The organism is Acetobacter sicerae, from assembly GCF_011516765.1.
Lineage (GTDB): Bacteria > Pseudomonadota > Alphaproteobacteria > Acetobacterales > Acetobacteraceae > Acetobacter > Acetobacter sicerae.
The window spans coordinates 401,503-458,486 of sequence record NZ_JAAABN010000001.1 but is presented as its reverse complement, the minus strand read 5'-3'; the positions used below and the strand labels follow the sequence as shown (position 1 = coordinate 458,486).

Sequence of the window (56,984 nt, the reverse complement as noted above, 5' to 3'; positions counted from 1 at the left end):
GCGAGCAGTTCATCGGGCGCAGCCAGATACAGAGTCGGCTCGATACGGATTTCTGGCCGGGCATTATTTCCGAACGGGAGAAGCCCGGCATAGGTCTGGCGTGTCCGCATCGCCGGACTGCACAGCACCAGGTCCGGGACAAGACCGGCCCGGCGCATGCTTTCGCCCCGCCGTCTAGCCATGCGGTGACCCGTATCCGTGAGCGGACGCGCAAGATCGGCCTTCGTGCTCATGTCGCCGCCTTCGGGAGGAGCGGCTTCGCAATGCCTGAGCAGCAGGAGTCGATGGGCGACCGGCTTAATCATTGCTGACGGATCCCGCGCCTGCGTCCTTCTGCTTCGCAATGGCCTCATGATGCCGGATGACTTCGCTGATGATGAAATTCAGGAATTTCTCGGCAAAGTCGGGATCCAGCTTGGCGTCCTTGGCCAGTTGCCGCAGCCGCGTGATCTGGCGTTTTTCACGGGCCGGATCGGCTGGCGGCATCCGGTAGCGGGCTTTCAGTTCGCCGACCGCCTGCGTGCAGCGGAATCGCTCGGCCAGAATCGCCACGAGCGCCATGTCGATATTGTCGATGCTCTGACGGAGCGCCGCCAGTTCGGCGTTTTGCCGGCTCAGACTGTCGGTGGAAGGAGTCGTGTCAGAGGAGGCAGAAGTCACGCCATTTGGTCCTGTTATATCATGTGTCCCGGACCTGTTTTGACGCCGGAAGACGCGGTCGGTCGGGACGATTGAAAATCCGCTGCCTCATCATGCCGCGAGCAGACGGATCAGGGCAACGGCTCGGTTGCAGGTTTGTAATAAAATCACGACTCAGAAAAACGGCGACGGAGGGAGATAGTCGGGGATGTCCCGGACTTCATCCGGCAGATCGATCCACGCCAGATGACCGCCTTTGCCTGCTCCTGTATCGACAAAAACGGCCGTCCCCCCAGAGCGTCCGTGCTTGACCCACGGGCGTCCATCCGTGGAACGGCGATCATGCCCGCAATAAACAGTGTGTCCCATCGGGATATGATCCACCCAGTTCAGCCGTCGCTCCGGATAGCCGTCGGGCTGGGTTTTCCCCGTCACCTCGCCGAAAAGCGCACGCGACAGAAGCGAAGTGACATTGTCCAGACCGGACGGCGCGGGTTCTTCCAGCATCCCGGTGTGGAAGGCCGCATGGACGAAGATTCTGCGACCAAGCCGCAGCCAGGTGGGCGCCTCTTGGAGAAGTGGGAGCAGGAGTTCCCGGATATCGGCGTTCCGGGGATCATTCACCTGTTCAAGCGTGGCTTCCAGTGGCGGATCGCGCCGCAGCTTGCGGCCCATGAGGGCGCGTCCCAGCTTGCGGTCGTGGTTGCCAAGAAGAAACAGGCCTCTCCCGTCGTGAATGATGTCCGCCATCAACCGGAGGGTGCCGGCGCTGTCGGGGCCGTAATCGACCAGATCGCCCAGCTGGATGATGAAGCGATCCGTTGCGGCGGCATGGCGAAATGCTTCCAGATCACCATGCACGTCCCCTACGACGCGAATGCGTCGGCCGGCGATACGGTGCTGTAAGTCTCTCTCGTCATACATGGCGTGCTCGCTTGCGACATCACTCTGTCATATTTGGCCAATTTTTCTCGTGAGCGAAGGGGGCCATTTCATTATTTATGTCTTTTATAACGCGGTTCTGACTTTTGTGTCGTATCGACCTCACGAAAATTCGATCAGATAACAGTGCCGAACAGGGGCTGCGCACACTCATGTGAGACGCGTTTTCGTACGAATTGAGCGTAGATGGGGAACCGAATGATCCCGGGGAGGGCTTGAGATGGTTTTCTGCACAGAAAACAAGAAACAGTCGGAAGACCGTTCCTGCTCCCGGATCAGGTGGCCCGGCACAGATGAGTCCCCGAGGGGGTATGGCTGCGGGGCCGATCCATTGAATCGAAGCTGGAACTGGAACGCTTTATGACTGATCGTATCCGTAGCCAGGCGTTGCGCGCCAAGGAAATGCCGGCGGAAGCCGCGGCCGCTCTGATTGGCAATGGCGCCACCCTGGGCACCAGTGGTTTTACCGGCGCGGCCTATCCCAAAGCCGTCCCGATGGCGCTGGCTGACCGGGTCACCGCAGCCACTGATAAAGGCGAGGAGCTCAAGGTTCGTCTGGTCACGGGTGCGTCCACGGGCCCTCAGCTGGATGGTGCTCTCGCGAAAGTGCACGGCGTATCCTATCGGTCGCCGTTCAACACAGACGCCGCCATGCGCAACAACATCAATTCGGGTGAAACCGAATATTTCGATACGCATCTCGGACTGGTCGCTCCCCGCGCCATGCAGGGCAATTACGGCAAGTTCGACTTCGCCATTATCGAGGCGACGGCGATTCGCGAAGATGGCGGGATTGTTCCGACATCCTCTGTCGGCAACTCCCAGACCTTCCTTGATCTGGCCGAGAAGGTCATCATCGAGGTCAATGACTGGCAGCCCGAGGGTCTTGAGGGCATGCACGACGTGTTCCGGGGCAATATCAGCGGTATGGCGCCCCGTGACATCATTCCTCTCACCAGTGCGGACGAGCGGATTGGCGAGACGTTCCTGCGGGTTGATCCGGCCAAGATTGCCGGGATCGTGCGCAGCAGCGAGCCGGACCGGAACGCACCGTTCGCCAAGCCGGATGATTCGGCAAAAGCCATTGCCGGACATCTGCTTGAGTTCTTCGAGCATGAAGTGAAGGTCGGTCGTCTGCCTGCGAATCTGCTGCCGTTGCAGTCGGGTGTTGGCAATGTGGCCAATGCGGTTCTGGATGGTCTCAATGAAGGACCGTTCGAGAATCTGATGGGCTACTCCGAGGTCATTCAGGACGGTATGCTGCGTATGCTGGACAATGGCCGGATGAAGATCGCGTCTGCGACGTCCTTCTCTCTGAGTCCCGACGCCGTTGAGGAAATCAACAGACGTATTTCCTTCTTCCGCGAGAAGATCATCCTTCGCCAGCAGGATGTCAGCAACAACGCCGAAGTCATCCGTCGTCTGGGCTGCATCGCCATGAACGGCATGCTGGAGGCCGACATCTACGGCAACGTCAATTCGACCCGTGTCATGGGTTCGAAAATGATGAACGGAATCGGTGGGTCGGGAGACTTCGCCCGCAATTCCTATCTGTCGATCTTCCTGACGCCATCGACGGCAAAAGATGGTCACATCTCGGCAATCGTTCCGATGGCCGCGCATGTGGATCACATCATGCAGGACAGTCAGATCATCGTGACCGAACAGGGGCTCGCGGATATGCGTGGTCTGGGACCGGTGCAGCGTGCGGAAGTCGTGATTCGCAACTGCTCACACCCGACATACAGACCGCTGCTGGAAGATTATCTGGCGCGTGCGAAGAAAAGTTCCTTTGGCAAGCATACGCCGCATCTGCTCAAAGAAGCCCTGTCCTGGCATGAGCGTTTTGTGGAGACAGGCTCCATGCTTCCGGGCTGAAGATTGTTTTCTGCCGAAGTATGGAAGGGCGTTCCGAAAGGACGCCCTTTTTTAGGTGCTTGATGCCGGAAGATGTGGTCCCATGGGGTTTTCCTCCGGCTCCGCAAAAGGGACATCAGGTCATTCTTCTGATCGACTTTTGCAAAATATGAGAATGTTCTTTCTTGCGGGATATGAATCGCGGCTACCGATTTGTCTGAACTGATCGGATTTAAAGGAGACAAAGAGTGAAAATCGCTATCATCTGCGACTCCTTCAAGGAAAGTCTCAGCGCCATATCGGTGGCAGAGGCTATTCAGGTCGGTTTTCAGGAAATATTTCCGGATGCGGAATTCATCGCCCGTCCTGCGGCTGATGGTGGCGAGGGCACTGTTTCTGCTCTTGTCTCCGCCACAAACGGCAAACTGGTGGAAGTGTCAGTGACCGGCCCGCTAGGCGCTCCGGTAAACTCCTTTTATGGCGTCACGGGAGATGGGCGCACCGCCGTGATCGAAATGGCCGCTGCTGCCGGACTTGAGATGCTTTCTTCCGACCAGCGTGATCCCGGCCGCACCACGACCCGCGGTGTGGGTGATCTGATTCGTCATGCTCTGGATGAGGGGTGCCGTCATTTCATCATCGGTCTTGGTGGGAGCGCGACAAATGATGGAGCCGCCGGTCTGGCGCAGGCGCTTGGTGCGCGTTTTCTGGACGAGCAGGGGCGGGAGCTTGAGGCTGGTGGGCTGGCCCTGAGTCGGCTTGCGCGCATTGATCTGTCGAATATGGAACCGCGATTGGCCGAATGCACGGTGGAGGTCGCGTGTGACGTTGATAATCCTCTTCTCGGTGCAGAAGGTGCGTCAGCCGTGTTTGGGCCGCAGAAGGGGGCGTCAGCTGAGCTTGTCGAAGCTCTGGATGCGGCTCTGGCTGTCTATGCGCGCCGATTGGAAGAGGATCTGGGAAAGAAGGTGGCAGATATTCCCGGTGCAGGCGCTGCCGGAGGTGCGGGAGCAGGCACACTTGCTTTTCTGAATTCCCGTCTGCGACCGGGTTTTGAAATCGTAAGCGAGATGCTTGGGCTGGAAGAAATTCTGCGGTCTGTGGATCTGGTCATCACAGGAGAGGGGCGCATTGATGGTCAGACTATCAGAGGCAAAACCCCGGCGGGGGTTGCTGCCTTGGCAAGGCGTCTGGGAAAACCGGTTGTCGCCTTTGGCGGATCATTGGGGCCGGAAGTTGAGAAAGTGCATGACGCTGGGATCGAGGCTGTGTTCGCATCGGTTTCAAGACCCTGCACGCTTGCGGAAGCCCTTGCTGAGGCGCGCCCCAATCTGATTCGTGCAGCGCGTAATGTTGCGGCGACACTCAGGCTGGGCATGACTTTGGACAGGGAAACTGGGGCAACTTAGAGATGGCTTGTTCCAGATTGCAGTAATACTGAGAAAATAATGTTTGGTCTGGATGCCAAGACTTTATTGAGTTATCCGCGGACAGCCGAAATGTTGAATAGTGCCAACAGGGTTTACAACCTGTCTGCACTATTCAACGAGTGTATTTCTTGTCCGAGTTAAGAGAAAATGTTGGTAATATTTAGCGCTTTTAATGGAGTTAGATAGAGGGGACATTGCGTTCGCCAATACAGATTCTGTGCCGGTTCTTGAGTAGCCATACATTGCACATTCTTTCTGAGATAAAGCCAAAAATACGCTGCTGATAGTCATCATAGTTTTTGTAGAATGTCATATCTTTCATGGAAAAAAGGATATTGAAAAGCCATTCACAGTATTCAGAAAGAATTTCTCTTTTTGCGATAATCATATTGTAGCTGTACATATATGTTAAATTTTGCATGACATAATCATAAGCATCTAGATAGTCAGGATGGATTTTCTTAATGATTTGGCGCACTATATACATATCTTCAATATGATGGCATGCTCCGTAATTCTGAAGAATATTTCCAACATGTTGTCGTGTGGGCAGAATTAGATCAACCTCGTGTTCAAGTTCACCGAAGTCATTCGAAGCTGCAATTTCCGGACCGTCAGTGAGAATAAGGTCGGCTTCATTCTTGTCTGTTATATATTTATCAATTCCATAATGAAGTTTGGTAAAATACCGCCTGTAATGAACGAGACCGATAAAATCGGATGATAGATCATTTTTCCAGATCCAGTACAATACAGTCAGTTCGCAAAAATTCTTGTTTAGATTGGAAATATTGTCGCCGGTATCGTCGCCCTGAAAAGAGGTTTGTGTTTTCGTAAGAGCTTTGCCCCCTTGAATGGGAACGTAGTTCCTGTCAAATGGTGGATTGAATTCTTTGTGTGATGCAATGTAAATTTTAATATTCACACGGTAACCTTTCTAAAAATACAAATCTGCGCGTAGAATGCTGACGTAATTTTTAGATAAGACAGGTGAAAAAATCATAACGATGAAATTTATAAGGGTCTGGTTCGAAAGTTCTGCTGCTGGTGAGATCTTTCGCACTTGAATGCGTTGGATTTTGCCTTGATGTCCCTTCCTCAGGGCTTCAAATGCAACCATTAAAGAATAAAAATCCTTTGCCGGACCTCTATTGGCGATTTTCGAGATGCGCTTTGGAGCGTGTGGTCCGGCGCCAAGATTTGAGTGGGTTCACTTTCTGCCTTGTCAGTCTGTAATCGTGTCAAATCCGGCCTCTGGCGGCAAGCGGCGAGGCTTGCGATTTTCATCCAGCGCAACGAATGTGAATTTGCCCTGTGTCACCCGACGACGCTCATTGGTGTTGCGCGCTCTCCGCCAGGTTTCAACGTGGACGATAATTGAGCTTGAGCCTGTCTGAGTGATCTTGGTGTAGATGCTGACCTCGTCGCCAACCGCGACGGGTTCATGGAAAATGAAGCTGTCGATCGCCACCGTGACACATCGGCCCTTGGCGCGGAAGGCTGCCGCGGTTCCAGCCGCCAGGTCCATCTGGGAGACAAGCCAGCCCCCAAAAACATCTCCAGCCGGGTTGGTGTCGGTCGGCATTGCAACAACGCGGATCGTCGGGATCACTTCGGGGGGGTAAGGAGAGCTTGTCGGCACGAGAATGATCCTTGGTCGAGATAGAATGCCGCGCAGCGTCCCGCTGTAACCAAAAAGGGACGCTCCACAACTTTAGCGGCAATCATAAGCCTGTTGTGGGCGAACTGTGCAACAGGCGATCGCATGCCCACGTGGGCATCTGTCCTGTTCGTGATGGCTCGCAACGGCGGGGCAGACAGGAAATCGCTTTCTGACCCGACAGATCACTTTTGGTTCTCAAACTATGACAGTTATGCAATCAGGAATGGTATAGGGCAGTCCTTGCCTGTAATGTTACGTCATCTGAATTTTAAAGGCGTCTTGACTCCATGAATCCCTCGACATTCTTTCGTCCGGGCAGGTCCTGCCGTGCCGTAGTCCTTGCCGCCATGATGTCTGGATGTGCAGTAACAGCTCTTGTGGCAGAGCCTGCCGCAGCCCAGAGCGTGATTACTGCCACAAACAATACGATTGCTACGGTTGAAACCGTCGATAGCACTACGGGGGAAATCCTGCTGCGTGCTGAAGACGGCGACCTGTTCACGCTTGATGTGCCGGTGAAACGTCATGTTCTGCCGCATCTCGACGTCGGAGATCGGCTGAACATTCGTGCGATCAAGACGCTGGATGCGACGCTTGCTGCTCCCGATAGCCCTGCGCCGGAATCCACCACCTCTGCTGCCCGCGGTTACGCGAATCGTCATCCGCACGGGACGCTGGTGTCCTTCAGACGTCGCCGTGTCAGTGTTGTCTCGACTGACGTGGCGACACACACGCTGACGGTAATCGACTCAGCGGGAACGCAGCGTGAAGTTGTGGTGAAGCAGAAGATCTTCCAACCGATGCTTGCTCAGCTCAAAAAAGATGACAAGGTCGACGTCACCACCATGGAGGCGGTGTCCTTCACTGTGCTTAACCGCGTGGTGGCGCCAAATGTGTCAGTTCAGCAGCAGGCTGGCGCAGCCGGTTCAGTGGTTGCCCCAGCTCAGGCACCTGCTCCAGCTTCCACTTCTGTCGGACAGTAATCCGGTATGAGGAGAAAGGCGGTTTTTCTTTCCGGAAGAACGACAGGTTCCCTCAGCACATCTACACGAAACAGGTTGGCAAAGCTGGCGACTGCCTTTGTCATCCTGTCAGCGCTCAGTGCATGTCATCCCACTGAAGGCGGTGGAAGCAGGCACCCTGTGCGCGGTTTATACGGTGTAGGAAGTCTCGGCGCGATGCCCTGAAGGCCCCTGCCTCAGGATTTAAGAGGCGCTGATTTCAAGGGGTGGCAGGCTTTTTGCGTGGTTGTCTTGCCAGACCTTTGGGAATGGTTTTCTTTGATCGCGTCGACTTCTTCTGAGGTACAGTCAGGCGGCTCGCACTGTTCGAAGGGATCGTCGTCAGAGGCTCGTCTCCCGAGACTTTCTCAGCGAAGATGCGTCCTTCTTCTCTACCGTGCGTAATATAATGTCGTAATGGCGGGATGCCGGCGGCCATTACATCGGGGTTGAGACGAAGATAGCCTGCGGGGTTAAAGGATATCGTGTTTGTTACACGGCCTTTACTGACATCGATAAAATCAATTCCAGATGTTGATTCGGATTTTTCGGATGGTTCTTCGGTCAGATAACGGTCAGTGATTCCCAAGGCTGGCATGAGATCGGCCAGTCCCTGAAAACGCAGAAATACGCCATTTCCGAATTGCTGCAGATAGTCCCCTTCTTTCATGCCCAGATAGCGGATCAGGCGGGCTTCCGGGCCGTGATAACCTGCCAGAATCTTGGGATTGTCGAGGGGAACGACTTTTTCCAGCTTGTAACGCGTGTGCTGTAGCAGACTGGAAAAAGGCTTGTTGTGCATATGGATAAAAGTAAAATCCGTAATGCGTCGATCCCGAGAAAGTCTGGACGAGCAGCCCTGAAATCCAAAATCCATGTTGTCCAGGGTATCGGCTGCGAGGAAGGTCCTGAGATGCGGTTCAGGTCGAAAATATCCCGGCCTTGAAGGCACATTGAACAGCATCGACTGGATTTCGAAAGCACGCCTGTCGCCAAGGAGGGCATCAAAGGCCGCGTGAATGGATTTTCTGGAACAGCTCAGACCGTCTTCCGTGAAAACGGCAAGAAATTCATCACAGTCGAGAGGCAGGACAAAATCATAATGTCCTCCTGAATCCCAGTGCCGGATGACGTTTTTGAAATGTTCGTTGCGGCCGAGATAATCCTCAGGACGGTTATGTCCCCAGTGAATATCCGCACCGGCGCGTTCATAGGTCTTCAGGATTTCAATAACAGTCGGATCAGTGGAGTTGTTGTCAAAAACGCAGAGATTCTCAAAACCGAAAAGATATCCGTAATATCGGAACCAGGCTTCAAGAAGGAGAGTCTCATCTCTTTGCATCATGAGGCATCTTACTCGTGCCATAGCCGCTTCTTCCTTCGCCGGTCCCGGACAATCGCTTCGGCTTATCACGGAAATTATTAAAGCTATCTTTCCCAGAAGAATGAATGAGACTGAGGGTAACAAACCGCTCAGCATAACGGATGAGACCTTTTCCTACCCTCCGGGGTGATGCTCTGGCGTGCGCAGAACAAGAACGCTAAGAGAACAAACATGACTTCACGAGCCCGCCTTATAGGCATTGATCCCGGACTGCGCTTCACTGGTTGGGGAGTGATCGACGTTGACGGCAATCGTCTCATTCACGTCGCGGACGGGGTGATCGCAACCGACAGCAGTGAGCCTGTGCCAGCCCGGCTGTGCGCCCTTTATGATGCTCTGACGGCTTTAATCCAGACGCATAAACCCAATGAGGCGGCCGTGGAGGAAACCTACGTCAACCGGAATGGCTCCTCGACCCTCAAGCTTGGATATGCCCGTGGGGTTGCGCTGCTGGCTCCCGCGTTGGAAGGTCTGACTGTCGCTGAATACGGTGCGATGTCCGTGAAACGCGCCGTGGTCGGAACGGGAGCAGCTACCAAGGAGCAGGTTGAAATGATGGTGCGTCGTCTGTTGCCCACAGCCTCCATCTCCCGCAATGACGCGTCGGACGCGCTGGCTGTCGCCATCTGTCATGCCCATCATCGCGCCAGTTCATTGCGTGTGGAAGCCGGAAGCCGCAGTGCAGCGGTCCGTAGCGCGGGTGCCCGCCGATGATCGCCTCGCTGACCGGCCTGCTGTCACATGTCGAAGCTGATCGCTGTGTGATTGATGTGAATGGGGTGGGGTATCTTGTCTTTGCCTCGACACGAACGATTTCGGCGCTTCCGAACCCGCCTGAACTCGCAAAGGTGCTGGTGGAGACCATCGTCCGGGAAGACGCCATTCTTCTCTATGGTTTCGCAACCACCGCTGAACGTGAGTGGTTTCGCACACTGACGGCCATTCAGGGGGTCGGGGCCAAGGTCGCACTTGGTTTGCTCTCCACGCTCTCTCCGTCCGAACTGATTTCCGCCATCGCCAGCGCCGACAAGGCCAGCCTGACCCGTGCGCCGGGCGTGGGCGGACGTCTTGCGGATCGTCTGCTGACCGAGTTGCGAGACAAGGCCGGAAAAATGCCGGGTGGTGGGGGTGGAACAGCAACAGCCGCCATCATCGCTCAGGGAAATGCCGGCGGGACTATTGAAGCAGACGCCTTGCTGGCGCTCGCCGGGCTGGGTTTCCGACGCGCTGAAGCCTGGCCTATCGTGTCGCGTCTGATTGCGGAAAAGGAGGCGGAGGCGACACTTGATGGCGTTATCCGTGATGCTCTGAAAGAACTGGCGAAATGAACGACCGCACAGTCGATCCTGAGCGCACCGAAGAGGATCTTGGCGAAGGAGGTCTTCGCCCGCAGACCCTCGCCGATTTCACAGGACAGAAATCCAGCAGGGAAAATCTGGCCATCTTTATCGAGGCGGCGCGTAACCGTGGTGAAGCGCTGGACCATGTCCTGCTGCATGGTCCGCCGGGACTGGGAAAGACAACACTCGCGCAGATTGTCTCGCGTGAACTCGGCGTCGGATTCCGGGCGACGTCCGGGCCGGTGATCCAGCGGGCAGGGGACCTGGCTGCGATCCTGACCAATCTTCAGCCCCGTGATGTGCTGTTCATTGACGAGATCCACCGCCTGCAACCCGCCATTGAGGAAATCCTCTACCCGGCGATGGAAGATTTTCAGCTTGATCTGATTATCGGAGAGGGACCAGCAGCCCGATCGGTCAGGATTGATCTCGCGCCGTTCACGCTTGTAGCGGCGACGACCCGTGCCGGACTGTTGGCTACACCGCTGCGGGACCGTTTCGGTATTCCGTTGCGGCTGGTGTTCTACACACCGGACGAACTGCAACTCATCGTGTCGCGAGGCGCACGCAAACTTGGTTTTGCGCTGACGGAAGCAGGGGCGATGGAGATTGCGCGTCGGTCGCGTGGGACACCGCGTATCGCCGGACGTCTTCTGCGGCGGGTCAGGGATTTCGCGTCAGTCGGCCATACCAGCGATGAGCCGGTCGGAGCAGAGCTGGCTGATGCGGCGCTGACCCGTCTTGAAGTGGATGGGCTGGGACTGGATGGAATGGACCGGCGGTATTTGCGGCGGATCGCCGAATACCATAATGGCGGTCCGGTGGGCGTGGAGACACTGGCTGCCGCTTTGGCGGAAGCCCGCGACACGCTGGAAGATGTGATCGAGCCTTACCTGATTCAGGAAGGTCTTGTGCTCCGCACAAGTCGGGGGCGCGTGCTGGGAGAGCGGGGGTGGCGGCATCTTGGATTGACGCCGCCAGCATCGGCCCAGATCTCGCAATTTGATCTTCTTGCCGAAGATGACATGACCGAAGAAGGCGAAGCATGACCATTCATAACATCGACTTTCGAATCTATTACGAAGATACCGATGCGGGAGGTGTGGTCTATCATGCGCGCTATCTGGCTTTTGCGGAGAGAGCACGTACGGAGGCCATCCGTTCGGAAGGCATGTCGGCGATGGATCTGCTGAACGATTACGGGCTGCTGTTTGTCGTTCGGAATGCGACTCTGGATTACCGCCGTCCACTACGTCTTGACGATGTTTTTACCGTTCGGACCAGACTGAGGGCGCAGGCGGCGGCAACCTGCCATCTGGTGCAGGATTTCCTCAAGGATGGTCAGCTCTGCGTCCATACGGACGTGCGTCTTGCCTGCATTCGTGCGGAAGATGGACGGCCTGCCCGATTTCCGCCTTCCTGGCGTGCTCTGCTTGCCAGACTTGAAGAATGAAACACGAATAATGGGAAGGTCTCTTCTGCTTTCCGCAGGAAGCCAGTAAGGATCGCCTGACGATTCGAATGTTTTGCGAGTCGGATATGCACTGTCTTCTTCGGCTTTTGCCGGAAGCCGGTTGCGCGGCAGGAAAAAGCAGGTCCGTATCAGGACAGGAGGCGTTTTTTGGATCAAGCAGCGGTAGACGCAACAAATCTCGCCGCAGCTGCGGGTGGGAATTTGTCGCTGTGGGGCCTGTTCGTACAGGCGTCGTTGGTTGTCAAACTGGTCATGCTCGGCCTTGTCGGTTGCAGCATCTGGGTCTGGGCCATCATTTTCGACAAGGTTGTGACCCTGCGCCGTGTCGAGCGGCAGGCCACGGCATTCGAAGACAAGTTCTGGTCCGGCGGCAGTCTGGACGATCTGTATGAGAATGAAGGCGCCAAGCCTTCCCATCCGATGGCCGCGATTTTTGGCGCGGCCATGGGTGAGTGGCGGCGGTCTTCCCGTATTCCGGGCGTGGACCTTGTTCACGGCGGCGTGCAGGAGCGCGTCGACAGGGCGATGAACATCACCATTACGCGCGAGATGGATCGTCTTGAGCGCTGGATGATTTTCCTCGCAACCATCGGTCCGATCGCACCATTCATCGGTCTCTTCGGCACGGTCTGGGGCATCATGCACTCGTTCAGTTCGATTGCGGCGATGCACAACACCAACCTGAGCGTTGTCGCTCCGGGTATTTCCGAAGCCCTGTTCGCAACGGCGATCGGTCTTGTCACCGCCATTCCGGCCGTGATCGGCTACAATGTGATCAACAATTCCCTGATGCAGTTTCAGGACCGTCTGGAGGGATTCGGCACCGAATTCGCAGCCATTCTGTCCCGTCAGTCCGAGGAAAGGGCGTAAGTCATGGGCGTGTCGGTCGGAGGAGGGGGGGGGCGTCGCGGTTCACGCCGTCGTGGTCGTCCGATGTCGGACATCAACGTCACGCCGCTTGTCGACGTCATGCTGGTGCTGCTGATCATCTTCATGGTCACGTCTCCGATGATGACCAGCGGCGTCAACGTGGATCTGCCAAAAACCGATGCCAAGCCGGTGAATACGGACACCAAGCCGATCACCGTGTCCATCAAGGCGGATGGCTCGATCTATCTCGGTGACAATCCGGTCTCTGCGGACGAACTGGTGAACCAGCTCAAGGCCGCCGCTCAGAACGATCAGGAGCACCGTATTTTCGTGCGGGGTGACGCGCATATCGACTATGGCAAGGTCATGCAGGTGATGGGCCAGATTACGGCTGGCGGCTTCACGCATGTTGCCCTGCTGGCGCAACAGCCGGCCGCTGCGGCTGGTCAGTGAGATTTGCCTTTCATGTTTCAGAACTTTCCCTTTTCCCTTCATGCGCCCCGGTGCGGTGGCCGCGGACCCCAGTGGTTCTCCGCGATCTGCTGCACTGCGGCATGACGTCAGGAGTCTGACACTCCATGGTTCGGCCCCGCCGTTCCGAAACCATTCTGATGCGGCGCTCGACGATTGTCTCGGGCACGCTGCATTTCCTGATTCTCGCCGCTCTGCTGCTGGCTATTCCAGAGCAGAAGCCACCTGAGGAACCCAAGGAACCGCCACCGGTAGAAGTGCAGTTTGAAGGTGCGAGCAGCGATTCCGGCCCTCCGGCCAAATCCGCCACGCCCTCTTCCAAGCCCGCACCCGCTCCGGCTCCAGAAAAGGTGGACGCGCCTCAGACGCCGACACCTCCAAAGCCGTTGCCGCCGGAAGAAACGCCGCCTCCGCCACCACCTCCGCCGCCCGTGCCGCCTCCGCCGCCGACAGAAGCGCCGCCGTTGCCGGATACACCTATTCCGCCAAAGATGGAGGAGCCGTCACCGGATGCTGAAAAGACGCCGCCGACACCTCCGGCAAAGCCGACACCCTCCAAGGTGGCAGCTCCGCCGTCCCTGCAGGCGCCGGCCGTGACATCATCTGCCGTCGCACCGCCGTCGCCGATGTCACAGCCGACTGACAAGCTGCCGGATATGGCTCTGCCGTCGCACATCACGCAGCCCAACCCGGCCAAGAAAACCGAGGCTGATACGCATTCGCTGCTGGAGACGCTGGATTCTTTCCGCGCTGATTCCAAGCAGACGCATGCTCCCAAAGGGCAGGCCAATCCACGTCAGGGTGGCGCGCCGGATGGTGGCGGTTCGCCCAGCGGGGATATCACGGGCAAGATGAGCGCCGGTGACCAGCGCGCCATCGGTGGCGAGGTCCGTCGTTGCTACACGGAAGATACCGCTGCCAAGGACTACGCGACTTTCGTTGCCCATCTTGTGGTGACGGTCGATGCAAGTGGCGAGGCGAGGATTGTCACTTTTGCGCCTGAAACGCAGGCGAAGATGAACAGTGATTCGTCTTATCGCGCTCTCGCCGAGCGGGCGCGGGCGGCAGTGCTCAGTCCGACCTGTTCAAAACTGCCTATCCCGAAGAACCTGCTGGGCAAGACCCAGACTCTGAAATTCGTCTTCCGGCCATAAGCCGCAGGATTAGAGAGGACACATGACCATGGTTTCGATTTCCAACCGCTATCTCCCGGATCATGAGGCTGAAGCTCTTGTTGAGGCGTTTGGTCCGAACGGAATGCGTCGCCGCTCTCTTCTGGGTGGCGGCCTGGCGGCGGGAGCCGGACTGGTGGGCGGACTGACTGCAACGCCTCTGTCAGCCTGGGCTGCTGCCGATGCGCCGGCTGCTGAAATTACGGTGGATCAGGCGCGCACGGCTCCTATTCCCATCGTCATTCCGTCCTTCGGTCCCGGCATTGGCGAGCAGATCACGCAGGTTGTGACCAACGACCTCTCCAATACGGGTCTGTTCAAGGTTCTTCCGGGCTCCGCCATGTCCGGCACACCTGATTTCGCGCCCTACAAGGCGATGGGCGCACATGCGGCGGTCACAGGTGGTTTTTCAGGAAGCGGCAGTATCCGCGTTGAATTCCGGCTATGGGATGTTCTCGCGGGTCAGCAGATTCAGGGAACGGCCTATACGACCAATTCCGCCAACTGGCGTCGGATCGCCCACATCATGGGTGACGTGATCTATCAGCGGATGCTCGGCGAAAAGGGATATTTCGACACACGCATCGGCTTCATCTCCCGTTCCGGTTCCGTGCATCAGCCCCGCATGCGGCTGGCTGTCATGGATCAGGATGGCGCAAACTGCCGTATTCTGAGCAGCACGCAGACCAAGCTGCCTGCGTTCAGCCCGGTGCGCGACCAGATCGCCTTTCTTTCCTATGCTTCCTCTGTGCCCCGGATTTACGTGTTTGATCTGGCCAGCGGCCATCAGCGCATTATTGGCGATTTCAACGGCGTTCCGCTTGGGCCGCATTATTCGCCAGACGGCAACACGCTTGTCGTTCCTGTGGCGAAAGGAAGCGGCTCAGACCTGTATTCGGTCAATATTGCGTCCGGAGCCAAGCGCCAGATTACTTCGTCGGGTGGAGCCATTAACGTCAGCCCGAGCTTTAGTCCTGACGGCTCCCAGATTGTTTTCAATTCTGACAAGGGCGGCTCACCCGCGCTTTACATCATGAGCGCAAGTGGCGGCGCAGCACGTCGACTTTCTTATGGTAGCGGTCATTACGGCGATTCCGTCTGGTCACCGCGAGGCGATCTGATCGGCTTTACACGTATTTCAGGAGGACAGTTCTCTCTGGGTGTCATGAATCCTGATGGAACAGGAGAGCGGATCATGACGCAGGGCTATACGGTGGAGTCTCCGAGCTTCTGCCCGAATGGTCGTGTTCTGGCTTTCTCTCGTGGCGGCGCGAGCGGCGGCGCTGCGATCCATACGATTGATATTACCGGATTTCATGAGCGGGCCATCCCGACCCCGGAGGGTGGTTCTGGGCCGACATGGTCACCGCTGAACGTCTGACACTGCAAGTATTCACGCTTTTGAGAGTGTCTTTCATGCAGGGTGGATATGCAAAATAGTAAGACATACGTTGAAGATGCTTGACGCGTCTTCAGCAATGTGGCTTACGAGATGGTAACCTCCGGTGGGAAACTGCTTCTGCATTGGGAGCAGTTCTCTGTTGTCGGAGAAGTAAAACTGGTCCGTTTCTATCCATCCCACCCCCTTATGTTCCGTTTCGGGAACTGATCCCAGGATCAAACAAATGAGACTGAAACTTCTTGGTGCGCTCGGTGTAGCGGCTCTTCTTGCTGGCTGCTCTAATGATCACACCAACACCGGTGCTAACACCGGATCAGGCGCTGCTGTACAGCCAAGCGGCCCGGTGCCGGGAAGCGAAGCTGATCTCGTTGCAAATGTGGGCGACCGCGTTTTCTTCGAGCTGAACCAGAGCGGCCTCTCCGGCGACGCCAAGGCGACCCTCGACAAGCAGGCTGACTGGCTTGCGAAGTATCCGCAGGTTGCCGTGCAGATTGCTGGTAACTGCGATGACCGTGGCACCGAGGAATACAACCTTGCGCTGGGTCAGCGTCGTGCAAACGCCGCCCGCGACTATCTTGTTGCAAAGGGCTCTTCCAGCTCACGTCTGACGACGATTTCCTATGGTAAGGATCGTCCGACAGCAACAGGCGAAGGTGAAGACGTCTGGGCTCAGAACCGTAACGCGATCACGTCCGTTCAGTAATTTCTGTCCGGAACAGTTTTATTGTGACGTTTGAAAGACCGGGCAGGTGCTTACGCATCTGTCCGGTCTTTCTTTTTGGGAGTCTTGAAATTCTTCCTTCTGAAAAGAATGTCTTTTTCTTCAGGGAAGAGAAGCCGCGCATGACGGGTTACTTCATGTGGTTCCTCGCCGCTTGCTAGTCGGATGAGAAATCATGTTAAAATAAGAAGATAGATGATCGTCTGTCGTTCGCATCGACAGACGCTTCACCGGCCTCTGGTCGTCTGTGTTTCGGTAACGGATATGCAGAAGCCGGAAGGGTAGGGACAACGCCAGAGGGAGACGGCTCTTCAGCCGCACAAGACTTGTCATGACAGGATTTTCTTACCCGTTCCGAAATTCATTCCGGATGAAGTGCCTGATGGCGTCTGCCGTGTTTCTGTCTTTCGGACCGGTCGTGGCGCACGCGCAGGTTTCAAGCCGGGAAGGTATCGCGCTTCAGGATCAGATTATGGAGTTGCGTCAGCAACTGTCTCAGGTCCAGAGCAGTGGGGCGTCATCGTCGGGTTCGCTGCCAGCCCCTGTGGCCGTGGGCAGCCAGTCTGGCGGAGCGAACGGAGATCTCGTCGCGCAGCTTCTCGACCGGGTGAATACACTGGAGTCCCAGCAGCGAGACATGCGCGGGCAGCTTGAAGAACTGACCAATCAGCTCAAGGAGCAGAATGCTACTCTCTCCAAGCAGATGAGCGACATGCAGTTTGCGGCACAAAACGGCGGAGGCGCTACCGCTGCCGCGGCTTCATCTTCATCGAGCAGTAAAAAAGAAGAGCCTGCAACTTCGCATGCAACGGCGTCGAGCAGCGAGGCGGCCCAGACACCGGAAGCTGCTCTCAAGGCGGGAAATGCTGCTCTCCTGAAGCATGATTACAGCGCAGCGCAGCAGAGCGCCCAGTCGGCGATTGCTCATGGAAAGGGCGCTGTAAAAATCGACGGTCAGTATCTGCTGGGACAATCATTGGCCGGACAGAAGCAGTACCGTGACTCCACGGTGGCCTATTACGATGCCTACAAACTCTCTCCGAAAGGGGCGAAGGCGCCTTACGCATTGCTGGGGGTCAGTTCAGCCCTGCTCAGTCTCGGGAATAAAAAGGCAGCCTGTCAGGCGCTGGCGAAACTGAAGTCAGAATTTCCGAGTCCTTCGGAGCGTGTAGCGAAATCAACGGCCTATTTCTCGAAACAGGGTGAGTGTTCCTGAGAGTAAGCCCACGATGACCGGTCTGCCGGGAGAACGGGATTCTTCTGTGTTCACCGGTCTGGCTACTGTTTCGCGAGCCGATTTCCAGACCATCATGCGCAGGCTGGGACCATGGCTGCCGGACGTGCCCGACGCGCCGCCAGTGGCGCTGGCTGTCTCTGGGGGCGGCGATTCTATCGCGCTGGCGTGGCTCGCGGCGTCCTGGCACAGGCGGCTGATCGCCTTTGTGGTGGACCACGGGCTGCGTCCCGAATTTGCGGATGAAGCCGCAAGTGCGCTGAAAACCCTTTCCGAACTGGGAATACCCGCTGAACTGCTCAAGGTCAGGAATCTCCCTTACGGGCCGGCTCTGGCCCGGCGGGCACGGGACGCCCGCTATGAAGTGCTTATTGATGCCTGTCGTCGGGCGGGAGCAGTCGATCTGCTTGTCGCTCATCAGGCCGACGATCAGGCAGAGACCGTGGCGATGAGACAGAGGCGGGGAAGCGGCGCAGGTCTGTCGGGTATGGCGTGGGTCTCCGAGCGTGCGGATATCCGGATTGTCCGCCCTTTGCTCGGTTATTCCCGGGAGACCCTCCGTAATACGCTTCGTCAGGCAGGGCTTGGCTGGTGTGATGATCCCTCCAATGAGAATGAACGCGCCGAACGGGTAAGGGTCAGAAAACAGCTCGAACCGGTGGAAAAGCAGGCATTGTTACGACGGGCCGAAAAGGCTGCCGAGGAGCGCATCTCTCAGGAGAGAGCGATCATCCATGAACTGATGCAGACACAGTGTCTGATGTCGTGGGGATGGGCTGCGCTCGGGGAAACACTGCCATCTGCGGACGTTCTGGCTGCATTGATTCGCTGCATTGGAGGAAGCGATTATCTTCCTCCGCTGGCTGCGATAGAGAAGCTTCGTGAAAAAAAGCTGCCGGGCACTCTTGGCGGTGTGCGGTTGCTGTGGGGAAAGGCTGGTGGGGACCGTCGGGATCAGTGGTTGCTCATACGGGAAGTGGCAGCCATGCAGCCTCCGGTTCCCGCCGGTGAAGATCAGTGCTGGGACAGGCGGTTTGTCCTCCGATACTCCGGAAAGAGCATGCCTGCCGGTCTCACGATGGGGGCCGCAGGGGCCGGATTATCCCGTAAAGACCGTGCAGGTCTGCCTGCCGCGCTGACAGCGACACTGCCTGCGCTCTGGAAAGACGGACAGCGCCTGTGTGTGCCGCATCTGGGTATTGGCGATCAGAAACTGCTCGCAGATATGGCGTTTGATTTTTCGCCGCCGTCGCCCGTGACGGCAACTTTCCGCTGGATGAACACATATTTAACCTGAGGGCCACTTTCATGCAGGGTGCAAAGACCCAATGTCAGCATGAACAGGATTGCATTCGTCGCGTGAAACCGGTCTCATGAGACCAGCGCCACAGGAACGGACGCGTATAGGAACAGTATGGAACGGATGTCGTGATCAATAATTTTGGACGTAACCTGGCCCTCTGGGTCTGCATCATTGTTCTGCTGTTGTTCCTGTTCAACATGTTCCAGCCTACCGGGACGCAGCATGCCGCACAGCAGATCGCCTATTCCGACTTCATCGGTGATGTCGATAAGGGCGAGGTGCGCTCGGTTGTCATTCAGGAACACAATATTTCCGGCACACTGACCAACGGTACCTCCTTCGAGACCTATGCGCCTCAGGATACCGGCCTTGTGTCCCGTCTGACGGGCAAAGGCGTGGAAGTGGTCGCAAAGCCGCTGGAGGCGGAAGGCAATCCGTTCCTGCGGATCGTGCTGAACTGGTTCCCGTTCCTTCTGGTGGGTGCGGTCTGGCTGTTCATGATGCGTCAGATGCAGTCGGGCGGTGGTCGGGCCATGGGCTTCGGCAAGTCCCGCGCACGCATGCTGACGGAAAAGCAGGGACGGGTGACCTTTGCTGATGTCGCCGGCATCGAGGAAGCCAAGGGTGAACTTGAGGAAATTGTCGAATTTCTGAAGGATCCCCAGAAGTTCACGCGTCTCGGCGGCAAGATCCCCAAGGGTGTTCTGCTTGTCGGGCCTCCGGGCACAGGTAAGACGCTGCTGGCGCGTGCGATTGCAGGCGAAGCCAACGTTCCGTTCTTCACCATTTCCGGCTCCGATTTTGTGGAAATGTTCGTGGGTGTTGGCGCGTCGCGTGTCCGCGACATGTTCGAGCAGGGCAAGAAAGCTGCTCCCTGCATCATCTTCATCGATGAAATTGACGCCGTCGGTCGCCACCGTGGCGCCGGTCTCGGCGGCGGCAATGACGAGCGTGAGCAGACCCTCAACCAGATGCTGGTCGAGATGGACGGGTTCGAGAGCAATGAGGGCGTGATCCTCATCGCTGCGACCAACCGTCCTGACGTGCTTGATCCCGCGCTGCTGCGTCCGGGCCGCTTTGACCGTCAGGTCGTTGTGCCGAACCCGGATGTGAACGGTCGTGAGCAGATTCTGCGCGTGCACATGCGCAAGGTGCCGCTGGCCTCCGATGTTGATCCGAAAGTCATCGCACGTGGCACGCCGGGCTTCTCCGGCGCCGATCTGGCCAACCTGGTCAACGAGGCGGCGCTACTGGCCGCGCGTCAGGGCAAGCGCACCGTCGCGATGCTGGAGTTCGAGAACGCCAAGGACAAGGTGCTCATGGGCACAGAGCGTCGCTCGCTGGTGATGAGCGACGACGAGAAGAAGATGACGGCCTATCACGAAGGCGGTCATGCGCTCGTCTCCATTCTGACGCACGGTACGGACCCGGTTCACAAGGCCACCATCATTCCGCGTGGGCGCGCTCTGGGCATGGTGATGAGCCTGCCGGAAGGGGATCGCTACTCCAAGAGCCGTGCGAAATGTGTGGCCGAGCTGGATCTGGCCATGGGTGGTCGCGCCGCTGAAGAAATCATTTTTGGCCCGGACAACGTGACCAGTGGCGCATCCGGTGACATCAAGATGGCCACCGATCAGGCGCGCCGGATGGTCACGGAATGGGGCATGAGCGACAAGATGGGCATGATCGCTTATGGCGATAATGGTCAGGAAGTGTTCCTTGGTCACTCCGTGACGCAGAACAAGAACATCTCGGAAGAGACGGCGCGTGACATTGATGGCGAGGTCAAAAAGCTGATTGATTCCGCTTATGACCGCGCCCGGACACTGCTGATCGAACACATCGATGAACTGCACCGTCTGGCGGAAGCGCTGCTTGAGTATGAAACGCTGAGCGGTGAGGAAATCCGTCAGATCCTGCGCGGTGAGCCAATCGAACGGGTTGTGGTCGATGACGCGATGCCGGAAAACCGGCGCTCCTCGGTTCCGCCGGTGATTGGTAAGCCAACAGCTCCGCCTTCTCTGGGGGATGCTTCTCCGCAGCCCGGCTAACCCCGGTTGCTTCCATCAAGGCGAGGGCTTTCTGTCCTCGCCTTTTTTTATGCCTGATTTATACAGAGGTCAGCCTGAACCGGACGGAGTGACCGATGGATACCGCGCGCCTTATCGAGCCTGTCGGTCTTGTGCATGGACCGGCTGCCGACGCTGCGGTCAAAACCGGGGTGGCTCTTCCTCTGGCTGGCGGCGGAACAGCCTTCACGCTTGTAAGGCTCATTGAGGGCGACAGGATTTCCGACCTGTTTCCTGTCGAGCGCATTCCCGGCGGCTGGCAGATGGAGCTGAACCGCATCACGGCGCGTCCTTCCGATGCGGGTTTGCCGTCCGGTTCCCTTGTGATGGGTATCCTCAATGTCACACCGGACAGTTTCAGTGATGGCGGACGCTATGTGGATCCCGCCATTGCCGTCGGCCATGCTGAAAAGCTGATCCGTAATGGGGCGCGTATTCTGGACATCGGCGCAGAAAGCACGCGTCCCGGTTCCGCACCTGTCTCAGTTGAAGAAGAATGGGCAAGGCTCCGGCCGCTGCTGCTGGAAATGTCGCGCCGTGGTGCCTGCATTTCCGTTGATACCCGTAACGCACGAACCATGGAGGCCGCGCTGGATGCAGGAGCCAGCCTGATCAATGACGTGACGGCGCTTGCGCATGATCCAGAGGCGCTTCCTCTTCTGGCGAGCCGCACCTGTCCGGTTGCACTGATGCATATGCGTGGCACGCCCGAAACGATGGGCAGTCTTACGACCTATGGGGATGTGGCGATTGATGTGGTGCGGGAGCTTGGCGACAGAATGACCGCTGCGGAAAAGGTCGGCATTTCCCGTGACCGTATGATCGTGGATCCGGGAATTGGTTTTGCAAAAACTACTGAACAGAATGCCGAACTGATTCGCAGGCTACCTCTGTTCGCCAATCTCGGTTGCCGCGTGCTGCTTGGCACATCCCGAAAGCGCATGATCGGCGCACTTGCGGGGGTGAGTGAAGCAGGCTCCCGTGATCCGGGAACGATCGCGTCGTCATTGCCTGGACTGGCTCTGTGCGACACGATCCTGCGGGTGCATGACTGCGCCGGAATGACTCAGGCCATGCGGGTATGGGAAGGAGTTTTCTCCCCAGCCTGATCCCTGAGGATCAGATGATGTAATCAATCGGAGGCAATGTCTGATCCATGGTCAGGGACGGCATTTCCTTGAGGCGCGTTCCCACTTTCCGCGCAGGGTTGCCCACGACCGTAGTATAGGGAGGGACGGCTTCCAGAACGATGGAACCGGCTCCCACCTTGGCGCCTTCTCCAACTTCAATCGCTCCCAGCACCTTGGCTCCGGCGCCGATCAGCACACCCCGACGGATTCTCGGGTGGCGATCGCCAGCGTGCTTGCCGGTGCCGCCCAGTGTCACGCCCTGAAGCAACGAGACATCGTTTTCAATGATGGATGTTTCTCCTACCACGATGCCGGTGCCGTGATCGAACAGGATGCGCCGTCCCAGTGAGGCGGCGGGATGAATGTCGACCGCGAACAGTTCGGACGCCCGGCTCTGGAGATGTTGCGCAAGGTGACGTCGGTTGCCGTGCCAGAGCCAATGGGCCACCCGATAGCACTGGACGGCGTGGAAGCCCTTGAAGAACAGGAAAGGCGTCACGTAGTCGGGGCAGGCGGGGTCACGGTCACGGATGGCCTGAAGGTCGGCGGCTCCTGCGGCGATCGTATCAGGTGTGTCGCCGTAGCACTCAAGCACGAGGCTGGTCAGTTGCTCGATGCTCACATAATGATCGCCGAGCTTGCGCCCGATCAGGGCCGCCATGGCTGTGGCGAAACTGGAATGGTTCTTGATGCCCGTGGAAAGCAGCCCCATCACAAGCGGATCGCAGCAGACCTGGGATTCCTGAACCATCTGCTTCCACAGGCTGTTCAGGTTGATGGGAGCCTCTGCTGTGTCAGAATGTGTCATCTATAAAACGATCCATTGAGTGGGCGGCAGAAGCAACCGTCTGAGGTAAGTGGAATTTTACAGACAGCACCGGCAGACCGCAACGAAGGGTTATTTTCGACGGCTGACCATGCGCGAGGCGCTCAGCAGGGCCGCGACACCTGCGCAGAAGGCGGCTCCGTCAAGACAGACGAGGCTGCCGCCTACCGGGACGAGGCGCAGGATAAGGGCTGTTCCAATACCGCCGAAGGTCTGCCCGCTCTGACGGGAGACCTGCACCATGCCGCTCGCTCCACCTTCACGTCCGGCTGTGGCGGTCAGCAGCATCGCCCGGTTGTTGGGAACCTGAAAGACGCCAAATCCGAAACCGGCGACACCGATACGCCAGGCGACATCGAAAGCGGTGGGTGAGGCTGGCAGAAAGCGCAGGGCGAGAAAGCCGATCATGGCGCAGATCAGGCCGATCGAGGAAAGGATTCCTGCCGGAATTTTATCGGCGATACGGCGGGTGACGGAGGCGGAAACGATCAGCCCGAACGCCCAGGGCGTCATCAGCAGCCCTGTGGAGGTTGCGGTCCATCCATAATGATCGTGGAGAGTGAAGGGCATGGAAATCATGAACAGATTCGAGCCGATATAGCCGATGATTCCGACGATAAAGGCTATTCTGAACCCGATGCCGCGTAGAAGATCGACGGGCAGAATGGGCTGAAGACTTCCGGACTCCTTGCGGATAAGGCTGCCCATTGCCGCCACACCGACAACCAGCATGGCGCAGGCGAGCATGGCGCCGTCGGAATGCGCGACGGAATTGCCGCCAAGACCCAGCGCGGTGACTGCGACGATGCAGAGCACCGCTCCAATAGGGTCCGGCATCTCTTTCTGACGGGGCGTGACCGGCAGGGAGGACGCCGCAAGCACAAATGTCAGTGCGCCAATGGGCAGATTGATCCAGAACAGCCACGGCCAGTGCGCCACCGCCAGAATCATGCCCGCAACGGTCGGACCAAGAGCCATGCCCACACCAACGACCAGTGTGTTCACGGCGACGCCTTTTCCGAGTTCCTCAACGGGATAAATGAAGCGGATCAGGGCGGAGACGACGCCCAGCATGGAAGCCGCTCCAAACCCCTGTATGGCGCGTGCGATGGTCAGCACTGGCAGGCTTGGCGCAAGAGCGCATCCGACTGAGGAGATGATAAAAAGAGCAATCCCCATCATGCACATGCGTGCATAACCGATCCACGCGCCAGCAGCGGCCAGAGGCAACAGCGATGACAGGCTGGCCAGCTGATAGGCGTTCACAACCCAGACCGTGTCGGAAGCGGAACTGTGCAGGTCGGCGCCGATGTCGGGAAGCGCAATATTGGCGATCGCGTAGTCGATCTGCGCCAGTAGGACGGCGAGGCAGACTGCCGTCATCGCCTTGAGACGCGCTGCACCGTAAAGGCCGGTCACCGGGGAGTGTGTGGGCTCTGAAACAGTCATCCCGTTGACCTTATCCACATCGGCAGGATTCTCAGAACAGGACAACGTCTGGAAAGCGATTGATATCTATCACAGACGGGTGACTGTCGCCCTGTCCGGGATGTCAGGGGAGACGGCAGAGAGGAGATCAGTGCTTCACCGACTTGAGGCCATCCTTGTAGCCGAGCGCTTCCCACTGCTGCTGCTGAGTGAGGTGATGATTGGAGGAGCCCCCGAACCAGGAACAGCCGGAAAGAATGAGGCTACAAAAGCCCAGAAACAGAGCGCGGTGCATGATCCCTGACATGATTTCAGTTTGCGATTCGCATGAAGGATGTACCAGAAACGCTTCGGAAGCGAGAGACCGCGCGTATTCCGGAGGCAGGGCGAGGCGTTGAGTCGATGTCTCAGGTCTTCATCTTCCCGAATGAAGGGGAAGGATAGGTCTTTCAGGCTCCTTGACCGCCACTCAAGCGGATCCGTCATAAGTGGCAAAGCGCATCGCCTGCTTTATTCCCCGCTTCCGACACGGGAGTGAACAAGAGGGCGAAGGAGCAGGAATGCTCCGACGCACGAGATGAGCCCCAGCGGACCAACCAGAACATAGCTTCCCAGCCATTGTGCGATCGCGCCGGTGACGAGAGAACCTGCGGCCATGTTCACAATCCAGGCTGACGAACACAGCACGGAAAGACGACCACCTGCATCGATCTGATAAGCGACGCTGAGTATGAGCGGATAGGCGATCAGCTAACTGACATTGAAAACGATAAGAGCGATGGCGAAACCTGCTTCATTGGAGACGAGCGTGAGTGCGGCGCATGACAGTCCACAGATGAGCAGCGCGACAGGCAGGCTCCATCGGCGCGGGATACGCGGCGCAAGAACGCCGAAGACAGTGTTGCTCACTGCGCAGGCAAGTGTCGCAATGCTCTGATATCGTCCGTAAATGACCGCCGATATACCGATTTCATGGGCGGCGCGTTCGATGAAAGGCCATAGCGCCAGACTGCCGAAACTGAACAGGGAGATCGCTATCAGGACAATCCGACCGTTATTTTTCAGGTGGTTCCATTGGATTGGTGTCTGAAAAGCTGGCGCGTTCGGTCGGTCAGGCAGGAGACTTCCACCTGCGATGGTGAACAGCACGGCCAGAACTGCAAGCATGATAAACATACCGGGCGTGCCGTGGTGTGTTCCAACGACAGGCAAGGCGAGATTGATCAGGGTGTAGACGATCGTCTGGACAGCCAGACCTATGGAAATCGCACGAGTGGGGCTGTCCGTGCGGGCCGCCGTCAGGTTCAGCGCCGTATTCGCCAGTCCGAAACCCAGCCCACACGCCGCACGCGTGACCAGAAGCGGGATAAAGCTGTCCAGCAGGGAGGAGGAAAACTGCGCCGCCCCGATCAGGGCTCCTGCCGCAAGCGCCAGTCGTCGGGGACTGAGGCGGACGACATGCGGCGCGATGAACAGCATCGTCGCCGCGTACGCCAGCAATTCCACCATACTCCACACACCCATCTGAAGCGGTGAGAAACCGAACAGGTCGATCAGCCCTCCGATCAGATAGGGAGTGAAATTGTTGCCGAGATGGGCGGTTGCGGTAATGGCTCCGAGAGCCACGACCAGCGCGACCGAAAAGGGAATAGAGACAGTCCTTGTCGGCATAACGCCGGAAACAGGATGCGTGCTGCTGTTTACTGACACGGTCTGTTTCACGCAGCGGGACGAAGCTGACGGCTGTGTCGGCCATCTGTGGAAAGGCTTGGTTCACCACGCAGGGTGAGACGCTGCATCACGCGCGGATAATTACCGTAATCATCCAGCGCATAATGCTGAGTGCTCTGGTTGTCCCAGATGACTACATCTCCCTTTTTCCATTGCCAGCGAACGGTATTTTCCAGACGTGTGATGTGTGTCTGGAAAATATCGAACAGATGTCGTGAGTCAGTGAGAGACAGGTTGGAAAATTTCTTGAAAAATCCGCCAAGGATCAGGGATTTCTCTCCGGAGAGCGGGTGCAGGCGCACCAGAGGCTGTTCTGCTTCATAAACGGAGGCGGCGAACGTCGCATGATAGGCGTCCATTGCCTGATCCGGGCGGGTTTGATTAACGGCATAGTCGTAATCGTTGGAATGTACGGCCCATAGTCCGTCGGCCAGCTGTTTGAGGTGGTCCGGGAGATGTTCGTAGGCTGCGGCTGTGTTGGCCCAGACCGTATCGCCGCCGAATGATGGTACATTGACAGCGCGGAGAATGGAGACGGCGGGATAGGCCGCCAGAAAAGTCATGTCAGTATGCCAGACATTGGCTTTTCCACCATGCTCTGCGCTCAGCTCCAGCAGATGATCGCCTGTCTGTCCCGGCGCGGTGGGATGTCCGACAGGTTCACCCCATTTCCTGCCGAAGGCTGTCTGCGTTGTGGCGTCGACGTGATGCTGGTCCCGAAAGAAGAGAACCTTGTGGTGCGTCAATGCGTCGCGGAGGACCTGAATGGTGTCTGGGCTCAGGTCCGGGGTGAGAGCAAGTTCCTGCACTTCGGCGCCGATGCGCCCTGCGATCGGCCGTAGTTTCAGGTCGGTCGCTACGTTGACGGGGTGAGAGGAAGAAATCGTATTCTGAGTCATGGCTGTTTCCTGCGGAATGAGTGTTCTGAAGGTCGTTGAGATCAGAATTCTGCCTTGATGGAGCCGAAAAACTGCCGTGGAGCGCCAACCATGAAAGACTGGTAGTCGCCGGAAACCGGATTGCCGTTTTCGCCCATCGTCGCGATATATTTCTGGTTGGCCAGATTATAGATGTCGAAGGAAAGCGTTATGTTTTTTACAAATTCAAGATTGCGGTTGTACTGCGCCATCTTGCCGAAATTATACCGCATGCCCAGATTTTCCAGCCAGTAACCGGGCGCTTTCATGTCGCCGACATAGCTGAAATTGCGTTGGCCGAGATATTGGGTGTCGATATGCGCTTCGAACCCGCCATGGCTATAGGACAGGCTGGCTTTGTACATGAAGCGCGGATAGTTGACGATCTGCTGACCATGGGTGGCGTAGCTCACGCCGGCTTCGACAAGGTTGTCACCATAAGTCGCGTGATTATAACTGACGCTGTTATAAAGAGAGACATCACGAAGAAGGCGGACTGTCAGACCGGCATCCACACCGTTCATGGTTACGGACCCGACATTCGCGACCGTCGAGATCGGATTGACGATCGTCCCGGACGTTGTCTGTTGCAGTCGGTTATGAAAATCCGTGTGATAGGCATAAACCGATGCAGACAGGATTTTGTCGAGGTAACGGTATCCCACGGCGTAGTTCCAGTCGGTTTCCGGTTTCAGACCGCCACGGATCTGATTGAACTGGATCTGGGTGACAGCAAAAGGTGAAGCGCCCTGTTTGTAGGCAGCCACCGGGTAGGCTTTCATGTTTTCCGAGATATCGAAAAAGAGCTCGTGATGACGGAGGAAATGCCAGTCTGCGCTGATATGTGGCAGGAAGGCGCGGGCCGTTGTCATGCTGCCAGCGGCGATGGCGTCTGTCCCGGTATAGGACGCATCATTGGCGTTCTGCCCTGCCCGTACTGTCTGCAACAGGGATTTGAAACCGAAATGCAGGGCGAGATTTTCGAGCGCGTGGTAGGTGTCCTGCACGAATGCCGTAAAACTGTTGGAATTAAAGGTCTGTGACCAGAAATCCTGATAGCCATCGGGCAGGGTGCCGAGGGCATTTATGGGCGATCCCTCTCCGAGAAGAGGCTGCTCAATACCGTAACGCCCAATCCGGGTATGGAAGTTTTCGTACCAGACACCGGCGCTGATATCATTGTGGGCGATCGTGTAGATCAGTGCGGATGTGAAACCGTATCTCTGCGTGTTGCTGGCGTTGATCTGCTCAGCCAGCGGCGCTCCGTTGGGCGAAGAGAGATAAGGCGTGGTCCAGCCACCACGTCTATACTGCCCATGGCCATAAATGGTCGTTTTCCAGCGCAGGGCATGTGTCAGGGAGAAATCCGCAGTCAGACCGCCGAGATAATCCCGTTCTGCCGTGACGGCATCGTAATATGACGCATCCCACGGATCCGACATCCGTGAATAACCGGCGGGAATAGCGCCGCCGGGCAGATTGTTGAGGGACTGGGCCAGTCGGTAGGCCTTGGCATAACCGTCGGGGGTTCCGACGAAGTTATCAAGTTTGTAGCCACCATTCTTCAGCATGTCGAAGGACATGTCCTGATAATTGTAGAGATCCTTGTCGGACCAGTCGAAGAAGGTTGAAATCCGGCTGTCTTGCCCAATGGGCTGGAGAAACTTCGCGTTGACCTGTTGCGCGAACTGGTTGCCGCCGCCTTTCCATTTGTCGGTGTTGTTTCTCATGTAGGAGACGTAGAAGCGCGATCCGATCTGGTTCAGATCGCCGCTGTCGACGCGGATGAAGGTGTGATAGGCGGCGTTGCTTCCGAAAGTCTGTGCTGTTGTCAGGTGGCGTTCGTGATTTGGATCAGATGAAAAATATTCAAGTGAACCACCCAGATTTGACGTGCTGGCGACAGATTCCGCTCCTGCGCTCATCGACATGTTGACGCGGCCGACATTTTCAGAGGCGATGGCGGCGGTCGTATTCAGGCCATTGAGAGAGCGGAATTCCTGATCGCCGAGCGGTATGCCATCAAGCGTCATGCCGATCTGGTTCTGCAGGAAGCCGTGCATATAAAATTGGGCGGACCACGTATCCAGACCTTGTGGATCAGCAGACTGGAACATCACGCCCGGACGGGTTGCGAGTACTTTCTGTGGATTTGTGCCCGGCACAGATCTTGCGAGCACTTCTGAGGAAATCGTTTCAGTGACGCCGCGGGCGTAAGAACGTCGTGCGCTGACCGTCAGCAGTTCGGGGTCTTTCTGTTTGACGGATTTCGGGCTGCCAGCCTGTCTGTGCGGTGCAGCGTGCGGTATTCCCCCGCCGCTCTGATGGCCTGTTTTATGGATGGTGTCGGTAGCTGCGACAGCCATGGAGTTGGCTGATACGAGAAAGGCCGTTGCGACCGTACCGTTCAGAAGAAAATGGAATTCCATAGCCACGGGCCTTTTCAGGAAAATACATGCGCGATGATTGCTCGGGCATTGAAGGGGAGAGGAGAGCGAGGCGTGGCGTTATCGACAGACTTCCGCGATATGGATGACGGAGGTGTTTTCCATTTTCTTATGGTGGTTTGTTGTGTGGCATGGATGGCTGTGAGTTTGGGTTTTGAAGTGGAAAACGGCGCTGGAAGTGATGTGAGGCATCGATTTGGTTCCGTAAGGAGCGTGAAATATCACGTCCTGATGGTGTATTTCATTATTAACAACGAAATATGATTGTTTGTGATGTAGTGCGTTTATTATGTGTGATATAACCCTGAATTATGACGCCTTACGTAGTGGAATATGTCCTCGCCCATCTTCGATTGCTGGAGGCTGTTGGCAGGCTGGGTAGTTTCAGCGCCGCCGCCGCTGAACTGGGCGTGACGCAGCCCAATGTCAGTCGGCAGATAGGGCAGATAGAGCGGGTGATTGGCCATGCGCTGTTCACCCGTGGACATCGTGGTGTGGTTTTGACGGAAGCTGGCCGACTGCTGTTCGATGCCGCGACGGAGAGCACCGGACGTATCCGCAACTGTCTGGGAGAGATCGCTGCTACGGCGGCGGGACGCAGGCAGATTGCTGTTGTGACGGATTACGGGTTTGGCGCAACCTGGCTCATGGAGCGCCTGTCAGACTTCGAACGGCTTTGCCCCGATGTGGAAGTCCAGATCGTCACCACGCGGAACCTGTCCGAGACGGCGTCAGGTGATTTTCGACCGGATGTTTCGATTCTGTTTGAGCCCGGCCCCATCAGGGAAGATGATACGGTTTTCCAACGAAAAATGCTTTTTCAGGAAGAAGTCTATCCCGTGTGTGGGCAGGCTTATCTGGATCACCACGGGCCATTCGATAGCTTGGAAGAGATCAGGAAAGCGCATCTTCTGCATCTGAAAGGCGATGGAACCTTGTGGCTGAACTGGGAGAACTGGTTCCGGGATATGGGGCCCGACATCACGCAGATGCGGAGCGGCAGACTGAACGTGTTTCGCTCATTCAGTCATTTTCCGCTTCTCATGCAGTCCGCCTGCCAGAACGAAGGCGTTGCGCTAGGCTGGCGTCCATTGATTGATAAGGCGCTGGAGACCGGGCAACTGGTGAAACTCTGGTCTAGGCCGGTCAAAAGCGAGAACGGCTACGTCCTGACGCTGCATAGGCGGACAGGTAAGGAAGCATCGGCCTTCTATACATGGGTCATCGCTCAGGCAGAGGGCAGTCGTGTTGTCCAATAGGAGACCATCATTCCCGTTGAAGTGTACATTCCTGCCTGCATCAGCCGGAGTGAATGGTGGTTTTCTCCATGAAGCGACGGGGTATTTCCGACAGTCAAATTTAAGGTGAAAATATCCTTATTTTCTTGGCGGAGATTTAAAAAAATCTTTTTAAATTCTTGTGACTGGCACTCTCAGGAGAAAAGTGCCGAAGCTCCTTGACACCCCCTATGGGCGCACCTATCTCCATACATGGCACTCCCGGGGTGGGAGTGCTAACGCACCGCGGCGTAGAGCGCGTGGCACGCGGCGACGTTGCTTTAGAAACGAGGGCGTCGTCCCAAACAGAATGTGGAGCAATCCATAATGACGAAATTCCGTCCCCTGCACGATCGTGTAGTGGTTCGCCGTCTTACAGGCGAAGAAAAGACAGTCGGTGGCATCATCATCCCTGACACGGCCAAAGAAAAGCCGATGGAAGGCGAGGTTGTGTCCGTTGGTCCCGGCGCACGCAACGAACAGGGCCAGATCGTGGCTCTGGATGTGAAGGCTGGTGATCGCGTGCTGTTCGGCAAGTGGTCCGGCACCGAAGTCAAGATCGGTGGTGAAGAGCTGCTGATCATGAAGGAAAGCGACATCATGGGCGTGATCGCCGGCTGATCACCGGCTTCTGATCCCCTTTAAGGTTTCGTTTTCATTTTCAAGGAGAATTCCCAATGGCTGCCAAGGACGTAAAGTTCGGCGGTGAAGCGCGTCAGCGCATGCTGCGTGGTGTCGACATTCTTGCCGACGCCGTAAAAGTGACCCTCGGCCCGAAAGGCCGTAACGTCGTGCTCGACAAGAGTTTCGGCGCGCCCCGTATCACCAAGGACGGTGTGTCGGTCGCAAAAGAGATCGAGCTTGCTGACAAGTTCGAGAACATGGGCGCCCAGATGGTGCGCGAAGTTGCGTCGAAGACCAACGACGTGGCCGGTGACGGCACCACCACGGCTACCGTGCTGGCTCAGGCGATTGTCCGCGAAGGCCACAAGGCCGTTGCCGCAGGCATGAACCCGATGGACCTGAAGCGCGGCATCGACAAGGCTGTTGCCTCTGTCGTTGAAGAGCTGAAGAAGAACGCCAAGAAGGTGACGTCTCCGTCCGAGACGGCGCAGGTCGGCACGATTTCCGCCAACGGCGAGAAAGAGATCGGCGAGATGATCTCGCTGGCCATGCAGAAGGTCGGCTCCGAGGGCGTGATCACGGTTGAGGAAGCCAAGGGCATCCAGACCGAGCTCGACGTCGTTGAGGGCATGCAGTTCGATCGCGGCTACATCTCCCCTTACTTCGTGACCAACGCGGAGAAGATGACGGCTGATCTCGACAACCCGTACATCCTCATCCACGAGAAGAAGCTGTCTTCCCTGCAGCCGATCCTTCCGCTGCTTGAGTCCGTCGTGCAGTCCGGCCGTCCGCTGGTCATCATCGCGGAAGATGTCGATGGTGAGGCTCTGGCCACGCTCGTCGTCAACAAGCTGCGTGGTGGTCTGAAGATCGCTGCCGTGAAGGCTCCGGGCTTCGGTGATCGCCGCAAGGCCATGCTGGAAGACATCGCCATCCTCACCGGTGGTCAGGTCATCAGCGAAGACCTCGGCATCAAGCTTGAGAGTGTTACGCTGCCGATGCTCGGCACGGCGAAGAAGGTGCACATCTCGAAAGAGAACACCACCATCGTCGAGGGTGCTGGCAACGCGGACGACATCAAGGGTCGTTGCAACCAGATCCGCGCTCAGGTCGAGGAAACAACCTCTGACTACGATCGTGAGAAGCTGCAGGAGCGTCTTGCGAAGCTCGCCGGTGGCGTTGCTGTCATCCGCGTCGGTGGTTCCACCGAGGTTGAGGTGAAAGAGCGCAAGGATCGCGTTGACGATGCGCTGCACGCAACCCGCGCTGCTGTCGAAGAAGGCATCGTTCCGGGCGGCGGCACGGCTCTGGCTCGCGCTTCCACGGCTCTCGGCCACCTGCACTACCACAACGAAGACCAGAAGGTCGGCGGCGAAATCATCCGCAAGGCTCTTCAGGCTCCGCTGCGTCAGATCGCGCACAACGCGGGTGAAGACGGCGCTGTCATCGCAGGCAAGGTTCTGGAAAACAGCACCTACACCTTCGGTTTCGACGCGCAGGCTGGTGAATACAAGGACCTCGTCGAGGCCGGTATCATCGACCCGATGAAGGTTGTCCGTACGGCTCTGCAGGATGCAGCTTCGGTTGCCGGTCTGCTGATCACCACGGAAGCCATGGTCGCCGAGCGTCCGGAGAAGAAAGCTCCGCCGATGCCAGGTGGTGGCGGAATGGGTGGCATGGGCGACATGGATTTCTGATCCACTCGTTCAGACACTGTTTCCGGAAGGGGGAGAGCGGTTTCGCTCTCCCTTTTTCTTTATTGGGGTTATGGGTTTTTCCAACGGAAGTACGAAGCCGGGTCTCGTTCGTCGCTCGTTTATTTTAACAGGCTGGGATTGTGAGTTTTTGTCGGGTTTGGGCAAAGCTCTTCGAACAGGTGCGACCCTAGGTAGGCTGCGCCTTATCCAAAGTCCTCGTTGGTACGAGAGAGTGCTTTAGGTTTTAGTCTTTGGGGGACATCCTTCATCGGGATGAGCCGAAAAGCTGCGTTATCAGACAGGTATACAGGCGCGCACGGCCCTGAACTGAAAGTTTCAGACCTCTTGTGATGGAAAGCAGTCAGAAAGGATTTACGGTTGCTTGATCAGGACGACTGACAAGTATGGGGAATGCCGCTCTCTGAAAGCTCATCCATCAGCTGTGTATTGGGCCGCAAATCAGTCACAGCCCAGCAATCGAACCTTGCCGCTCCATGTCTGCGGAGCTGACGCCGCCTTGCAAGACATTTTTAGAAAATTCAGAAGCTGACGCGGTTCACGGCCTTCGCCTGTCAGACCGTATCAGGTCAGATGCCGTCCATCATGCTGGCCAGCCGATCAGGGTGTTCGGTTATGACAATATCCACCGGTTCATCGAGAAGCTTCTGGGTCGCGACAAGATTTGCGCTGGGGTCAGGACTGTAAACGATCACCGCGTCGGCATCGCGATGAGCGGCCGCAAACAGGGAAGAAGACGCGTTGGCAGGCAGATAGAGCGCATAGGGATGGCGTCCCGCCAACAGTTTCGCCTTATGGGCATCCGAAGCGGACTGGACCGGCATCGCCACGACGACGGAGCGGTCAGCCGCCAGAGCGTCATGGGCGGATGTGAGGTCATAGGCCATCAGAACGGCTCTTTTCCTCATGCCGGTTGCGCGGAGTTCCTTCACCACTTCTGTGGCAGGGATTCCACGCAGGGACAGCATGACCAGTTCGTGCCGCTTGTAGGAAAGTTTCAGCGCATCGTGCAGCGGGAGAGAGCTATTCCCCGCGATTGCCAGTTTCCCATCATCATTGCGGACGACATCCAGAGCCACCATTGTCGGCAGACCGGAAGCGTCGAGAATTTCCGGGGTCGGCAGCGGTAGTTTGGCCAGCAGTTTGTCGGTCCGGGATGTTTCATCTGTCGCAGAGGGAAGGGTGGTCGTCGCCGCCTTTCCACTCGCGCAGATGACCAGACCATGATGGATACGGGTCAGCAGTGCGTCAGTGTGAGAGTCGCGCCAGAGCAACCCACCACCGGCAATGGCGATGACAGACAGCCCGACCAGAACATTCCGGCGGCAGGAACGGGTCAGAAAAGATCCCTTCCGTTTCTGGTCGTCCATGGAGTCCTGTATGTCAGGATCAGGCATGAGCCTCTTCCTTTTTACGTTCACCGGCCATGGCGGCAGCCCTGTCGAGATCGACAGACAGCACGCGACTTACGCCGCGTTCCTGCATGGTTACGCCGTAAAGCCGGTCCATATGAGCCATTGTAAGCTGATGATGTGTCACCACTAGAAAGCGTGTTCCTGCTTCGTTGACCATATCGCCAAGCAGCGCACAGAAGCGGCCGACATTGGCGTCATCAAGTGGAGCGTCGACTTCGTCCAATACGCAGATCGGAGCCGGATTGCAGCGAAAGACTGCAAAAATCAGAGATAGGGCCGTCAGAGCCTGTTCGCCACCCGAGAGAAGTGACAATGTGGCAAGCTTCTTGCCCGGGGGCTGGGCATAGATCTCCAAGCCAGCTTGCAACGGATCGTCGCTGCCGACAAGACCCAGATGAGCCCGTCCACCGCCGAACATGCGGGAGAACAGGGACTGGAAGTGATGATCCACCTGCGTGAAGACCGCCATCAGGCGCTCACGCCCCTCCTTGTTGAGGCTCCCGATCGACCCACGCAGCCGGGCGATGGCGGCTTCGATCTCGCCATGCTCACGCCGGATCACCTCAATCTGCTGCTCGGCTTCCTGCGCCTCGATATCGGCACGCAGATTGACCGGGCCAAGCTCTTCCCGCTCCCGGGTCAGGCGGGAAATCTTGCGTCGCAGCCCTGTTTCTGCGGACTCCGTAAGATCCCCGACCGGTGCTGTGGGAGGCTCGGGGGTCTCGGCCAGCAACTGATCGAGAATGGCCTGAGCCTGCTCGCTCTTGCCCTCGCTTCTGAGCAGATTTTCCCGGGCGGTGGCCAATTCGCCTTCAGTCCGCCGCCGCGATTCCTGCGCGTCCTTCAGCCGGTTCTCGGCAGATTCCCTTGCCGCGTTCGCTACCGCAAACTTCTCTTCCGCTTCCATCAGCGTGGCAGCCGTCCGTTCACGGAGCTGTCGCGCCTCGTCGGGAAGAGCTGTCAGGGTTTGATGATCTGCGGACACAGCATCAAAACGCAGCTGGGCTTCTTTCAGCTGCTCCTCGGCGGTAGCCGCCCGGCTGGTCCACTCCGACAGAGAGTCCTGAAGCGCCGTTTCCCGGCTGGTCAGTGTGCCGACCTCAGCGACAAGAGCGGCGCGCATTTCCCGACCAGCCTGCTCCTCACGACGCAGCTCAGAAATCTTTTCACGTAATGTTTCAATCTGGTCTGAAGACTGAGCATCGAGCTCTGTCGCCGCACGAGCCGCTTCGGCAGATTCAAGAGATTGAGCCGCCTCGGTCAGCTCGACTCCGAGCGCAGCCAGACGAGGCTCCGTGGCGGACAGGCGCGAGCGTATCTCCAGCGCCTTTTCCTGCATGGCGCGGTGGGCGGTTTCGCGCTGCGTCATTTCCTGACCAGCCGCCTCAAGCCTCGCTCGGGCGGAGACCGTCGCCTGCTCAGCCTCCTGAGCCGTTGTTTCCGCGTTTTTCAGTGCGGCAGCAGCTGATGCCGGATCGGACGACGCTTCCAGCGCCAGACGGGCCGCTTCGACAGTTTCTTCCGCCTTGGCGCGTTCGGAATCGAGGCGCGCCAGTTCGGGTAGCATGGTCGCGAGACGGGATTCGGCGTTCCCATGGCGCGTCTCGGTTTCCTGCTGCGCCCGCCGTGCCTGCTCAAAGGCGGCATCCGCTTTGCGACGGGTCTCACGTGCAGCAGCTTCCGTCTGCGTCGCTTTCTGGTCGCGGGTTCTGGCTTCATCGTGCGCTGCCCGCAGCACTTCCGGTGCGGGTAGCGCCGTCTGCGTGGCGCGTGCATCCGCGACGGCCTGTCTGGCGGCGGCAAGAGCCTGTGTCGCCCGTTCACATTGCGGGCGTACGGCATCGAGTCTGGCGCGGGCGGCTGCGTGACGGCGGGATGTCTCTGCTTCCGCCGTGCGGACTTTTCCGAGCGCCCCTTCAATGGCGGCGCGGGTCATGCGAGCCGTACGGACCGCTTCGGCCGTCTGATTGCGCGCCTGTGCGGTCTCGGCTGCTTTCTGTTCCGCAGCCGGGAGATTGGCGCCTTTCTCGTCGAAACGAAGCTGCGTTTCCTTCAGAATACGGCGCTGGGCCAGTCTCTGCGCCGCCGCGCTCGGCTGACCGGCGGCAATGCGATAGCCATCCCAACGCCAGAATGCGCCGTCACGCGTGATAAGCGACTGTCCGGCCTGAAGCGCGGAGACGAGCAAATCGCCATCCGCCACGGTCGCCACCAGTCCGGCCTGTCCAAGGGCGCGGGTGAGGGCAGGCGGCACTGAGGCAAGAAGAGATGCGAGGGGCGTCGCTTCCGGTGGCAGAGCTGGCGACGAAGCCAGCGGCCCCAGTGATGACCATGAGCGTGGCGCTTCCGGTGCGACAGAGGAAGCCGGCGCATCCAGTCCTTCTGCCAGCACCGTCGCAATGGCGATTTCCAGCCCGTCGGGAATATCAAGCTGTCCCGAAATAGGGGCGGCTTCGTCTTTCTCGTCCTCAGCGCCAAGAGCCTGTGACAGACCTTCGATCTGCGCTTTCAGACGGGTCAGTTCAGCTTTCAGGGCGCCGAGTGCAGCATCTGCCTCCTGCGCCTCTGTCGCCGCCTGAGTGGCGGCCTCTTCCGCGTTGGCAAGAGCCAGCTCCGCATCGGTCAGGCGCTTTTCTTCCGCCGCACGCGCATTCTGGGCCTGTTCCAGAACAGCATCCGGAACGGCGTTCTGTTCAGCCGAGGTGAGATCCCGGGCAAAAGTCGCAGCTTCCTGTTCCGCACGCCGAAGAGCGGCTTCGGCTGTCTGAACCGCCGCAGCGACCGAGGCGCGGGTGGCGTTGTCTTCCTGCATGCGTCCGCGTGCTTCGACGAGAGCGGCGGAGGCTGCGGCCCGTTCGGTCTCGGCTGCTTCCAGTGCGGCCACAGCCTGTGTTCGCGCGGCCTCGGCATCAGTCACAGCCTGAGCGAGGGCGTTCCTCTGCGTGTCAGGGATCAGTTCGCGCTCTGTCTGTTCCTTGCGCAGAGCCAGTGCGTCCCGGTCCTTACGGAGGCCATTGAGAGTGGCCGTCGCGGTTGCGAGGGCCTTCTCACATTCGATGTGCCGGGTTCTGGTTGTTTCCGCAGCGTTGCGGGCGATGGAAAGGGCGACCTGTGTTTCGGAACGCTTCTGGGCAGCCGCGTCCATTTCTTCCCGGCAGACCGCCAGAGCCGCCGCAGCCTGCTGCACGACAGCTTCCGCCTCAGCAAGCACATCCGGCGCAGGCAGTTCCGCCTGCAAGGCGTCGATCTGCCTTTTCAGCGTGGCATGGTCTTCGGCAAGACGGGTATGGCGCAGGGTCGCAGCCTCAAGAGCTGACTGGGCCTGTTCGGATCGCGTGCGCGCCGCAGTCGCCTCGGCCATCAGGCGCTCCAGTGTTTCAGAAGCGTCCTGCAACGCAGTCTGAAGACCGGTGAGTTGGGCCTCCGCTTCCGCCTGTCTGTCGGGCAGGCTGGCGCGAGCCGCCTGAACTGCCGCCATCTCTTCCTGTAAGCGGGTTAGTGTGGCGGACGCATCCTCAAGCCGGGAACGGGCCGCATCACGATCGGCCTCACTCTGTCTGAGGCGTTCTGTTGCCGCTTCGGCAGCCTGCGCGGCGCGTTGCTCTTCAACCGCCACACCTTCAGCAGCAACCCTCTGACGTTCCAGCGCTGTGCGGGCGAGTTCGGCGGCTTCACGAATGGCCGGAAGCGCCTTGTCGGCTTCATAGTCCGCAAGAACAGCGGTTTCGGAGGCTTCCTCGGCTGCGATCAGGGCGGTGCGGGCCTGCACGGCTGCCAGTCTGGCGCGCTCAACCTGCTGTCGGGCGCGCGCATGGAGCAACGCCAGCAGGGACACTTCGGCGTCGCGCAGATTGGAGGACAGTTCCCGATAGCGGGACGCCTGTTCGGACTGGCCGGTCAATCCTTCAAGGCGGCTTTCCAACTGGGTCCGGAGATCTTCGGCGCGGGTCAGATTGGTCTCGGTGGCGCGGAGCTTGAGTTCGGCTTCATGCCGCCGCGCGTGCAGGCCGGTGATGCCCGCTGCTTCTTCAAGAATGGTGCGCCGCTCTTCAGGGCGGGCGCCGACCAGCATCGCCACGCGACCCTGACTGACCATGGCCGAGGAACGTGCGCCGGAGGCGAGGTCGGCGAACAGGGTCTGCACGTCGCGGGCGCGGATGGCCTTGCTGTTCAGACGGTAATCACTGCCCGAACCACGCTCGGCGCGACGGGACACTTCCAGATCGTCCTGTTCGGCGAATGGACCCGGGCCAAGGCCTTTTGCGTTTTCGAGAACCAGCGTGACTTCAGCGAGGTTACGGGCAGGGCGGTTGGTTGTGCCGGCAAAGATGAGATCGTCCATCTCGCCGCCACGCAGCGAGCGTGCCGAGCTTTCGCCCATGGCCCAGCGCAGGGCTTCCACGACATTGGATTTGCCGCAGCCGTTCGGCCCGACAATTCCGGTCAGACCGGGAAGAATATCCACGGAGACCGGGTCGGCAAAGCTTTTGAAGCCTGCGATACGTAACTGGACGAACCGCGCGCTCATCGGTCCGTCAGCACATGTGGGGAAATGTCAGACATGTCCGGCTCTAGCCGTCACACCGTCAGTCCGGCTGAGGCTTCAGCCGCCAGCCGCGATGACTTTTTTCTCGAACGCATCATAGGTCAGCTCACCCTGACGATAGACCTCGTTATTGAAACGGAAGGCAGGCGTGCTGTCGATCTTGTAGTCTTTTTCGGCGCGGGTCTGTTCGGCGAGAATGGCGTTCTGGAAGGCGACGTCGTTGACGGCCGTGTCGAACTCGGCCGGTGACATGCCAGCAAGACCGGCCATCTTGCGAAGCTGTTCTTCCGGATTGACGTTCTCGCCATAGGCCCAGCGGTCGAGGTTGGAGAAGAGCGATATCATGAACGGCTCATAACGCTCGAGCGGCAGGCTGCGGGCGACCTGAGTCGCCATCAGGGCCGTGCGGTCAAGCGGGAAGTCGCAGAAAACATAGCGGATGCGACCTGTGTCGATCAGCTTCTTGCGGATTTCCGGGAACACATCCAGTTCGAAGCGGGCGCAATGCGGGCAGGTGAAGGAGAACCACTCTTCAACCACCACCTTGGCGTTCGGATTGCCGAAGGCGCGCGGAGCCATTCGCGGGTCTGCCGCATCCGCGGCCAAGGTCTGGCCGATCAGATTCGGGGCGAACGTGGCCGGAACGGCGAGTGCAAGCAGGGCACGGCGTGTAAGCGACATGACATGGAACTCCGCAAAAACAGGGCCACTTAAGAAAACTGCCGGAGGTCATGACCGGTCTCATGGGAGAACGTCAAGCCCGCGCACGTCATCAATAGGCGTGAAATGTTACAAAGTATTGTCGTTGTTCTGGTTTTCGCCGCAATTCTGGGGCAAACTCAGGAAGTTGGTCCTGCTACGGCAGAACCTGATTTTTGAAATGGCGCTGTAATGAAAAAACTTCTCACTCTCTCCCTCGCGGCTGTGATGGCTGTCGGTGCGGTTCCGGCGGCGCATGCCGAACCCGGCGGTTGCATCAAGTATGGCGCCGCTGGCGCCGTGGGTGGCCATGTAGCCAATCACCACGGAGTTCTGGGCGCTATGGGTGGCTGTGTGACCGGCATGTATGTCCGCCACCGCTACCGCAAGGAATCCCGTGCCAAGGCAGCTCTGTATGACAAGGAGCATCCCGGCGCGAAAGGAACCTATGCAGAGAAAGCTACGGCCTATGACGTCGAGCATTCCACCCAGCCGGGAACAATGACGCCCGGCAGCAATGCTCCTCAGACCAATGGTCCGGCTCCGCAGGGGCAGCCAGCACCAGACGCGACTCACATGTGATTTCGGCCTGTGTGGCGGCTTCGGCTGCCACACAGATCCACTTTTACAGAGTGTCCGGCGTGCGGATGGTGTGTTTCTGTCCGTTCGGATCGCTCACCGCGCTCAGGGATGGCTCAAGATAGTCCGGTCCCAGCGGAACCTTCCCATATCCCCCCGGAATATCGAGCACGTATGTCGGCCAGGCCAGGCCGGTCACGCGTCCCCGCAATCCCGCGAGAAGTCGGCGGCCTTCCTCAATGGGAACATGGAAGCGGGCTGTGCCGGGAGCTGGGTCAAGCTGATGCAGGTAATAGGGCTTCATCCTGCTTTCGACCATGGCACGAAACAGTCCTTCCAGAGCCTCTTCGCTGTCATTGACGCCGCGCAGAAGAACCGACTGGCCCAGCACGGGAATCCCGCGACGCTGAATCTTTTTTAACGCCTCACGACCGGCAGGGCTGAATTCCCGTGCGTGATTGGCATGAACGACCAGCCACACCGCCTTGTCCGCGTCCATGGCGTCCAGAAGCGCGTCTGTGATTTTCTCGGGGGCGGCCAGAGGAACACGACTGTGAATCCGCAAGGTCGTGACATGCGGGATGGAAGCCAGTTCCCGCATGATATGCTCAAGCCGTCTTGGCGAAAGCATCAGTGGATCGCCGCCCGTCAGAATCACCTCACGGATGGCGGCGTTGTCACGCAGCCAGTTGAACGCGACAGCCAAAGCCTCTTCGTCGAGAAGGCCGCCATCAGGGCCTACATGCTCACGCCGGAAGCAGAAACGGCAGTAGAGCGGGCAGATCAGCAGCGGTTTCAGCAAAGCGCGGTCGGCATAGCGATGAACGATACCCGGCACCGGCGACAGGGCGTCGTCACCGATCGGGTCGGCGAGTTCATGGGGGGCCGCGACCAGTTCTTCCGGCGAGGGGATGACCTGCACACCAATCGGGTCATCCGGTGTTTCGATCAGATCCCGAAATGCAGGCGGAATGGCGGTGGCATACTGCTCCGCGACATCCGCAATGGCTGGCAACGTGTCCCGCGTCACAAAACCTGCCTCCACAAGTTCCTCCGGTGTCCGGAGTGTTCTTGCGTGGATCGGGCTGGGGCTGGCGGTGGCAGTGCGGGAGGACGACATGAGGCGTTTCTAATGGTTTCGCAGGCTTTCCCGCAATATTCAGGAAACGAAACTGTGGTTGGCTTGCTGCAGTCCGACATGCGCGGCATCAGTCGCTGCATGAAGAGGCAAGGGAGAACGGGCATGATCGAGAGCAGGGCAGGAGAGGACACCGCACGCATAGCGGAACGTCTGCCGCTGCTACGTCGCCGCGCCCTGATGATGCAGGCGGTAAGAGCGTTCTTTGACGGTCGGGATTATCTGGAAGTCGAGACGCCTTACGCGGTACCCACTCCCGGCGAGGAGGTGCATCTCCACGTGTTCGGCACGGAACGGGAAGCGCCGACAGGTGAGCGGGAGCCGCTTTTTCTGCACACAAGTCCAGAATTTGCGATGAAGCGGATTGTCGCCGCGACGGGACAGAAAATTTTCCAGATGGCCCGTGTCTGGCGCAATGGCGAGGGAAGCGCCCTGCATGCGCCGGAATTCACCATGCTGGAATGGTATCGACCGGGCGCTACCCTCGACGATCTGATGGATGAAACGGAAGCGCTTGTCCGCACGACGCTGCCTCCGGTCGTCCAGCGCGACGGATACGAGATCCCGATGACGGAGCCGTTTGAGCGGCTGACCGTCGCGGACGCCTTTCAGCGTTATGTCGGAGCGGATGTTCTGGCGACTGCGGACGATGCTTCAGCTCTGGCGGCACAGGCTGGCGTGGCCCTGAGAGCCGGAGAAGAGTGGGAAGATCTTTTCTTTCGGCTGCTGCTGGAGCGTGTGGAGCCTGTCATCGGGCGGGACAGACCGACCTTTCTCACGCACTGGCCTGCCAGTCAGGCGGCATTGGCGCGTCGCTGTCTGAAGGACCCACGCGTGGCGCTACGATTCGAGTTGTATATCGGAGGCGTTGAGCTGGCCAACGCCTTTGAGGAACTCTCGGACGCCACCGAGCAGAGAGAGCGCTTCGAGAACGATCGGCAACGGCGCGCAACGCTTTACCCTGAGCGACCGAACTGGAAAATGGACGAAAATCTGCTGGCGGCCTTGCCTCATCTGCCGCAGACATCCGGTATCGCACTTGGGTTTGACCGGCTGGTGATGCTGGCCACCGGTGCGCCACGTCTGTCAGATATCTTGTGGATGGGATGATTTCGCGCAAGCATCCTGTCCAGTCACTGTTAAGTCACCTTCTCCAGCCTGAGTGTGCGGGAGAACTGATCGGGGAATTTGTTATGATCATCCGGCGTATCGGACCGTCTCTGGCGCTCGCCTCTCTGATGCTGGTCTCCCTGACGGCATGTTCCGGTCCTACAAAGGAGCAGCGTCGTCAGCTTGATGCGCTTGTGGGCAAGACGGAGGTGGATGTCGTGCGTGCCTATGGTGTGCCGACACGGACATTCCTTGCCAATAATCACCTGTTCCTCGCCTACATAGACAACGAAACGCAGTACTATCCCGGCAGCATGGGCTGGGGCTGGGGCTGGGGCGGCCCCGGCTGGGGCGGCATGGGCGGCTGGGGCATGGGCGGCGGCTGGGGCGGAATGGGTGGCTGGGGCTGGGGCATGGATGGCGGCTTCCCCCCCAGTTATTACAACTCCGTCTGCCAGACCACGTTCGAACTGTCTGACGGACTGGTGCGCGGATGGACCATGCGGGGAGATGGTTGCTGATTGTCCCCACTTTCCAGAGGCTTGAAAAAAGGAGTAATCCTCCTTTGCGGTCTGGCGAGGGATTTACAGATACGAAACCCGGACCCCATAGAAGTAACAGCACAGCTACCCGTCGTGGGCGGGGGCATGAGATTTGTAATAGGGGTATCAGGATGCGGCCAGAGCGGGCAGTGCAGTGGAGCGTGGCAGGCGCTGCTATGGTGATGGCGCTGTCCGTTGGGGGATGCCAGAGCAATGCACGGCAGGATTCCTACAAGCAGGTAGGAAGCGTCTGTTCCTTCATGGCTCCCACCGTGTCCGGCACCAGAAACTACACGCCGGCCAGCGAGAAAGAGGCGCCTGACAGCCGGATCGCCTATGCTGATCCGGAGACGCCGATTTATTGTGACCGTCCCATTTCGGAAGGAGTGTCGGCGGCGATCGAACTGGCGAATTACGCTCAGGCGCTGCACATTTCGGGCTACTTCGCCATTCTGCAGCAGAAAGGCCCCTACACGGTCTTTGCCATCCCCAATGAGCCACTGGCGCACTACTCGGCGCAGTTCCAGAACGGATTGCTTGACCCGGCCAACCGGGCGGCCCTGAAAGCGCTGATCTCCTATACGATCGTTCCGGGAAAGTGGCCTGTGAATCGGGTCAAGGCGCTTCTCGCCAAGTCGCCTACCCATGCTTTCAGCCTGAAGACACTTGCCGGAATTCCGCTGACCTTTTCGCTTGATCCGGCATCCGGCCAGCCGGTGGTCAGCAACGCTGCGGGCGCGAGCAATCATCTGTGGGTGACAGGCGTGCCTCAGTCCAACGGCGTCCTGTATTTTACACAGTCAGTGCTTGAGCCAGTCTTTCCGCCCCAGCCTGTTGTGAACCCTGCTTCTCCCAAGGGTATCGTGGCGGCGCCGTTATCGGCGACACACTGAGTTCCGTCAGACTGATTGGGCGTGGAAAACAACACGTCCAATCAGTTTGAAGTGCCGAGGAAAAACCGCCTCTTTCCAGTCTGTTCTGAATTGTCTGTCCGACTGGCGCACAGGCTTTGCTGCCCCATGTCTGCCAGTGACGAAGAGGTTGTCCGGTGAAGTGTTTTTCACGCACTTCATGACGCCCGCCTTCGCAAAAAACAGACTGAAAAGTATTTTTGTTTTTTATTATCAGATAATTGCTTGGGAATCTTAACTGTATTTCCCAAGGAATATTGGGCAGTTTCCAGACGATTCATCTCTCTGATGAAATCGCTGGAGGCAAGAAAAACTGTTTCTTGCAGCAAACGGCTTACCACCCGGACAACGCGATAAACGCCATCCAGGTGGTGTTCTGTTTTCTGCTGATCAGGCGTTCATTGCGGCTGTAATCCCGGCACGCACGGCGTTGAGCGCCGCATCGGCTGCGCCGACATCCGGCCCACCTGCCTGAGCCATGTCACGGCGACCACCGCCACCTTTGCCGCCAAGGGCTGCACTCGCAGCCTTGACGAGGGAGACGGCGTCAATTCCTTCCGGGAGTGCGGAATTGACGGACACCACAACACTGGCTTTGCCGTCCGCTGTCGACACAAGAGCGACGACACCTTCGCCGATCTGTTTGCCGATCGTGTCAGCCAGTCCCTTGAGCTCCTTGGCCGGGGTTTCCCCGACATTGCGACCGGCAAAGGCAATGCCTGCAATGGTCTCAACCTTGGTCGCATCACTTCCGCCTGCCGCCAGCTTGCGCTGAAGATCGGAGATTTTCCGCTCCATGATCTTGCGTTCATCCAGAAGCGTGGCAAGGCGCTCTGGGGCTTCCGCCACGGTCACTTTCAGCATGGCGGCGATCTGGGTAAGGCGCTCCTCGTTGGCGACTGCAACGGCCTCGGCAGCGGAGCCAGCCACGGCCTCGATCCGTCGAACGCCAGCCGAAACACCGGATTCCGAAGAAATCCGGAACAGGCCGATGTCACCGGTGCGGCTGACATGCGTGCCGCCGCACAGTTCCACTGACCACGCAGGCTTGCTGCCGTCAGCATCCTTACCGCCCATGGAGACGACACGGACTTCATCGCCGTATTTCTCACCGAACAGAGCCATCGCCCCTTCGGCCGAGGCCTCATCCGGCGTCATGATGCGGGTTGTGACTGCCGTGTTTTCCCGAATACGGGCGTTCACTTCAGCCTCGATCTCGTTCAGCTCTTCACGGGTGATCGGGCGGGGCTGGCTGACATCGAAACGCAGTCGGTCCGGCGTATTGAGGCTGCCTTTCTGCATGACGTGGTCGCCCAGACGACGACGCAGCGCTTCATGCAGGAGATGGGTCGCGGAATGATGTGCACGGATGGCGGAACGACGGGCGTGCTCCACCTTCGCCGTAACGGCCATTCCCGCTTTCAGCGTGCCTTCCGTAACAGTTCCATAATGCACCAGAAGATCACCGAGCTTTTTCTGGGTGTCCGAAATGGCCACTTTTACACCCGGTGCTTCGATCTCGCCGGTGTCGCCAACCTGTCCGCCACTTTCACCATAGAAAGGCGTCTGGTTGAGAAGGATGGCGACTTCGGTGCCCGGTCCGGCGGTTTCAACGCTGACGCCATTCGAGGCAATAAGCTGAACTTCCGCCTGAGTTGTTTCCGTGCTGTAGCCAAGGAACTCCGTCGCGCCGAACCTGTCACGCGCCTCGAACCAGACAGTCTCGACGGCTGTATCTCCGGAGCCGGACCACGCTGCGCGGGCACGATCTCTCTGCACCTTCATGGCGGCTTCAAAGCCCGGAACGTCCACAAGATGACCGCTTGAGCGCAGGGCGTCCTGCGTCAGATCAAGCGGGAAACCGAACGTATCGTAGAGCTTGAAGGCGACGTCGCCCGGCAGGGCGCCACCGGCTGGCAGCTTGTCGGTCTCTTCCGTCAGAAGTGAAAGTCCGCGTCCGAGCATGGCCTTGAAGCGCTCTTCTTCACCGCGCATCGTTTCCCGGATCAACGCTTCCGCCTGACCGAGTTCCGGATAGGCCGCACCCATCTGCTGGATGAGGGCGGGAAGCAGCTTGTAGAAGACCGGCTCGGACGTGCCCATCATGTGCAGATGACGCATGGCGCGCCGCATGATCCGACGCAGCACATAACCGCGGCCATCCTTGGAGGGAAGGATGCCGTCCGCGATCAGAAACGCTGTGGAACGCAGATGGTCTGCGACGATACGGTGGCTCGCCTTGAACTGACCGTCCGGATCCTGCGATGTCACTTCAGCCGATGCGAGGATCAGGGAGCGGAACGTATCGGTGTCGTAGTTATCGCGCTTGCCCTGCATGATGGCGGCAAAGCGCTCAAGCCCCATGCCGGTATCAATCGAGGGACGGGGAAGCGGCGTGCGCGTGCCCGGTGGGTCCTCGAAGAACTGCATGAACACGAGGTTCCAGATTTCTACGAAGCGATCTCCGTCCTCGTCAGGAGAACCCGGAGGGCCACCGAATACGTCGGGGCCGTGGTCAAAGAAGATTTCCGAGCAGGGGCCGCACGGTCCGATATCGCCCATACGCCAGAAATTGTCCGAGGTCGGGATGCGGATGATGCGGTCATCGCTCAGACCGGCAATCTTGCGCCATAGCCCGGCTGCTTCCTCGTCTTCGGAGTAGACTGTGACGAGGAGTTTTTCTTTCGGGAGACCGAAGTCCTTCGTGATGAGATTCCAGGCCAGTTCAATCGCACCCGGCTTGAAGTAATCTCCGAAGGAGAAGTTCCCCATCATCTCGAAGAAGGTGTGATGCCGGGCTGTGTAGCCGACATTATCTAGGTCGTTATGCTTGCCACCGGCCCGCACCACCTTCTGCGCGGTTGTGGCGCGTGAGTAGGGGCGTGTTTCCTGACCGGTAAAGACGTTCTTGAACTGCACCATCCCAGCGTTGGTGAACAGCAGCGTCGGGTCATTACTGGGAACCAGTGATGACGAGGGGACGATCTGATGGTCGTTGGACGCAAAATAATCCAGAAAAGCGGAGCGGATTTCATTTGTTGTTGGCATGGTGCGGAAAAGCGTCCTGTGGCGGCCGCCGTCTGTCAGGGACAGCCGGTGAGCAAGAGAAATATCTGAAGCGAAACATTAGCGCAGTCAGGGTGGGCAGGGAAAGGTGGCTAGGGATGACGAGCGGATGATGACGACTCATCATCCAGACATTGTGGGAGTTCTGCATCAGCCACGCCGGCTGAAATTTCCGCAAGATCCATGACCGATTTTGGAGGCCTCTCCCGGAAGACAAGTCTTTCACTCAGCTTGAAATTGGCTGTCATGCCAGCGAGTGCGCCTGCTGCGAGTGCAATTACGGGATGATGCATGCAGAAGGGCGAGATAAAGAAAAGCGCATATACCGTGCCACGATTAAGCAGAAATCCAAAACTGTTGGCGGAGAGAAAGCGAAGCCACTGAAGAACCGGATGGTCGTGACGCCCGACATCACCGAACGTCCAGAATCGATTGATGGCCCAGTTGAGACTGGCGGCCACAAAATAGGCTGCGAAAGTAGCAGCATTCAGTCCAATGACGCTCCGCAGTCCGTACACGGTGCCTGCATCCCAGAGAAATCCCAGACTGCCGACCACTGCGAATCTGAAGAGACGCAGGCATGTAGACTTCCGGTCAGCCATGAAGGGTTCCTGATCACGTAAAGACATAAAAAAAGGGTGCCTCGAAAGGCACCCTTCTTCGTAGCGTTTCCTGAAAGATCCGGAAAGCGGATCAGTGCAGGATGATTTCCACGCGACGGTTCTGAGGCTCGCGAGTGTTCGGGCCTGTCGGAACCAGCGGGTGTGCTTCGCCGTAACCATGGATATCGATGGCCGAAGCCGGCACGCCGTCACGGATCAGCTCAGCTTTGACGCTGTCTGCACGACGGATCGAGAGACCCATGTTGTACTTCGCACCAGCAGCGCCACCACGAGCCGACGAGTTGTCGGTGTAGCCGTTGACTTCGATGCGTGTCGTCTGAACGTGCGTGGAAGCCTGAGCTGCCTCTGCAACGATCTGGCGGGCGCGAGCCGTCAGGTTAGCCTTATCCCAGTCAAAGAAGACGAGGTAGGTACGGGCTGCCTGCGGAGCAGGAGGAGCAACGTAAGGCTGAGCCGGCGGCGGCGGGGGAGCCGTGTCGAACGCATAGCGCAGACCGACGATGAACTGGTGGTTGAAGCGATGATCGAAGCCAGTGTTGCCACTGCCGATCTTCGCGCCGCCAGGAGCATACGCTGTGGTCTTGAATGCGCCGTCAGAGAACGTCTGACCGATCATGCGGTATTCGGTTGTGACCTGCAGACCCGGAACGCCCGTGTCGTAAGCCGCACCGACGATGCCCTGATACGCGAAGCTGCCGTTCGTGCCGCCCAGACGTGAACGTGAGCCGTTGGCGAAGTTCGAGTCAGTCGGGTTGTAATGCTGCCACAGGTAACCGGCACCAACACCGACGAACGGTGTGACAGGCGCATCGATACCGAACTGCTTCAGGTCGATGTCATACAGGACGTTGACAAGGCCACCATAGGACTGGTCGCTGCCACGCGTCTTGTTGTTGGCGACACCGGCACCGTTGCGGTGGTTGATTTCGGAGTAGTTGTAAACACCCTCGACCTCAACGCGCAGACCGTTGCCGAAGCCCCAGCCGAATGCACCAAAACCGGTGAAACCGTTCTGGTGACGGTACTTGGAGCTGACCGTGCTCTGTGAACCCGGATCCCATGTGCTGGCATGCTGGGTCTGTGTCAGATCATAACCACCACCGACATTGACGTACGGCCCGGTGATTGTTGTTGCGGAAGCAGCGACCGGCGCTGCTGCCATCAGTGTTGTTGCGAGTAACGCACTGCGGAGACGCATTTTTTCGTCCTCATTTATCAACTGTTTGGGCTGGATCGATGAAGTGCGATCCCTTGCCCCTACAGGCTGTCTAAAAGCCCTATAAAACGATGGGTTCCGTGAATGGAACCCATCTGATGAGGCTTTCGCCTATTACACGCCATAAGCGTGATTTATATGCAACAGTTCATGTTTGGGTCATGAACTTTGTGGTGTTGCAAATAATGTATGCCTCACCGTTTTTCTCCAGCCCGAACGCCTGTACAGGGCCGGTTGGTGGGGTTTTGTAACGACCTATGTGGCTTTCAGATGTCAGTTCCACGACCAGCGTGTGTCTGCATCGCATCTGCTGCACACCCATCTTCCACAAGAACATCATGAACCGCCTGCGCCGGAACATCCCGGCAGGTAAACGCCTGACCGATTCCCCGGACCAGAACGAATGTGAGTTTGCCGTCATGCATCTTCTTGTCCCTTGTCATGTGGTCAAGAAGTGTCCGGGCGTCAAAGGAGCGATCCAGTTGGGAAATCCGGGCAGGCATGCCTGTCGCATCCAGATGGGCGGTCACCCGGTCCAGATCGGTCTGAGGGCAGTAGCCCAGACGCACGGAGAGCATGAAAGCCAGACGGAGACCGATCGAGACGGCCTCCCCATGCAGAAGGCTGCCATTGTAGCCCATTTCCGCCTCAAGGGCATGACCGAACGTGTGGCCGAGATTGAGAAGGGCGCGACCCCCCTGGGATTTCCGCTCGAACTCATCCTCGGTCACGATGGCGGCCTTGAAAGCGCAGGCTCTTTCGACGGCTTCGGCCAGCATGTCGGGGTCCTGGGCAATGACAGCCGCGCCATGCCGTTCACACCAGGTGAAAAGGTCAGCGTCTCCGATAAGCCCCGCCTTCACAATTTCGGCATAACCCGCACGGATCTCCCGCACGGGTAATGTTGCAAGGCTGGAAACATCGGCCAGAACCATTGCGGGCTGATGAAACGCGCCGAGCAGATTCTTGCCCCAGGACGTGTTGATGCCAGTTTTGCCGCCGACAGAAGAATCGACCTGCGACAGCAGGGTTGTCGGCATCTGGACAAAAGGCAGGCCGCGGAGAGTCGCAGACGCGACAAAGCCTGCCAGATCACCGACCACACCGCCGCCAAGAGCGATGACGGTCGTTCGGCGCTCGACCTTCTGCTCCAGAATGGCGTCCGTGACGCGCCTGAATTCATCCAGTGACTTTGACTGTTCGCCGGGTGGCACCACGATGGACTGAACGGCAAAGCCGGAGTCTGTGAGAGATTCAATGAGAGGGTGGAGATAAAGCTCGGCCACCGTCGTGTCGGAGATCACAACGACACGCTTCTGTGGCAACACCGTCGCCAGCAGGGCGCCAGCGCGTTCTATCAGGCCGGTGCCAATGATGACTTCGTAAGGATTGCGCTCAAGCCGCACAGGGAGGCGACGTGGGCGGTGATTGAGAGCCAGCGCCTCGATGACGCGGGTTGTGGCGTTGTCCACGTTGTCTTCTCCACATTGCACGATGATATCAGCTTCCGCGTAAACCGGATGACGGATGAGCATCAGACGTTCGAGCACGTCGCGAGGCTTGGCGCCGTTCAGCAGGGGCCGGTGCGTGCGTCCGCTTACCCGCTTCAGCAGGACAGGCAGCGGGCAGCGCAGCCAGACCGAGATGGCGCGTTCCCGGATGAGCGCACGGGTCTGCTCGTTCATGAAAGCGCCACCGCCTGTCGCAATCACGCGGGAAGGCCCGTCAATCAGCCGTTTCAGGACGCGCCGTTCGCCATCCCTGAAGGCTTCTTCGCCGTAAAGGCGGAAGACGTCGTTGATCGAACAGCCTGCGGCACGTTCAATTTCGGCATCGGCGTCGACAAACCCGAGTCCGAGGCGCTGGGCGAGGCGACGGCCTATGGTTGATTTTCCGGCTCCCATCAGGCCGATCAGCAGAATGCTTCGACCGCAGAGAGGACCGAAGCCGGTGCTGCTGCGAACCGCGTCGAGATTGAGCGGCAGGGCAGGCGCGGGCTCGGAAACCGTGTCCGGAGGCGGGGAGGGAGGCAATGCAGGCGTCTGCTCAGGCAGGACAGCATTCCCCCGTTCAGGTAAGAATGGGCGTGACATGGCTGCCATCGTAACATAGAGCGGGCAAACACACGTCATCATGGGAACGCGGCGGATATTACCGGCTGCGGGACTGAAAGAATCGAGGCTGAAATGCGCCGAATCGTCCTTATCGCAGCCGGTGCCGCTGCTGTCGTCATCTGTGGTGGAATCCTTTCTCTTGGACTGTCATCGGGTCCGCCTGCGTCCCAGCAGATGGTCCACAAGGAACTCTCTGTGGCCAGCCTGACGGCCGTCCCACAGTCTCCGCCGATTTCCGTGGTTCCACCGCAGACTGTGGTCCCGACTGCTGCTCCGGCTCCCGCTCCAGCAGCAACACCGTCCGTTGCGCCGCCAGCGGCGCCCGCTGCACCAGCGCCCTGAGTAAGTCTACCAAGGGTACAGATGAGGTGCTCCGGCAGGCACGGATTTCCCTGTTTTCGCAAAAGCTGAGTTCAGGGAAACTGCTTCAGCCTTCAGGAGAAACAGAGTGACTGAGGATTCAGTCGATTCGTTTCTGGAAATGCTGGCGGCTGAACGAGCGGCGGCTCCGGCGACTCTCGCGGCCTATACGAGGGATCTGGAGCATTGCAGCGAGGCGCTTGGCGCTGAGGGAGAGACCCTCGCCACGGCTTCCGTTGACGCTCTGCGCCGGTGGGTCGCCGAAATGGCGTCAGACAAACTGGCCCGCCGCACGATCGCACGCCGGATTTCATGCATCCGCCAGTTCTATCTCTTCCTGCTGCGGGAAGGACGGCGGCAGGATAATCCTGCCAGTCAGCTTGATGCGCCTTCGCCCCAGCAGACGCTCCCCAAATTTCTCACCGAAACCGAAGTCTCGGCGCTTATCGATGCGTCCACCTGCTCGCCTGACAGCAGTCCCGCGCAGCGTCGCCGTCTGCTGCTGGGCCGTGCCGCACTGGAGTTGCTCTACTCCACGGGATTGCGAATCTCGGAGCTGCTGACCCTGAGGCGGGACATGTTCCGGGAGGATGTCCGGATGCTGATGATTCGCGGTAAGGGCGGTCGGGAGCGTCTGGTGCCGCTGTCCGACCCGGCTCGCGACGCTGTCATGAGTCTGCTGCTGGAAGACGAGGCGAAGAAAAGTCTCTGGCTTTTCCCCGGTCGCACTGCCTTGCGTCCGATCACACGGCAGGGGTTCGACAAGATCCTCGCGGATCTCGGTTCACGCGCCGGAATCGATCCGGCGCAATTGTCGCCGCATGTGCTGCGTCATTCGTTTGCGACCCACATGCTGGCGCATGGAGCGGATCTCCGGGTGCTTCAGATGCTGCTGGGACATGCAGATATCGCGACCACCCAGATCTACACCCATGTGCAGGCAGACCGGTTGCGGGCAGTCGTCGAATCGCATCATCCGCTGGGAAAAGCGGCTGCCGAGGCGGAGACCGCAGAGGGGCAGGGTCTCATGCAAAAAGACGCTGGCGAGAAAAAACCGTAAGAAAGAGCAGGTGTGGAAAATCTGCACGCTTGGAATTGTCTGTGAGTGTGCTATCGGCGTCGACCATGCGTCAGTTTCTGGATTTCGAAAAACCGGTCGCCGAGCTTGAGACCAAGATCGATGGCCTTCGCAACACCGCCGCCGCAGCCGATGGCGGTAGTGATGGCGTCAGCATCTCCGACGAGATCGGAAAGCTTTCCGACAAGGTCGAGAAGCAGCTGCGCTCGCTTTATGCCAAGCTCACCCCGTCGCAGAAGGTGCAGGTCGCGCGCCATGCGCAGCGGCCGCATACCCTCGATTATATCAGGGGGCTGATTACCGATTTCACGCCGCTTGCGGGCGATCGTCAGTTTGCCGATGACAAGGCCATCATTGGTGGCCTCGGTCGTTTCAACGGGCAGTCGGTGGTCGTCATCGGGACCGAGCGAGGCTCCGATCTGGAAACCCGCCTGCAGCATAATTTCGGCATGGCGCGGCCGGAAGGCTACCGTAAAGCCATCCGTCTCATGGAAATGGCCGGACGTTTCCGTCTGCCGATTCTCACTTTCGTGGATACTTCCGGAGCATGGCCCGGCATTGACGCGGAAGCCCGTGGTCAGGCGGAAGCCATCGCCCGTTCCATCGAGACCTGCCTGACAGTGCCGGTGCCGTTGATCGCGACCGTGATTGGTGAGGGTGGTTCCGGTGGCGCGGTTGCTCTGGCGACGGCTGACCGGGTGCTGATGCTTGAGAACGCCATCTATTCGGTGATTTCACCGGAAGCCTGTGCATCGATTCTCTGGCGTGACCCGAAGCAGGCGGCAACAGCAGCCGAAGCACTGCGTCTGACAGCTCAGGATCTGCGGAAACTGGGTCTGATCGACCGGATTATCGAAGAGCCGGTCGGAGGCGCACAGCGTGATCCTCAGTCGATGATCGAGAAGCTCGGCCAGTCAATTGCGGAAGAACTGATGCCGCTTCTGAGCGAGGGCGCAGCGGCGCTTATTGCCCAGAGACGCGAAAAGTTCCTTGCCATGGGGCGCAGCGCGCTAAGCTGAACTTTCCGCCTGTCAGCCATATAAAAAAAGGCCCGGAACGTTGCGTCCGGGCCTTTCTGCGTTGTGCAGGCTTGAGAAGTGTGGATCAGGCTTTTGGTTCGCCCTCTATCGGTGTCTCTCCAGTCGCCGCGATGAGATCGTGGATCGCCTGTGAAGCGGCTGCGAGATTGGCCGGGTCAGAGCCTTTCGCCACAAGGGCGACACCGCCGCGTCCGTCAGCTCTTTTGAACGGATAGGAGCCGAGGTCCAGATCAGGATAGCGATTCTGGACGGCTTCCAGAGCGGCGGCGATGACGCTCTCATAGATGCCGAGCGCGTACCATGTTTTCGACTGGATGGGCTGACCCCGCCTGAGCGTCGGGCTGACGGCATGGAACATGGCCTGCATGATGGACGGCACACCGGCCATGACATGCACGTTGCCGATGGAAAAACCCGGCGCGATGGAGGCGGCGTTCTTGATTGGCGTTGCTCCGCGCGGCAGCATCGCCATGCGCTGACGGGCCGTCGTGAACTGATCCCGGCCATAATGCTCTTCCAGCAGCGCGGCGCTTTCCGCATGCAGTTCGAGCGGCACACCAAACGCTTCAGCCACACAGACTGCGGTGATGTCGTCATGGGTCGGCCCGATTCCGCCCGTCGTGAAGACCTGATCGTAACGCGCCTTCATCTCATTGACGGTGGCGACGATCGTTTCCCGTACATCGGGGATGATACGGACTTCCTTGAGCGGGGCGCCGATATCGCCGAGATGCGTCGCCAGAAAACGGATATTGGCGTCCTGCGTGCGCCCGGAAAGAATTTCGTTACCGATAACGATAAGAGCGGAAGTGGGATTCATGACCGGATATCTCGTTTTCTCATGCACAGTGAAGACAATCGTGCGTGTCAGACAGTCAAAGAAGGTCACGCAGAAAGGGAATGACAGGAATATCGGCGGGCGGCATCGGATACTGATCCAGATCACAGGCCTCAACCCAGGCGAGCTTCTGCCCTTCTCGCCCTTCCGGATGGCCCTGCCACTGTCGACACAGATAGATCGGCATAAGCAGATCGAATTTTTCGTAACTGTGGGACACGAAGGTGAAGGGCGCAAGGCAGGCGCGACTGGCGTCAATGCCGAGTTCCTCTCGTAATTCCCGGATCAGCGAGGTTTCAGGTGCTTCGCCCGGCTCCATCTTGCCGCCGGGAAACTCCCATAATCCTGCGAGCGTCTTGCCTTCCGGGCGTCGGGCCAGAAGGATACGGTTGTTCGCGTCAATCAGAACGGCGGCTACCACCAGCACAAGGCGGCGGGGTTCTTCTGTCTGTTCAGCGGAGGCGTCGGCGTCTGCGGGAGGCTTGCTCTCATGAGCGGCATCGAAGCTTTCTCGTGAGGCGCTGAACAGCAGGACGCTCACATTTCCGCCTCTGGCTGTGAAGACCTGAGTGGCGGCGCCTGTCTGGCGGAAGCCGAGCTTGTTCAGCACGGCAACCGATGCGACATTATCCTGCGCGACAGAGGCTTCGATCGTGTCGACAGGCAGGTTCGCGAAGGCCCAGCTGCACAGCCGGTCTGACGCAAGGGTAGCAATACCCTGTCGCCAGTATTCACGCCCGATCCAGTAGCCCAGTGAGCCGCGATACTGGCCATCAGTCTGGCTCAGCGTCAGACCGATACACCCGATAACAGCGCCAGCCTGATTTTCGATCGCAAAGTGGTAGGCCGTTCTGGCTTCGGCCTGCTGGACGGTGCTGGCGATCCAGCGCTCGGCGAGATCACGGGGGTAGGGGAACGGTAGCCGGCTGAGCATCCGGATGACGTTCCAGTCGTTGACCTGCGCATGAATGGCCCCCGCATCGTCAGGGCGGAGGCCTCGCAGGCAGAATGTTCCAGCCATCAGCCTTGGCGGTTCGACCGGAAAAGTCACTGTTGCCTCGATATTGTCAGGAAACGGAAGGAGTCACGGAGTTTTCTTTCTGGGGTTTCCTGCTCCGATGACGTTTCCGCTTTGGCGGTGCTGCTGCTGCCTTCGGGGCGGATGTCGCCGTTTTTTCGCCAGTACCCGCGGCTCTCTGACGTGCCGGCGTACTTCCGGCTGCCGTAGAGGGAGCAGGTTTGCCAGCAGGCGCGGACGCATCGGCCGCTTCTGCCGGACGGGAGGCGGTGGCTACGGGCTGCTCTGCGGTCCTGCAGGACGTGCTGCCCGCACAGGCTGTGGGCGTATCTGTTTTGCTGGTGTCTGCAGGAACGCCGCACTCGGCCAGAAGCGCGCGCAGATTGTTGATGACCGGGAAGACCTCAAGATTGTGGTCGCCGCCCAGATCCTTCCATGCCTGCTGCTCAAGCTCGACGATTTCACGGTCTTCCGCAAAGATCCGCTCGGTGAACGCAATCAGGAAAGGCCAGGCGAGATCGAGCAGGCCCGGAATACCTGGACGTTTGACCGACAGAAGACCGAACGTGCGGTTCGTCAGCTGGTCCTTGTCCTGCGGCGTGTAGGCGATCCACAGATCCATCACCGGCGCTTCGTCGCCCGTCTGGATATGCAGGGTCTGATACGGATAGGTCGTGCGGATCGTCATGACGTCACGATCCTGATGCTTCGCTGACGCATCCCGACGCTCGCCAAAGATCAGGGCTTCACCCAGCGGCTGTTTTCCGCCTGTACGGGCGAAGGAGTAGCGCGCCTCGACAAGGCCCGGTTCACGCTTCTGACCGAGGAAACGGGGGCGCATCTGGCCCATCTGTTTCATGTGCATGAACTGATGGTTCATATCCATCAGGTTCTCATGCATGAAGCTGTAGTGGCAGCCGACTTCCTGACCAAACCGGCGGGTCTTGTAAGCCGGATCATCCACGCGGGCGAGTGTGGCGGGCAGTTGCACTGTCCTGGCTTTTTCCGGATCGCCGGGGAACACGAAGATCAGCCCGTCCTGCTCGATCACGGGGAAGGTGCGCACGCCGTTCGGCAGTTTGCCCTTGCCGAGATAGGGAACGTCGATACAGCGACCTGAACGTCCGTAAGCCCAGCCATGGTAGCAGCACTGAACCGACTGCCCCTGCACGCGCCCTTTGCTCAGGGGAACCTGCCTGTGCGCACAACGGTCTTCGAGGGCGAAGACATTCCCTTCTTCAGGGCGGATCAGCGCGATGGGCTGTCCGGCGTAACGCACGCCGATCGTCTTGCCGCGCTTCAGTTCACGCGACCACGCGACGGGATACCAGAAGTCGGGATCACAATGGACACGCCGCAGATCGACCGTCTGGTTACGCTTTGCTCCAGACACTGTTTCGCAGGAGGTTTCGAAGTCGTCTGACAGTTCGGTCGCGGTTGGCTGATCCATCGTTTGTCTGCTCACATCTCATAAAGCACAGCATGCACTGTTTTTCGTAACGGTATAAAAAATAAAGTCATTTTCCTATAGCACTTCCATCCTCGCGGTGAAGTGAGGCAGATCAACAGGAAAGATTTTGTAAAGTTATTGACTGCCGCTTTTCAGCGACGCCGTCAGGTCATC

General features: G+C 58.5%; 51 protein-coding genes and 1 pseudogene (2 of these 52 only partly in view). 27 read left to right on the top strand and 25 right to left on the bottom strand.

The genetic code is table 11. The features are described 5' to 3' along the window. From GVI59_RS02060 to GVI59_RS02050, 3 genes are all read right to left on the bottom strand, one after another. Window positions 1-305, bottom strand: partial view of a SixA phosphatase family protein gene (locus GVI59_RS02060; protein ID WP_232876239.1) — the 5' portion only. 235 nt of this gene lie to the left of the window's left edge; 305 of the gene's 540 nt are visible here — the first part of the coding sequence; its start codon is at window positions 303-305; its stop codon lies beyond the left edge, outside the window. Further along, window positions 298-618 (bottom strand): chorismate mutase, encoded by a 321-nt coding sequence (locus GVI59_RS02055; protein WP_173572749.1) that lies wholly within the window; start codon window positions 616-618, stop codon window positions 298-300. The genes GVI59_RS02060 and GVI59_RS02055 overlap by 8 nt, the downstream gene beginning before the upstream one ends. A 195-nt stretch (window positions 619-813) precedes the next feature. After that, a complete protein-coding gene (locus GVI59_RS02050) occupies window positions 814-1,563 on the bottom strand; it encodes a metallophosphoesterase (protein WP_173572612.1) in 750 nt (249 codons plus the stop codon). 378 nt (window positions 1,564-1,941) lie between these two features. Between GVI59_RS02050 and GVI59_RS02045 the strand changes: the two genes are divergently transcribed. Next, window positions 1,942-3,459 carry an acetyl-CoA hydrolase/transferase family protein gene (locus GVI59_RS02045; RefSeq protein WP_173572611.1) on the top strand — a complete coding sequence of 506 codons (1,518 nt, stop codon included), beginning with the start codon at window positions 1,942-1,944 and terminating at the stop codon, window positions 3,457-3,459. Between the two features lie 227 nt (window positions 3,460-3,686). Next, on the top strand, window positions 3,687-4,847 hold the full coding sequence (locus GVI59_RS02040) for a glycerate kinase (RefSeq protein ID WP_173572610.1): 1,161 nt from the start codon (window positions 3,687-3,689) through the stop codon (window positions 4,845-4,847). A gap of 199 nt (window positions 4,848-5,046) precedes the next feature. Here GVI59_RS02040 and GVI59_RS02035 read toward each other — a convergent pair whose 3' ends face one another. Continuing rightward, window positions 5,047-5,793 carry a DUF4422 domain-containing protein gene (locus GVI59_RS02035; RefSeq protein ID WP_173572609.1) on the bottom strand — a complete coding sequence of 249 codons (747 nt, stop codon included), beginning with the start codon at window positions 5,791-5,793 and terminating at the stop codon, window positions 5,047-5,049. A gap of 300 nt (window positions 5,794-6,093) precedes the next feature. After that, window positions 6,094-6,453, bottom strand: coding sequence for an acyl-CoA thioesterase (locus GVI59_RS02030; protein ID WP_173572748.1), 360 nt, complete (start codon window positions 6,451-6,453; stop codon window positions 6,094-6,096). Window positions 6,454-6,818: 365 nt separating this feature from the next. On the opposite strand from GVI59_RS02030, the gene GVI59_RS02025 reads away from it, so the two are divergent. Continuing rightward, window positions 6,819-7,514, top strand: a complete 696-nt coding sequence (locus GVI59_RS02025) for a hypothetical protein (RefSeq protein WP_173572608.1) — start codon at window positions 6,819-6,821, stop codon at window positions 7,512-7,514. A 238-nt stretch (window positions 7,515-7,752) separates the two neighbouring features. On the opposite strand, the gene GVI59_RS02020 is transcribed toward GVI59_RS02025, so the two are convergent. Next, window positions 7,753-9,012 (bottom strand): glycosyltransferase family 2 protein, encoded by a 1,260-nt coding sequence (locus GVI59_RS02020; RefSeq protein ID WP_173572607.1) that lies wholly within the window; start codon window positions 9,010-9,012, stop codon window positions 7,753-7,755. Between the two features lie 75 nt (window positions 9,013-9,087). On the opposite strand from GVI59_RS02020, the gene ruvC reads away from it, so the two are divergent. The 13 genes from ruvC to folP all read left to right on the top strand — a co-directional run bounded on the left by ruvC (window position 9,088) and on the right by folP (window position 22,081). After that, window positions 9,088-9,630 (top strand): crossover junction endodeoxyribonuclease RuvC, encoded by a 543-nt coding sequence (ruvC, locus tag GVI59_RS02015; protein ID WP_173572606.1) that lies wholly within the window; start codon window positions 9,088-9,090, stop codon window positions 9,628-9,630. Next, window positions 9,627-10,244 carry a Holliday junction branch migration protein RuvA gene (gene ruvA, locus GVI59_RS02010; protein WP_173572605.1) on the top strand — a complete coding sequence of 206 codons (618 nt, stop codon included), beginning with the start codon at window positions 9,627-9,629 and terminating at the stop codon, window positions 10,242-10,244. Before ruvC ends, ruvA begins: the two co-directional genes overlap by 4 nt. Next, window positions 10,241-11,305, top strand: a complete 1,065-nt coding sequence (ruvB, locus tag GVI59_RS02005) for a Holliday junction branch migration DNA helicase RuvB (protein ID WP_173572604.1) — start codon at window positions 10,241-10,243, stop codon at window positions 11,303-11,305. The genes ruvA and ruvB overlap by 4 nt, the downstream gene beginning before the upstream one ends. After that, window positions 11,302-11,709: a tol-pal system-associated acyl-CoA thioesterase gene (gene ybgC / locus GVI59_RS02000; protein WP_173572603.1), complete on the top strand. Its 408-nt coding sequence runs from the start codon at window positions 11,302-11,304 to the stop codon at window positions 11,707-11,709. The genes ruvB and ybgC overlap by 4 nt, the downstream gene beginning before the upstream one ends. A gap of 168 nt (window positions 11,710-11,877) precedes the next feature. Then, window positions 11,878-12,600, top strand: a complete 723-nt coding sequence (tolQ, locus tag GVI59_RS01995) for a protein TolQ (protein ID WP_173572602.1) — start codon at window positions 11,878-11,880, stop codon at window positions 12,598-12,600. Between the two features lie 3 nt (window positions 12,601-12,603). Next, entirely contained in the window at window positions 12,604-13,053 is a 450-nt protein-coding gene (gene tolR / locus GVI59_RS01990) for a protein TolR (protein ID WP_010666763.1), read from the top strand. 125 nt (window positions 13,054-13,178) lie between these two features. Continuing rightward, window positions 13,179-14,225 carry an energy transducer TonB gene (locus tag GVI59_RS01985; RefSeq protein WP_173572601.1) on the top strand — a complete coding sequence of 349 codons (1,047 nt, stop codon included), beginning with the start codon at window positions 13,179-13,181 and terminating at the stop codon, window positions 14,223-14,225. Window positions 14,226-14,253: 28 nt separating this feature from the next. Next, the gene (gene tolB / locus GVI59_RS01980; protein ID WP_408736593.1) at window positions 14,254-15,624 is read left to right on the top strand and encodes a Tol-Pal system protein TolB; all 1,371 of its coding nucleotides are present in this window, start codon (window positions 14,254-14,256) and stop codon (window positions 15,622-15,624) included. Between the two features lie 244 nt (window positions 15,625-15,868). After that, a complete protein-coding gene (gene pal, locus GVI59_RS01975) occupies window positions 15,869-16,348 on the top strand; it encodes a peptidoglycan-associated lipoprotein Pal (protein WP_173572600.1) in 480 nt (159 codons plus the stop codon). 388 nt (window positions 16,349-16,736) lie between these two features. Then, complete coding sequence (locus tag GVI59_RS01970; RefSeq protein ID WP_173572746.1) at window positions 16,737-17,582, top strand: tol-pal system YbgF family protein; 846 nt, start codon at window positions 16,737-16,739, stop codon at window positions 17,580-17,582. 13 nt (window positions 17,583-17,595) lie between these two features. Continuing rightward, entirely contained in the window at window positions 17,596-18,897 is a 1,302-nt protein-coding gene (gene tilS, locus GVI59_RS01965) for a tRNA lysidine(34) synthetase TilS (protein WP_173572599.1), read from the top strand. Between the two features lie 134 nt (window positions 18,898-19,031). Continuing rightward, window positions 19,032-20,954, top strand: a complete 1,923-nt coding sequence (ftsH, locus tag GVI59_RS01960) for an ATP-dependent zinc metalloprotease FtsH (RefSeq protein WP_173572745.1) — start codon at window positions 19,032-19,034, stop codon at window positions 20,952-20,954. A 95-nt stretch (window positions 20,955-21,049) separates the two neighbouring features. Next, complete coding sequence (gene folP, locus GVI59_RS01955; protein WP_173572598.1) at window positions 21,050-22,081, top strand: dihydropteroate synthase; 1,032 nt, start codon at window positions 21,050-21,052, stop codon at window positions 22,079-22,081. Window positions 22,082-22,091: 10 nt separating this feature from the next. Here folP and cysE read toward each other — a convergent pair whose 3' ends face one another. From cysE to GVI59_RS01925, 7 genes are all read right to left on the bottom strand, one after another. Next, complete coding sequence (cysE, locus tag GVI59_RS01950) at window positions 22,092-22,910, bottom strand: serine O-acetyltransferase (protein ID WP_173572597.1); 819 nt, start codon at window positions 22,908-22,910, stop codon at window positions 22,092-22,094. 90 nt (window positions 22,911-23,000) lie between these two features. Beyond that, a complete protein-coding gene (locus GVI59_RS01945) occupies window positions 23,001-24,377 on the bottom strand; it encodes an MFS transporter (protein WP_173572596.1) in 1,377 nt (458 codons plus the stop codon). A 127-nt stretch (window positions 24,378-24,504) separates the two neighbouring features. After that, complete coding sequence (locus GVI59_RS01940; RefSeq protein ID WP_173572595.1) at window positions 24,505-24,651, bottom strand: hypothetical protein; 147 nt, start codon at window positions 24,649-24,651, stop codon at window positions 24,505-24,507. A gap of 215 nt (window positions 24,652-24,866) precedes the next feature. Beyond that, complete coding sequence (locus GVI59_RS18940) at window positions 24,867-25,013, bottom strand: hypothetical protein (protein WP_242012868.1); 147 nt, start codon at window positions 25,011-25,013, stop codon at window positions 24,867-24,869. 93 nt (window positions 25,014-25,106) lie between these two features. Further along, window positions 25,107-26,066, bottom strand: coding sequence for an MFS transporter (locus GVI59_RS01935; protein WP_338422049.1), 960 nt, complete (start codon window positions 26,064-26,066; stop codon window positions 25,107-25,109). 8 nt (window positions 26,067-26,074) lie between these two features. Continuing rightward, a complete protein-coding gene (locus tag GVI59_RS01930) occupies window positions 26,075-26,986 on the bottom strand; it encodes a TauD/TfdA dioxygenase family protein (RefSeq protein ID WP_173572594.1) in 912 nt (303 codons plus the stop codon). A 41-nt stretch (window positions 26,987-27,027) separates the two neighbouring features. Next, complete coding sequence (locus GVI59_RS01925; protein WP_173572593.1) at window positions 27,028-29,433, bottom strand: TonB-dependent receptor; 2,406 nt, start codon at window positions 29,431-29,433, stop codon at window positions 27,028-27,030. A 33-nt stretch (window positions 29,434-29,466) separates the two neighbouring features. On the opposite strand from GVI59_RS01925, the gene GVI59_RS01920 reads away from it, so the two are divergent. The 4 genes from GVI59_RS01920 to groL all read left to right on the top strand — a co-directional run bounded on the left by GVI59_RS01920 (window position 29,467) and on the right by groL (window position 33,049). After that, window positions 29,467-29,715, top strand: coding sequence for a hypothetical protein (locus tag GVI59_RS01920; RefSeq protein WP_173572592.1), 249 nt, complete (start codon window positions 29,467-29,469; stop codon window positions 29,713-29,715). 47 nt (window positions 29,716-29,762) lie between these two features. Next, complete coding sequence (locus tag GVI59_RS01915) at window positions 29,763-30,710, top strand: LysR family transcriptional regulator (RefSeq protein WP_194298969.1); 948 nt, start codon at window positions 29,763-29,765, stop codon at window positions 30,708-30,710. Between the two features lie 345 nt (window positions 30,711-31,055). Beyond that, on the top strand, window positions 31,056-31,349 hold the full coding sequence (locus GVI59_RS01910) for a co-chaperone GroES (RefSeq protein WP_077812914.1): 294 nt from the start codon (window positions 31,056-31,058) through the stop codon (window positions 31,347-31,349). A gap of 56 nt (window positions 31,350-31,405) precedes the next feature. Then, window positions 31,406-33,049 carry a chaperonin GroEL gene (gene groL / locus GVI59_RS01905; protein WP_173572591.1) on the top strand — a complete coding sequence of 548 codons (1,644 nt, stop codon included), beginning with the start codon at window positions 31,406-31,408 and terminating at the stop codon, window positions 33,047-33,049. Window positions 33,050-33,636: 587 nt separating this feature from the next. Here the strand turns inward: groL and GVI59_RS01900 are convergent. From GVI59_RS01900 to GVI59_RS01890, 3 genes are all read right to left on the bottom strand, one after another. After that, window positions 33,637-34,464: a hypothetical protein gene (locus tag GVI59_RS01900; protein WP_173572590.1), complete on the bottom strand. Its 828-nt coding sequence runs from the start codon at window positions 34,462-34,464 to the stop codon at window positions 33,637-33,639. Next, a complete protein-coding gene (locus GVI59_RS01895; protein ID WP_173572589.1) occupies window positions 34,457-39,010 on the bottom strand; it encodes an AAA family ATPase in 4,554 nt (1,517 codons plus the stop codon). The genes GVI59_RS01900 and GVI59_RS01895 overlap by 8 nt, the downstream gene beginning before the upstream one ends. A 75-nt stretch (window positions 39,011-39,085) precedes the next feature. Then, on the bottom strand, window positions 39,086-39,709 hold the full coding sequence (locus GVI59_RS01890; RefSeq protein ID WP_173572588.1) for a thioredoxin domain-containing protein: 624 nt from the start codon (window positions 39,707-39,709) through the stop codon (window positions 39,086-39,088). 210 nt (window positions 39,710-39,919) lie between these two features. Here GVI59_RS01890 and GVI59_RS01885 point away from each other — a divergent pair, with 210 nt between their 5' ends. Beyond that, complete coding sequence (locus GVI59_RS01885) at window positions 39,920-40,309, top strand: hypothetical protein (protein WP_173572587.1); 390 nt, start codon at window positions 39,920-39,922, stop codon at window positions 40,307-40,309. A gap of 43 nt (window positions 40,310-40,352) precedes the next feature. Here the strand turns inward: GVI59_RS01885 and GVI59_RS01880 are convergent, their stop codons facing one another. After that, window positions 40,353-41,426, bottom strand: a complete 1,074-nt coding sequence (locus tag GVI59_RS01880) for a lysine-2,3-aminomutase-like protein (protein WP_173572586.1) — start codon at window positions 41,424-41,426, stop codon at window positions 40,353-40,355. Window positions 41,427-41,549: 123 nt separating this feature from the next. Between GVI59_RS01880 and epmA the strand changes: the two genes are divergently transcribed. From epmA to GVI59_RS01865, 3 genes are all read left to right on the top strand, one after another. Further along, window positions 41,550-42,554: an EF-P lysine aminoacylase EpmA gene (epmA, locus tag GVI59_RS01875; RefSeq protein ID WP_173572585.1), complete on the top strand. Its 1,005-nt coding sequence runs from the start codon at window positions 41,550-41,552 to the stop codon at window positions 42,552-42,554. A gap of 83 nt (window positions 42,555-42,637) precedes the next feature. Continuing rightward, on the top strand, window positions 42,638-43,075 hold the full coding sequence (locus GVI59_RS01870; RefSeq protein WP_173572584.1) for a hypothetical protein: 438 nt from the start codon (window positions 42,638-42,640) through the stop codon (window positions 43,073-43,075). A 182-nt stretch (window positions 43,076-43,257) separates the two neighbouring features. Next, complete coding sequence (locus GVI59_RS01865) at window positions 43,258-43,989, top strand: fasciclin domain-containing protein (RefSeq protein WP_338422048.1); 732 nt, start codon at window positions 43,258-43,260, stop codon at window positions 43,987-43,989. 408 nt (window positions 43,990-44,397) lie between these two features. Here GVI59_RS01865 and alaS read toward each other — a convergent pair whose 3' ends face one another. From alaS to aroB, 4 genes are all read right to left on the bottom strand, one after another. After that, window positions 44,398-47,055, bottom strand: a complete 2,658-nt coding sequence (gene alaS / locus GVI59_RS01860) for an alanine--tRNA ligase (protein ID WP_173572583.1) — start codon at window positions 47,053-47,055, stop codon at window positions 44,398-44,400. Window positions 47,056-47,165: 110 nt separating this feature from the next. After that, window positions 47,166-47,675: a GtrA family protein gene (locus GVI59_RS01855; RefSeq protein ID WP_173572582.1), complete on the bottom strand. Its 510-nt coding sequence runs from the start codon at window positions 47,673-47,675 to the stop codon at window positions 47,166-47,168. 91 nt (window positions 47,676-47,766) lie between these two features. Beyond that, window positions 47,767-48,894 (bottom strand): OmpA family protein, encoded by a 1,128-nt coding sequence (locus GVI59_RS01850; RefSeq protein ID WP_173572581.1) that lies wholly within the window; start codon window positions 48,892-48,894, stop codon window positions 47,767-47,769. Between the two features lie 284 nt (window positions 48,895-49,178). Beyond that, complete coding sequence (gene aroB / locus GVI59_RS01845; RefSeq protein WP_242012867.1) at window positions 49,179-51,005, bottom strand: 3-dehydroquinate synthase; 1,827 nt, start codon at window positions 51,003-51,005, stop codon at window positions 49,179-49,181. Between the two features lie 93 nt (window positions 51,006-51,098). Here aroB and GVI59_RS01840 point away from each other — a divergent pair, with 93 nt between their 5' ends. The 3 genes from GVI59_RS01840 to GVI59_RS01830 all read left to right on the top strand — a co-directional run bounded on the left by GVI59_RS01840 (window position 51,099) and on the right by GVI59_RS01830 (window position 53,483). Then, window positions 51,099-51,368, top strand: a complete 270-nt coding sequence (locus tag GVI59_RS01840; protein ID WP_173572580.1) for a hypothetical protein — start codon at window positions 51,099-51,101, stop codon at window positions 51,366-51,368. 106 nt (window positions 51,369-51,474) lie between these two features. Further along, window positions 51,475-52,446, top strand: coding sequence for a tyrosine recombinase (locus tag GVI59_RS01835; RefSeq protein WP_173572579.1), 972 nt, complete (start codon window positions 51,475-51,477; stop codon window positions 52,444-52,446). A gap of 65 nt (window positions 52,447-52,511) precedes the next feature. Beyond that, the gene (locus GVI59_RS01830) at window positions 52,512-53,483 is read left to right on the top strand and encodes an acetyl-CoA carboxylase carboxyltransferase subunit alpha (RefSeq protein WP_173572741.1); all 972 of its coding nucleotides are present in this window, start codon (window positions 52,512-52,514) and stop codon (window positions 53,481-53,483) included. 85 nt (window positions 53,484-53,568) lie between these two features. Here the strand turns inward: GVI59_RS01830 and GVI59_RS01825 are convergent, their stop codons facing one another. From GVI59_RS01825 to GVI59_RS01810, 4 genes and pseudogenes are all read right to left on the bottom strand, one after another. Further along, window positions 53,569-54,324, bottom strand: coding sequence for a competence/damage-inducible protein A (locus GVI59_RS01825; protein WP_173572578.1), 756 nt, complete (start codon window positions 54,322-54,324; stop codon window positions 53,569-53,571). Between the two features lie 55 nt (window positions 54,325-54,379). Then, on the bottom strand, window positions 54,380-55,363 hold the full coding sequence (mutT, locus tag GVI59_RS01820; RefSeq protein ID WP_173572577.1) for an 8-oxo-dGTP diphosphatase MutT: 984 nt from the start codon (window positions 55,361-55,363) through the stop codon (window positions 54,380-54,382). A 313-nt stretch (window positions 55,364-55,676) separates the two neighbouring features. Then, window positions 55,677-56,810, bottom strand: a pseudogene (locus tag GVI59_RS01815) (Rieske 2Fe-2S domain-containing protein); the annotation flags it as partial. Between the two features lie 135 nt (window positions 56,811-56,945). Next, a protein-coding gene (locus tag GVI59_RS01810; RefSeq protein WP_173572575.1) for an ATP-binding protein crosses the window boundary here: on the bottom strand, window positions 56,946-56,984 show its 3' portion. It continues 822 nt past the right edge of the window; only the last 39 of its 861 coding nucleotides appear in the window; its start codon lies off the right edge, out of view — the gene reads right to left on this strand; it ends in the stop codon at window positions 56,946-56,948.

What these genes read in the sequence shown, in the direction of transcription:
- tilS (WP_173572599.1), top strand. Translation starts at nt 17,596, where the DNA reads ATGACCGGTCTGCCGGGAGAACGGGATTCTTCTGTGTTCACCGGTCTG.
- GVI59_RS01830 (WP_173572741.1), top strand. Translation starts at nt 52,512, where the DNA reads ATGCGTCAGTTTCTGGATTTCGAAAAACCGGTCGCCGAGCTTGAGACC.
- ybgC (WP_173572603.1), top strand. Translation starts at nt 11,302, where the DNA reads ATGACCATTCATAACATCGACTTTCGAATCTATTACGAAGATACCGAT.
- GVI59_RS01855 (WP_173572582.1), bottom strand. Translation starts at nt 47,675, where the DNA reads ATGGCTGACCGGAAGTCTACATGCCTGCGTCTCTTCAGATTCGCAGTG.
- tolB (WP_408736593.1), top strand. Translation starts at nt 14,254, where the DNA reads ATGGTTTCGATTTCCAACCGCTATCTCCCGGATCATGAGGCTGAAGCT.
- GVI59_RS01970 (WP_173572746.1), top strand. Translation starts at nt 16,737, where the DNA reads ATGAAGTGCCTGATGGCGTCTGCCGTGTTTCTGTCTTTCGGACCGGTC.
- GVI59_RS01870 (WP_173572584.1), top strand. Translation starts at nt 42,638, where the DNA reads ATGATCATCCGGCGTATCGGACCGTCTCTGGCGCTCGCCTCTCTGATG.
- GVI59_RS02020 (WP_173572607.1), bottom strand. Translation starts at nt 9,012, where the DNA reads ATGCTGAGCGGTTTGTTACCCTCAGTCTCATTCATTCTTCTGGGAAAG.
- GVI59_RS01925 (WP_173572593.1), bottom strand. Translation starts at nt 29,433, where the DNA reads ATGGAATTCCATTTTCTTCTGAACGGTACGGTCGCAACGGCCTTTCTC.
- GVI59_RS01915 (WP_194298969.1), top strand. Translation starts at nt 29,763, where the DNA reads ATGACGCCTTACGTAGTGGAATATGTCCTCGCCCATCTTCGATTGCTG.
- tolR (WP_010666763.1), top strand. Translation starts at nt 12,604, where the DNA reads ATGGGCGTGTCGGTCGGAGGAGGGGGGGGGCGTCGCGGTTCACGCCGT.
- ruvC (WP_173572606.1), top strand. Translation starts at nt 9,088, where the DNA reads ATGACTTCACGAGCCCGCCTTATAGGCATTGATCCCGGACTGCGCTTC.
- epmA (WP_173572585.1), top strand. Translation starts at nt 41,550, where the DNA reads ATGATCGAGAGCAGGGCAGGAGAGGACACCGCACGCATAGCGGAACGT.
- aroB (WP_242012867.1), bottom strand. Translation starts at nt 51,005, where the DNA reads ATGTCACGCCCATTCTTACCTGAACGGGGGAATGCTGTCCTGCCTGAG.
- GVI59_RS02050 (WP_173572612.1), bottom strand. Translation starts at nt 1,563, where the DNA reads ATGTATGACGAGAGAGACTTACAGCACCGTATCGCCGGCCGACGCATT.
- folP (WP_173572598.1), top strand. Translation starts at nt 21,050, where the DNA reads ATGGATACCGCGCGCCTTATCGAGCCTGTCGGTCTTGTGCATGGACCG.
- GVI59_RS01825 (WP_173572578.1), bottom strand. Translation starts at nt 54,324, where the DNA reads ATGAATCCCACTTCCGCTCTTATCGTTATCGGTAACGAAATTCTTTCC.
- GVI59_RS01895 (WP_173572589.1), bottom strand. Translation starts at nt 39,010, where the DNA reads ATGAGCGCGCGGTTCGTCCAGTTACGTATCGCAGGCTTCAAAAGCTTT.
- GVI59_RS01880 (WP_173572586.1), bottom strand. Translation starts at nt 41,426, where the DNA reads ATGTCGTCCTCCCGCACTGCCACCGCCAGCCCCAGCCCGATCCACGCA.
- ruvA (WP_173572605.1), top strand. Translation starts at nt 9,627, where the DNA reads ATGATCGCCTCGCTGACCGGCCTGCTGTCACATGTCGAAGCTGATCGC.
- GVI59_RS02045 (WP_173572611.1), top strand. Translation starts at nt 1,942, where the DNA reads ATGACTGATCGTATCCGTAGCCAGGCGTTGCGCGCCAAGGAAATGCCG.
- GVI59_RS01930 (WP_173572594.1), bottom strand. Translation starts at nt 26,986, where the DNA reads ATGACTCAGAATACGATTTCTTCCTCTCACCCCGTCAACGTAGCGACC.
- GVI59_RS01900 (WP_173572590.1), bottom strand. Translation starts at nt 34,464, where the DNA reads ATGCCTGATCCTGACATACAGGACTCCATGGACGACCAGAAACGGAAG.
- GVI59_RS18940 (WP_242012868.1), bottom strand. Translation starts at nt 25,013, where the DNA reads ATGGCCGCAGGTTCTCTCGTCACCGGCGCGATCGCACAATGGCTGGGA.
- GVI59_RS01840 (WP_173572580.1), top strand. Translation starts at nt 51,099, where the DNA reads ATGCGCCGAATCGTCCTTATCGCAGCCGGTGCCGCTGCTGTCGTCATC.
- GVI59_RS02030 (WP_173572748.1), bottom strand. Translation starts at nt 6,453, where the DNA reads ATGCCGACCGACACCAACCCGGCTGGAGATGTTTTTGGGGGCTGGCTT.
- GVI59_RS01920 (WP_173572592.1), top strand. Translation starts at nt 29,467, where the DNA reads ATGATTGCTCGGGCATTGAAGGGGAGAGGAGAGCGAGGCGTGGCGTTA.
- alaS (WP_173572583.1), bottom strand. Translation starts at nt 47,055, where the DNA reads ATGCCAACAACAAATGAAATCCGCTCCGCTTTTCTGGATTATTTTGCG.
- GVI59_RS02025 (WP_173572608.1), top strand. Translation starts at nt 6,819, where the DNA reads ATGAATCCCTCGACATTCTTTCGTCCGGGCAGGTCCTGCCGTGCCGTA.
- GVI59_RS01985 (WP_173572601.1), top strand. Translation starts at nt 13,179, where the DNA reads ATGGTTCGGCCCCGCCGTTCCGAAACCATTCTGATGCGGCGCTCGACG.
- groL (WP_173572591.1), top strand. Translation starts at nt 31,406, where the DNA reads ATGGCTGCCAAGGACGTAAAGTTCGGCGGTGAAGCGCGTCAGCGCATG.
- mutT (WP_173572577.1), bottom strand. Translation starts at nt 55,363, where the DNA reads ATGGCTGGAACATTCTGCCTGCGAGGCCTCCGCCCTGACGATGCGGGG.
- pal (WP_173572600.1), top strand. Translation starts at nt 15,869, where the DNA reads ATGAGACTGAAACTTCTTGGTGCGCTCGGTGTAGCGGCTCTTCTTGCT.
- GVI59_RS01890 (WP_173572588.1), bottom strand. Translation starts at nt 39,709, where the DNA reads ATGTCGCTTACACGCCGTGCCCTGCTTGCACTCGCCGTTCCGGCCACG.
- cysE (WP_173572597.1), bottom strand. Translation starts at nt 22,910, where the DNA reads ATGACACATTCTGACACAGCAGAGGCTCCCATCAACCTGAACAGCCTG.
- GVI59_RS01940 (WP_173572595.1), bottom strand. Translation starts at nt 24,651, where the DNA reads ATGCACCGCGCTCTGTTTCTGGGCTTTTGTAGCCTCATTCTTTCCGGC.
- GVI59_RS01910 (WP_077812914.1), top strand. Translation starts at nt 31,056, where the DNA reads ATGACGAAATTCCGTCCCCTGCACGATCGTGTAGTGGTTCGCCGTCTT.
- ruvB (WP_173572604.1), top strand. Translation starts at nt 10,241, where the DNA reads ATGAACGACCGCACAGTCGATCCTGAGCGCACCGAAGAGGATCTTGGC.
- GVI59_RS01850 (WP_173572581.1), bottom strand. Translation starts at nt 48,894, where the DNA reads ATGCGTCTCCGCAGTGCGTTACTCGCAACAACACTGATGGCAGCAGCG.
- GVI59_RS01945 (WP_173572596.1), bottom strand. Translation starts at nt 24,377, where the DNA reads ATGACTGTTTCAGAGCCCACACACTCCCCGGTGACCGGCCTTTACGGT.
- GVI59_RS01885 (WP_173572587.1), top strand. Translation starts at nt 39,920, where the DNA reads ATGAAAAAACTTCTCACTCTCTCCCTCGCGGCTGTGATGGCTGTCGGT.